Here is a 57,671-nt window from a genome sequence, read left to right as displayed (position 1 = left end):
CGAGGCCGGCGAGGACACCTTCGCGGACTGCCCGAACTGCGACTTCGCCGCCAACACCGAGGCGATCACGTACGCGCTGCAGCCGGTGGACGCCTCCGGCGTGCCCGCCGCCGAGGACATCCCGACCCCCGACACCCCCACCATCGAGACGCTCGCCGCCTCCCTCGGCGTCCCGGCCTCCGCCACGCTGAAGAACCTGCTGGTCAAGGTGGACGGCGAGATCGTCGCCGTCGGCGTGCCCGGCGACCGCGAGGTCGACCTGGACAAGGTCGAGGCGCACTTCGCCCCGGCCGCCGTCGAGCTGGTCACCGAGGCGGACTTCGCGACCCGCCCCGACCTGGTCCGCGGCTACGTCGGCCCGCAGGGCCTGGACAAGGTCACGTACATCGCCGACCCCCGCGTCGCCCCCGGCACGGCCTGGATCACCGGCGCCAACAAGCCGGACACGCACGCCAGGAACGTCGTCGCGGGCCGGGACTTCGAGGTCGACGCGTACGTCGACGTCGTGGTCGTGCAGGAGGGCGACCCCTGCCCGAAGTGCGGCACCGGCCTGAAGCTGGACCGCGCCATCGAGATCGGCCACATCTTCCAGCTCGGCCGCAAGTACACCGACGCCCTCAAGCTCGACGTCCTCGGCCAGAACGGCAAGCCGGTCCGCGTCACCATGGGCTCCTACGGCATCGGCGTCTCCCGCGCGGTCGCGGCCCTCGCCGAGCAGACCGCCGACGACAAGGGCCTGGTGTGGCCCAAGGAGATCGCCCCGGCCGACGTCCACGTGGTCGCCGCCGGCAAGGCCCTGCAGACCGAACTGGCCCTGGACGTCTCCCAGCGGCTGTCCGCCGCCGGCGTCCGCGTCCTGGTCGACGACCGGGCCGGCGTCTCCCCGGGCGTGAAGTTCACCGACGCCGAACTGATGGGCGTGCCGCAGATCCTGGTCGCCGGGCGGCGTGCCGGCGAGGGCGTGGTCGAGCTGAAGGACCGCCGCACCGGCGAGCGCGAGGAGCTCACGGTCGAGGAGGCCCTCGCCCGCCTCACGGCCTGACCGCGTCCGGGTGAGCGCCCCGGACACCCGGGGCGCTCAGCGCCGGCTCACAGCCATCCCGCGAACTCCAGCAGCAGCTCCGCGTCCTGGGACCGGCCGACCCGCCGGGCCCGTACGCCCGACTCCACCGCCCGGAACAGGGTCCAGCCGCGCAGGCGCTCCTGGTCCACGTCCAGGGACTCGGCGAGCCGCTTGACGCGCCGGCGGGTCGTCGCCGCGCCGGACGGCTGCGCGATCAGGTCCTCGACGCGGTCGCGCACCAGCCGGGCCAGGTCGAAGGCGCACTCGCCGACCACCGGGTCCGGGCCCACCGCCAGCCACGGCATCCGCTCGCCGGCGAGCACCTTGCTCTGCCGGAACGTGCCGTGCAGCAGCCGGTGTTCGGGAGGCTCCGCCAGCAGCGCCTCGCGGGCCGCGAGCGCCGCGTCCACCAGCGGCGCCACCTCCGGGTCGGCCCCGGCGCTCGCCCGCATCGCCTCGGCCTGCCGGCCGGTCCGCTCGGCGACGGACTCGAAGACGTGGGCCGCGGGCGGCTCGACCCACAGCCGGCGCAGTGCCCCCGCCGCCTCCAGCAGCGCCTTGCCCTCCGGCAGCGACCGCACCGACACGTCCGGGTGCAGCCGCTCCAGCAGCAGCACCCCCTCCGTGACGAACGGCTCCAGGGGCTGGACGGCACCCCGGCCGGCCCAGTGCGCGAGCGCGGCCCGCTCGCTCTCCGGCCGGGCCCGGCGCGGGGCCAGCTTCAGCACCGCCGGCGTCCCGTCCGGCAACCGCACCAGCACTACCAGGCTGCTGCGCCCGCCGGGCACCTGGACGCGCTCCACGGTCAACTCGCGCAGCGCGACGGCCTGCTGCGCCAGCGCGGGCAGCCGCGCCAGCCAGTCGTCACCGTCCGGTGCCGTCTCACCGAGCGCCCTGACCAGACGCTGCGGCGGTTCGAAGACCATGCGCGAGTCGTTCCCTTCGTGCTGTACGCGTACGTGCCCTGCGCCGGATGCCCCGCGCCGGACGCCCTACGCCGTCGGCGTTCCCGACGGGGCCGCCGCTCCCGACGGGGAGTCGGCCGCCCGCTCGGCGAGCCCAGGGAAGGCTACGCTCCTGCCGCGCCAGCGCGCGGCCCGCACCGCCGCCTCCCGCAGCGCCTCGGCGGCCATGGCCCGCCGCCCGCCGCCGGACGCGCGCACCAGGTCGGCGTACACCCCGGCCACCCGGTCCTCCAGCTCGGCGGCCAGCCGCACGGCCGCGGCCGCGTCCGCCACCGGGAAGGGCAGCGCGTAGCCGGCCGCCGCGGCGACGGGCCTGCCGCCCAGCTCCCGCACCTCCCGCACCAGCGCGTCCCGCCGCGCCCGGTGCGCGTCGAACGCCGTGCGGGCCCGCGCGCGCCCGGCCTCGTCGATCCGGCCGCCGACCACGCCGTACCCGTACACGGCCGCGTGCTCGGCCGCCAGGGCCGCCTGGACGGCGCGCAGTTCCCGCTCCTCCGCCTCGCTCACCGGTCACCCTCCGTCAGCAGGTACACGTGCGCCGCCCCGGCCGCCGCCACCGACGCCAGCAGCCGCGCCAGTTCGCCCGACCGCCGCACCAGCTCCTCCGCCCGCCGGTCGGCGAGGTCCCGCTCGGCGGCGGCGAGCAGGGCCAGCGCGTCCTTCTCGTTCCCCGGGACGGCGGCCGACGGGGAAGCGGCGGCCGACGGGGAGACGGAGGGAGACACCCCGGGGGAGGCGGACGCCGACGGGGAGGCCGGCGCGGACCGCGTCCCGGTCGCCCTCCCCCCGAACGCCTCGGCGTGCCGGGCCACTTCCTCGCGCAGCGGCCGCAGCCGCGGCGCCAGCCCCGGGTGCGCGGCGAGGACCGCGTCGTAGCGCTCCGCCAGGGCCGCGCTGTCCCGCGCCGCACGCGCGCGCGCCCGGTCGTCGGCCGACGGGCGGCCGCCCCCGGTGCCGTCCGGATCCTCGGCCCCGGCGGAACAGCCCGTCAGGGCGACCGCCGTCGAGGTGACGACGAGCAGGCTCCTTCGGCGCGGCCCCGAGGGGGTGCGCGGCGGCGGGGGGAACGGCACGGCAGACGTCCTCGGGGGCTCGTACGAGAAAGAAGCGGCTGGCAGGGCTGCACGCCCGTGATCACGGTACCCGGGCCCCCGTCCGGCACCGGTCAGCGGCACCGCGGGCGACCGGGTGGACGGCAACACCCCCCGCGACCGGATACCCTTTGACCAGACACGCGCCCCATCCCACAACAGCACACGCGGCCGAGGAGTCACCCGGATGAGCACCACCCAGAGCGAGAGGCTGCGACACCTGCTGGAACCGCTCGTCAGCTCCCAGGGGCTGGATCTCGAAGAGATCGCCGTGGACTCCGTCGGACGCAAGCGTGTGCTGCGCGTCGTCGTCGACTCCGACACCGGGGCCGACCTGGACCAGATCGCCGATGTGAGCCGCGCGCTCTCGGCGAAGCTCGACGAGACGGACGCGATGGGCGAGGGGGAGTACACCCTCGAAGTGGGCACCCCGGGCGCGGAGCGCCTCCTGACGGAGCACCGGCACTACGTGCGGGCCACCGGCCGGCTGGTGCGGTTCCAGCTCGCCGAGGGCGGCGAGCTGGTCGCCAGGATCCTGCGGGCCGAGGACGACGGCCTCGACGTCGAGGTGCCCGGGGTGAAGGGCCGCAAGGCCACCGCGCGCAGGCTCGCCTTCGACGACATCACCCGGGCACGCGTCCAGGTCGAGTTCAGCCGCAAGGACGACGAGAAGCCCGTCAGGCAGGCCCACGAGGCCGTCAAGAACGAAGAGGAGGCGTAGCCGTGGACATCGACATGAGTGCCCTGCGGGGCTTGGTGCGGGAGAAGGAGATCTCGTTCGACCTGCTGGTCGAGGCGATCGAGTCGGCCCTCCTCATCGCCTACCACCGCACCGAGGGAAGCCGCCGGCACGCGCGCGTGGAGCTCAACCGGGAGACCGGGCACGTGACCGTGTGGGCGAAGGAGGACCCCGAGGACCTGGAAGAGGGGCAGGCGCCCCGGGAGTTCGACGACACCCCGTCCGGCTTCGGCCGCATCGCCGCCACCACGGCCAAGCAGGTCATCCTGCAGCGCCTGCGCGACGCCGAGGACGACGCGACGCTCGGCGAGTACGTCGGCCGCGAGGGCGACATCGTCACCGGAGTCGTCCAGCAGGGCCGCGACCCCAAGAACGTGCTCGTGGACATCGGCAAGCTGGAGGCCATCCTGCCGGTGCAGGAGCAGGTCCCCGGCGAGCAGTACCCCCACGGCCTGCGCCTGCGCTCCTACGTGGTGCGCGTGGCCAAGGGCGTGCGCGGCCCGTCCGTCACGCTGTCCCGCACCCACCCCAACCTGGTGAAGAAGCTCTTCGCCCTGGAGGTGCCGGAGATCGCCGACGGCTCCGTGGAGATCGCCGCGATCGCCCGCGAGGCCGGCCACCGCACCAAGATCGCCGTCCGGTCCACCCGCTCGGGCCTGAACGCCAAGGGCGCCTGCATCGGCCCGATGGGCGGCCGGGTGCGCAACGTCATGGCCGAGCTGAACGGTGAGAAGATCGACATCGTCGACTGGTCGGACGACCCGGCGGACATGGTCGCGAACGCGCTGTCACCCGCGCGGGTGTCCAAGGTGGAGATCGTCGACATGGGCACGCGCTCCGCGCGCGTCACCGTGCCGGACTACCAGCTGTCCCTGGCCATCGGCAAGGAGGGGCAGAACGCCCGGCTCGCGGCCCGGCTGACCGGGTGGCGCATCGACATCCGCCCGGACACCGAGCAGCCCGGGGAATAGATCCCGGTCGCAGGTCGCTTAGATCACGACAGGTTCCGCGCGGCAAGTGTCCGAATCCTGCCCCGTAGGGATGGGGAGCGGACGGGGAGGTAGACTTAGCTGTGTCTGGCCGGACGCGTGCCGGAGCATGCCCTGAGCGCACCTGTGTGGGGTGCCGGCAACGAGCGGCCAAGACGGAGCTGCTGCGGACCGTGGCGATCGAGGACGCGTGCGTCCCCGATCCTCGCGGTACGCTGCCCGGCCGGGGTGCGTATGTACACCCCGCCCTGGTCTGTCTCGACCAGGCGGTGCGCCGCCGGGCGTTCGCGAGGGCGCTGCGTGCCCCCGGAGCGCTCGACACAAAGGCGTTGCGCCAGTACGTCGAGCGGACGACAGTTGCCGAGCAGGCAACACGGTAGAAAGACGTGCCGCGCGGATAACCGTGCGGTGTAGGTACCTCGCGAGTCGAAAGCAGGTCGAGATTGCGATGAGCACTCGATGAGTACGCGATGAGTACGCCCATGAACTAGCGACGGTCCGGACGCAACCCGGACCTCAAAGGAGCGAAGTGGCTAAGGTCCGGGTATACGAACTCGCCAAGGAGTTCGGTGTGGAGAGCAAGGTCGTCATGGCCAAGCTCCAGGAACTCGGTGAATTCGTCCGTTCGGCGTCTTCGACGATCGAAGCGCCCGTAGTACGCAAACTGACTGACGCCTTCCAGGGCGGTGGCAACGGCAAGTCCGCCGCGAAGCCCGGTGCCCCCAGGAAGGCCGCCCCCAGGCCCGCCGCGCCCTCTCCGGCGCAGGCGGCACGTCCGGCTGCCCCGAGGCCGCCGGCCGCACCCAAGCCCCCGGCTGCCCAGCAGCCGCCGGCCCCGTCCGCCCCGTCGGCTCCCGCGCCGGCCCCGGGTCCGCGTCCGACGCCGGGCCCCAGGCCCGCGCCGCGTCCGGCCCCGGCCGCGCCCGAGTTCACGGCTCCGCCGTCGGCCCCGGCCGCGTCCGGGCCGAAGCCCGGCGGTGCGCGTCCCGGTGCCCCCAAGCCCGGCGGTGCCCGTCCCAGCGGTCCCGGCCAGGACCGGCGTGACGGCCAGGGCCAGCGTCCCGCCGGCCAGGGCCAGCGTCCCGGCGGCTCCGCGCCGCGTCCGGGCGCCCGTCCGGCCGGTCCGCGTCCGGGCAACAATCCCTTCACCTCCGGTGGCTCCACCGGCATGGCACGCCCGCAGGCCCCGCGCCCGCAGGCGCCCCGTCCGGCCGGCGCCCCCGGTGCCGCCGCCGGCGGCGGTCCCCGTCCCCAGGCACCCGGTGCCCAGGGCGGCGGTCCGCGTCCGCAGGCTCCGGGCGGTCCGCGCCCGACCCCGGGCCAGATGCCGCGTCCGCAGGGCGGTCCGCGTCCCGGCGGCGGTCCCGCCGGCCCGCGTCCCAACCCCGGCATGATGCCGCAGCGTCCCGCTGCCGGCCCGCGTCCCGGCCCCGGCGGCCGCGGTCCGGGCGGTGCGGGTCGTCCCGGCGGCGGTGCCGGTCGTCCCGGCGGCGGCGGCTTCGCCGGCCGTCCCGGCGGCGGTGCCGGTGCCGGTCGTCCCGGTGGCGGCGGCGGCTTCGCCGGCCGTCCCGGTGGTCCCGGCGGCGGTGGCGGCGGCTTCGGCGGCGGCGGTGGCCGTCCCGGCTTCGGCGGTCGTCCCGGTGGTCCGGGCGGTCGCGGTGGCACGCAGGGCGCCTTCGGCCGTCCCGGCGGTCCCGCGCGTCGCGGCCGCAAGTCGAAGCGGCAGAGGCGCCAGGAGTACGAGGCCATGCAGGCCCCGTCGGTCGGCGGCGTGATGCTGCCTCGCGGCAACGGCGAGACCATTCGCCTGTCGCGCGGTGCGTCGCTCACCGACTTCGCGGAGAAGATCAACGCCAACCCGGCGTCGCTCGTCGCGGTGATGATGAACCTCGGCGAGATGGTCACGGCCACGCAGTCCGTCTCCGACGAGACGCTGCAGCTCCTCGCCGACGAGATGAACTACACGGTTCAGATCGTCAGCCCCGAGGAGGAGGACCGCGAGCTGCTCGAGTCCTTCGACATCGAGTTCGGCGAGGACGAGGGCGACGAGGACGACCTGGTGGTCCGTCCGCCGGTCGTCACGGTCATGGGTCACGTCGACCACGGCAAGACCCGCCTGCTCGACGCCATCCGCAAGACGAACGTCATCGCGGGCGAGGCCGGCGGCATCACCCAGCACATCGGTGCCTACCAGGTCTCGACCCAGGTCAACGACGAAGAGCGCAAGATCACCTTCATCGACACCCCGGGTCACGAGGCGTTCACCGCCATGCGTGCCCGCGGTGCGCGGTCGACCGACATCGCGATCCTGGTCGTCGCGGCCAACGACGGCGTCATGCCGCAGACGGTCGAGGCGCTCAACCACGCGAAGGCGGCCGACGTGCCGATCGTCGTCGCGGTCAACAAGATCGACGTCGAGGGTGCCGACCCGACCAAGGTGCGCGGTCAGCTGACCGAGTACGGCCTGGTGGCCGAGGAGTACGGCGGCGACACCATGTTCGTCGACATCTCCGCCAAGCAGGGTCTGCACATCGACTCGCTGCTGGAGGCCGTGATCCTCACGGCCGACGCCTCGCTCGACCTGCGGGCCAACCCGAACCAGGACGCGCAGGGCATCTCGATCGAGTCCCGTCTCGACCGCGGCCGCGGTGCCGTGTCGACGGTCCTCGTCCAGCGAGGCACGCTGCGGGTCGGCGACACGATGGTGGTGGGCGACGCCTACGGCCGCGTGCGCGCCATGCTCGACGACAACGGCAACAACGTCGCCGAGGCGGGTCCGTCGACTCCGGTCCAGGTGTTGGGTCTCACCAACGTCCCGGGCGCGGGCGACAACTTCCTCGTCGTCGACGAGGACCGTACGGCCCGTCAGATCGCGGAGAAGCGCGCGGCGCGCGAGCGCAACGCGGCCTTCGCCAAGCGCACGCGCCGCGTGTCGCTGGAGGACCTGGACAAGGTGCTCAAGGCCGGCGAGGTCCAGCAGCTGAACCTGATCATCAAGGGTGACGCTTCCGGTTCGGTCGAGGCCCTCGAGTCCTCGCTGCTCCAGCTGGACGTCGGCGAAGAGGTCGACATCCGCGTCCTGCACCGCGGTGTCGGTGCGGTCACCGAGTCGGACATCGACCTGGCGATGGGCTCCGACGCCATCGTGATCGGCTTCAACGTGCGCGCCGCCGGGCGTGCCGCGCAGATGGCCGAGCGCGAGGGCGTGGACGTCCGGTACTACTCGGTCATCTACCAGGCGATCGAGGAGATCGAGGCGGCCCTCAAGGGCATGCTCAAGCCGGAGTACGAGGAGGTCGAGCTCGGCACGGCGGAGATCCGCGAGGTCTTCCGTTCGTCCAAGCTGGGCAACATCGCGGGTGTGCTCATCCGCTCCGGCGAGGTGCGCCGCAACACCAAGGCACGCCTCATCCGCGACGGCAAGGTCATCGCGGAGAACCTCAACATCGAGGGTCTGCGTCGCTTCAAGGACGACGTCACCGAGATCCGCGAAGGCTTCGAGGGCGGTATCAACCTCGGGAACTTCAACGACATCAAGGTCGACGACGTCATCGCGACGTACGAGATGCGGGAGAAGCCGCGCGCGTAACCGCGCAGCGGTGTGCCGAGGCCGGTCGGCGGGGCGAGTCCCCGCCGGCCGCCTCGGCGTCTGCCGAGGGCCGCGGCCCCCGGCACCTCACGGGCGGTGAAACCCGATCGAGCCACCGGCTCGTTCGATGTACCGTTCGTGATGTCCCTGCCCACCGGGTGCAGGGCCATCGATCCCGTACCGGCGGGTCATCCGGACCGACACATGTATGTGGGGACGCTGTCCTTCGACCTCCTCCTCGGTGACGTACGGTCGCTGAAGGAGAAGCGCTCCGTCGTCCGCCCGATCGTCGCCGAGCTCCAGCGGAAGTTCGCGGTGAGCGCGGCCGAGGTGGACCACATCGACCTCCACCGGCGGGCCGGCATCGGCCTCGCCGTGGTCTCCGCCGACGCGGGGCACCTGACGGACGTGCTCGACCGGTGCGAGCGCCTGGTCGCCGGCCGCCCCGAGGTGGAGCTGCTGTCCGTCAGACGGCGCTTCCACGGCGACGACGACTGACCATCCAGGCCTTGGGCCAACGAACGCAGAAGAGACAAGAACGGGAGACGGACCAGTGGCCGACAACGCGCGGGCTAAGAGGCTGGCGGACCTCATCCGAGAGGTGGTGGCCCAGAAGCTGCAGCGCGGGATCAAGGACCCGCGGCTCGGCTCGCACGTCACCATCACGGACACCCGGGTGACGGGCGATCTGCGGGAGGCGACCGTCTTCTACACCGTGTACGGGGACGACGAGGAGCGCACGGCCGCCGCCGCCGGGCTGGAGAGCGCCAAGGGCGTGCTGCGGTCCGAGGTCGGCCGTGCGGCGGGCGTGAAGTTCACGCCGACCCTGACCTTCGTCATGGACGCCCTTCCGGACACCGCGCGCACCATCGAGGACCTGCTCGACAAGGCGCGGCAGTCCGACGCGAAGGTGCGCGAGGCGTCCGCGGGCGCCACGTACGCCGGCGGCGCCGACCCGTACCGGAAGCCGGACGAGGACGAGACGGACGACACCGCGGAATGACCCAGAAGCCCACCACGCCCGACGGCCTCGTCATCGTCGACAAGCCGTCGGGCTTCACTTCGCACGACGTCGTCGCGAAGATGCGCGGCATCGCCCGGACGCGGCGCGTCGGGCACGCCGGCACCCTCGACCCGATGGCGACCGGCGTCCTCGTCCTCGGCGTGGAGAAGGCCACCAAGCTGCTCGGCCACCTCGCGCTGACGGAGAAGGAGTACCTGGGCACCGTCCGGCTCGGGCAGAACACCCTCACGGACGACGCCGAGGGGGAGATCACCTCCTCCACCGACGCCTCCAAGGTCACCCGCGAGGCCATCGACGCCGGCGTCGCCCGGCTGACCGGCGACATCATGCAGGTGCCGTCCAAGGTCAGCGCCATCAAGATCAACGGCGTGCGGTCGTACAAGCGGGCGCGGGAGGGCGAGGAGTTCGAGATCCCCGCCCGGCCCGTCACCGTCTCGTCCTTCGGCGTGTACGACGTCCGTGACGCCGTCGCCGAGGACGGCACGCCCGTGCTCGACCTGGTGGTGTCCGTCGTCTGCTCCTCCGGCACGTACATCCGGGCCCTGGCCCGCGACCTGGGGGCCGGTCTCGGGGTAGGGGGGCACCTGACCGCCCTGCGCCGCACCCGCGTCGGGCCGTACAAGCTGGACGCCGCACGGACGCTGGACCAGCTCCAGAAGGAGCTGACCGTGATGCCGATCGCCGAGGCCGCCGCCGCGGCGTTCCCGCGGTGGGACATCGACGGCAAGCGGGCCCGGCTGCTCGCCAACGGCGTGCGGCTGGAGATGCCCGACACGTACGCGGGGGCGGGCGCGGTGGCCGTCTTCGGCCCCGAGGGCCGGTTCCTCGCGCTCGTCGAACACCACCGGGGCAAGGCCAAGAGCCTCGCCGTCTTCGGCTGAGGCCGCGGGCGGGCCGGCGTCCGCCCGTGGAGCGGCGGGTCACGGGGAACTCCACTGCCCGCCGCTCCACGGTCCCCCCTCGGTTCCCCCACCCAAGGTCTATCCAGCCGGCCCCGCCGGTTCACCCGTGCGGGCAGGCGCTCGGAGTGAAGCGGGGGAGCGGAAGGGGGCGCGTTCCCGGCACGATCTGTGCCGCTGATCATCCCGCCCGTACCGTCGGGACGCGAGGGCACGGAGGTACGGCGGGGAGGTTCGACGATGGCGTCGCGGAACCGGTCCCGGGAGGCACACGACGACGCGGGGGAGCCCCGCACCGGGCTCGACGACGCCCTGGTCCGCGTCCACGACCCGGCGGGCCGGCCGCGCGGCACCGGCTTCGCCGCCGACCACCACGGCACCGTCCTCACCAGCCACGAGGCCGTCGACGGCCTGGCCCGGCTGGTGGTGCGCGCCGGGGAACGCGCGTGCGCCGTGACCGCCGAGGCCGTCACCCCGCTGCCCGCGCTCGGCCTCGCCCTGATCCGCACCGACGGGCTCGGCGCGGACCCGCTGCCGGTCACGGTGCGGGAGGGGATCGCGCCCGGCACCTACGTGCGGATCGCCGCCGGCTGCTGGCGCGAGGCCCGGATCCTCGGCACGACCCGCGCGACGTACACCGCCGCGGACCGCTGCCACCCGCTGGACGGCGTACTGGAGCTCGCCATCGGCACGGCGGGGCGCGACGCGCTGCGGCGGGGCGGCGGAGCGGCCGGCGGCCCGGTGCTCGACGCCGCGACCGGCGCCGTCGTCGGCGTCCTCGGCACCGCCCTGCACGCCGGCCGGCGCGACGCCGGCTTCGCCGTCCCGCTGCCGCGCGTCGCGCCCGGGGGCACCCCGCTCGCCGGCCTGCTCGCCGAGAACGCCGCGACCGTCCCCGCGTACGGCGCCGACCTCAACCTCGCCGGTCTGCTGGAGCTGGCCGCCGCCTCCGCGGGGCAGGACGGGCCGCCGCTCCCCCGGACGGCCGCGCCGGTCGAACGGGCCGCGGCCGCCGGCCCGTTGACCGCGTTCACCCGGGGACCCGCGGCCGTGCTCGGGCTCGTCGGCCCGCCCGGCAGCGGCCGTACGACGGAGCTCGCGGCGCTCGCCGGCCGGCGCGCCCGCGGCGGGCACCCCACCGTGTGGCTGCGCGGAGCCGACCTGCGCGGCGACGACGCCTCCGTGGCCGACGCGGCGCGGCGGGCGCTGGAGCGGGCGGCCCGCCGCGTGGGCGCCTCCCGCGCCCCGCTCCCGGCCGACCTCGGCGACATCACCCCCGAGCGCCTCGCCGACACCGCCCGCGGGCTCGGCCGCCCCCTGCTGCTCCTGCTCGACGGCCCCGAGGAGATGCCGCCGGTGCCGGCCCACCGGCTCGCCGCCTGGGCCGGGGGGACGGCGCGCTGGCTGCGCGCACGGGGGGCGCGGCTGGTGGTGGCGTGCCGCCCGGAGTACTGGGAGAGCGCGGGGGCGTGCTTCCCGGCGGACACGCTGCACGCCGGCGACCCGGCCGAGGACCCCGAGGGCCTCGCCCCGTGCGTGCGCCTCGGCGACCTCACCCCGGCCGAGGCCCGCGAGGCCCGCTCCCGGTACGGCATCGCCGACCGGGTCCTCGCCGACGCCGACGCCCGCCACCCGCTCACCCTCCGGCTCCTCGCGGACGTCGGAGCCGCCCTGCCCGCCGCGCCCGAGGGCCCCCTCGACCGGCACGACGTCCTCTCCGCCCACCTGGACCTGCGGTGCCTGCGCGTCGCGGTCCGGCTCGCCGCCGCCGACGGGCTGCGCGGCACCGCCGTACGACGGCTGGCCACGAAGGTGTCCGGGCAGGTGCACGAGGCCGCCCGGCGCAGTCTCGGCCCCGGCCACGGGGAACTGGACCGGGAGTCCTTCGAGGCGCTGTTCCCGCGGGGACCCGCCCCGGCCCGGCTGGGCGGCGGCACCGGCTGGGCGTCCGCCGTCCTCGCCGAGGGCCTGCTCGTCCCCGCCGCCGGCGGCTACCGCTTCGACCACGAGGAACTCGCCGACTGGCTCCAGGGCACGCACCTCGACCTGGACGCGGCCCTGCGCGCCCTGGTCCACGACCGGCCCGGCGACCCCGGCGCGGTGCCGCACCACCGCATCGGCCCCGTCGTCGAGGCCCTGCTCCTGCTCGCCCGCCGGCGCGGCCCCGGGCACCTCGCCTCCCGGCTGGCCGACCTGGTGCACGCCCTGGACGACGACCCGCACTCCTGGTGGGCGGCCCGGCTGCTCGCCCGGACCCTGGCGCGGGTGCCCGACGCCACCCCGTACCTCGCGGTGCTGGGGCTGCTCGCCGACCGGGTCGTGGCCTGGCGGCGGCAGCGGCGGAGCGTCCCGGCCGCGTTCGGGCCCGCCTTCTGGACCGCGCTGCCGGTGGCGCAGGAGGCCCGCTTCGCGCTGCTGCGCCGCCTGGTCCTCGCCGACGGGCCGCCGTGCGAGCCCGGCCCCCGCTTCCTCGACGCCGTCGCCCGTCTCCTGGCCGCCGAACCCGCCGCCGTGCAGCGGCACCTGGCCCGCTGGTTCGACGACGAGCGGGCCCTGCCCGCCACCCCCCACGCCACCGTGGCCACGGCGGCGCAGGCGCTGCTGCACACGCACCGGCACCGGGCCCTGGACGAGCTGACCGAGGTGCTCGCCGACAGCGGGCACCGGCGGGCCGGCGAACTGCTCGCCGTGCTGGCGGAGGAGGAACCGGCCGCGCTGTGCCGGGCCGTGGACCGGTGGGCGCGTGACGCGCGGCCCGCCCGGCGCGCGGCCGCCCTCGCCCACGGCCTGCGCGTCGCCCCCCACCTGCGCACCGACGCCGACCGCGCCCTGCTGCGCCGGACCGCCCTCGCCCTGCTCGCCCGCCCCGCCGACCACGCCCTGCACGGCGGCGCGCTCGCCCTGCTCCTCCGGGACCCGGACACCCGCGCCCGGTACCTCCCGCAGGCCCTGGAGCACTTCGCGGCGGGCGACCCGCACCTGCCGCCGCGCACCCTGGCCGGCGCCCTCGCCGACCGGCCGGAGCCGGTCCTGCGCGCCTTCGGGGCCCGGCTGGCCCGGCCGGACACCGGGGAGGCGCTGCGCGCCCTCGCCGACGCCACCCCGCCCGCCCTGGCCCGGCGCGTCGCCGGGCTGCTGGGCGAGGCCGCGGCGCGGCGGCCGGAGGCAGCCGGGCACCTGGCCGAGTACGTCGACCGGCGCCTCGACGAGGGCCCCGCGGCCCGGGCCGCCCTCCTGCCGCTGCTCACCGCCCTCCTGGACGGCGGCCCGCAGCGGGTGCGTGCCGCGCTCGCCGGCGTGGTCGCGGGCTCCGGCGGCCCCGGCTCCCGCCCGCTCCGCCGCGACCTGCGCGACGGCCTGCTGGCCCGCGAGCGGGATCCCGCCGTCCTGGACGCCCTGCTGCGCGCGGCCGTCCCCGCCGCCGGCGGCGACGACCTCCGCGCCCTCGTCCACCGCACCGGAACGTTGCTGGTGCGCACCCCGGAGGGCGCCACCCTCTTCGACCGGGCCCTGGTCGACCTCGGCCGGCACGTGCCCGGCTTCGCCGCCCGGGTGACCGGCTGGCTGGCCGCGGCCCCGCGGGAGTGGGCGGCGCTGGTGGGGCCCAGCGCCCGCCGGACCCTGGAGAAGCTGCCGGGCGTGCGGGTCCCCGTGTGAGCGCGGACCGCCCGCGCGGCCGGTGGACCATGAACTGCCCGTACGGCCGGTGGCCCGTGGGCCGCTCGCGCGGCTGGTGGACCGTGAACTGCCCGTACAGCCGGTGGACCGCAGGTTGTCGGTGCGGTCCGGAACGCGGGTGGTGTGCGGCGGTGGACCGTGGGCCGCTCGCGCGGCTGGTGGACCATGAACTGCCCCTACAGCCGGTGGACCGTGGGTCGTCGGTGCGGTTCGGGCCGTGGGCCGCCCGCGCGGCCGGTGGGCCGCGGACCGCCCGCGTCGCCGGTGCGCCGCGGGCTGCCGGTGCGGCCGGTGACCCGTGGGTCGTCCGTGCGGCCGGTGCGCCGCGGGCCGCACGTGCGGACGGTCACAGCGACCATGCCGATGCCGGGCGGATGCGTCCGGCATGGCACCCTTAGACCTGCGCAAGAGGCAGAGACGGACACGGGTTCGACGAGGATGCGACGAGGAGCGGTCACAGTGCAGCGCTGGCGTGGCTTGGAGGACATCCCCCAGGACTGGGGGCGCAGCGTCGTCACCATCGGCTCCTACGACGGAGTGCACCGCGGGCACCAGCTGATCATCCGGCACGCCGTGGACCGCGCCCGGCAGCTGGGCGTGCCCGCCGTGGTCGTCACCTTCGACCCGCACCCCAGCGAGGTCGTCCGCCCCGGCAGCCACCCGCCGCTGCTCGCCCCGCACCACCGGCGCGCCGAACTCATGGCCGAACTGGGCGTGGACGCCGTCCTCGTCCTGCCCTTCACGGCCGAGTTCTCGAAGCTGTCCCCGGCGGACTTCGTCGTGAAGGTCCTGGTCGACAAGCTGCACGCCAAGGCCGTCGTCGAGGGCCCCAACTTCCGCTTCGGGCACAAGGCCGCCGGGACCGTGGAGTTCCTGGTCGAGCAGGGGAAGATCTACGACTTCGAGGTGGAGGTCGTCGACCTGTTCGTGACCGGCGAGGCCGGCGGCGGCCAGCCCTTCTCCTCGACGCTGACCCGGCGCCTGGTCGCCGAGGGCGACGTCGGGGGCGCCGCCGAGATCCTCGGCCGCCCGCACCGCGTCGAGGGCATCGTCGTGCGCGGTGCCCAGCGCGGCCGCGAACTCGGCTTCCCGACCGCCAACGTCGAGACTCTGCCGCACACCGCGATCCCGGCCGACGGCGTCTACGCCGGCTGGCTGCACGCCCAGGGCGAGGCCATGCCGGCCGCGATCTCCGTCGGCACCAACCCGCAGTTCGACGGCACCGAGCGCACGGTGGAGGCGTACGCCATCGACCGGGTCGGGCTGGACCTGTACGGCCTGCACGTCTCCGTCGACTTCCTGGCCTTCGTGCGCGGGCAGGCGAGGTTCGACACCCTGGAGGCGCTGCTGGAGCAGATGGCCGAGGACGTCGAGCGCTGCCGGGAACTGGTGGCGGCGGAGCGGGGCTGACTCCGGGGCCCCAGGAGAGCGCGGGCCCCGCAGGGCGCGGCCGGCTCCGGCACGGCCGTCGCCGCGCGGCCCTAACCCCCCGCGCGGGCCCAGTGGCAGGCCACCTGGGCCGTCCCGCCGCCGTCGAGGATCCCCGGGTCCCGCGTACGGCACGCCCCGGCGACGCCCGCCCGGTCCGCCTCGCCGCTCGCCAGGACCGGGCAGCGGGCGTGGAAGCGGCAGCCGGAAGGGACGGACGACGGGTCCGGCGGCTCGCCGCCCAGCACCACCGGATCGCCCGGAGCCCCGGGCAGCACCGACAGCAGCGCCCGCGTGTAGGGATGCCGGGGCGCCGTCAGCACCTGCTCCACCGCGCCCGTCTCCACGATCCGCCCCAGGTACATCACCGCCACCCGGTCGGCGATGTTCCAGGCCAGCCCCAGATCGTGGGTGACGACCAGCGCGGACAGGCCGAGGTCGGCGCGCAGCCGCAGCAGCAGGGCCAGGATCTCGCCGCGCACCGAGGCGTCCAGGGAGGCCACCGGCTCGTCGGCGACCAGGAGTTCGGGCCGCAGGACCAGCGCGCCCGCGATGACCACGCGCTGGCGCTGCCCGCCGGACAGCTCGTGCGGGTAGCGCAGGAAGAACCGCTCCGGGGGCCGCAGCCCGGCCCGGGAGAGGGCCTCGGCGACCGCCGCCCGCTCGTCACCGCGGTGACCGTGGATGCGCAGCCCCTCGGCCACCGCGTCGTACACGGTGTGCCGCGGGTTGAGGGAGCCGCTCGGGTCCTGCAGCACCAGCTGGACGCGTCGGCGGTACGCCTTCAGGGCCCGGCCGGAGTACTCCAGCGGCCGCCCGTCGAAGGCGACCCGGCCCGACGCCGGAGTCACCAGGCCCAGCAGGCAGCGGGCCAGCGTGGTCTTGCCGCAGCCCGACTCGCCGACCAGCGCCACGATCTCGCCGCGGCGGACGTCGAGGTCGACGCCGTCCACCGCGCGGGCGCGGGGCGCGCCGTGCCGGCCGGGGAAGGAGACGTGCAGGTCCCGGGCCGTGAGCAGGGGGCCGGTGGCGGCGGGGGGCGTGGTCATGGGGGGCCGGGCCTCGCTTCCCGGCGGGGGCCCGCCGCGCCGTCCGTCACGTGCACGCAGGCCGCACGCCGCCCGGGCCCCGCGGCCCGCAGCGCCTGGTCCTCGGTGCCGCACGACTCCAGCGCCACCGGGCAGCGCGGATGGAACGCGCAGCCGGACGGCAGCGCGGCCGGATCGGGCGGGTCCCCGGCCAGACCGCGCGGCGCGAACCGCGACGCCGGGTCGCCGATCCGGGGGAACGCGGCGGACAGGGCCCCGGCGTACGGGTGCCGGGCGTCCTCGTGGACCCGGCGGGCCGGGCCCTCCTCGACCACCCGGCCCGCGTACATCACCGCCAGCCGGTCGCAGGTGTCGGCGAGCACCGCCAGATCGTGACTGATCATGATCAGCGCCAGGTCCTGCTCGGCGACGAGCCGTCCGATCAGCCGCAGGATCTGCGCCTGCACCATCACGTCCAGCGCGGTGGTCGGCTCGTCGGCGACGACCAGCCGCGGGTCGCAGGCCAGCGCCATGGCGATCATGACGCGCTGGCGCTGCCCGCCGGACAGCTGGTGCGGGTAGGCGTCCGCCCGGGCCGCCGGGAGACCGACCTGCTCCAGCAGCTCACCGGTCCTCCTGCGCGCACCGGCGGGCGTCGCCCTGCCGTGCAGCAGGATCGGCTCGGCGATCTGGTCGCCGACGCGGTGCACGGCGTTGAGGGAGTGCATCGCGCCCTGGAAGACGAGGGAGGCCCCGGCCCAGCGGACCGCCCGGAGCCGGCCCCACTTCATGGTCAGGACGTCCTCGCCGTCGAGCAGGACCTCGCCGGTCACCCGGGTCCCGGCCGGCAGCAGCCGCAGCAGGGCCAGCGCCAGCGTGGACTTGCCGCAGCCCGACTCCCCGGCGACCCCCAGCTTCCGGCCCGCCGCCAGCCGCAGGTCCACCCCGCGCACGGCCCGGGCACCGCCCGCGTACGTCACCGTCAGGTCCCGCACGTCGAGCAGGCTCACCGCGCCACCCCCAGCCGGGGGTTGAGCACGGCCTCCACGGCCCGCCCGCACAGGGTGAACGCCAGCGCGACGGCGGCGATCGCGACGCCGGGCGGCACGAGGTACCCCCAGTGCCCGGAGCTGACCGCGCCCGCCTCCCGCGCGTCCTGCAGCAGCCCGCCCCACGACACCACTGTCGGATCGCCCAGTCCGAGGAAGGCCAGCGTCGCCTCGGCGAGGATGGCCGAGGAGATGATCAGGGTGGTCTGGGCCAGCACCAGCGGCATCACGTTCGGCAGGACGTGCCGGGACATGATGTGCCCGTGCCCGCCGCCGAGCGCCCGGGCCCGCTCGATGTACGGCCGGGTCTCCACCGCCAGGGTCTGCGCCCGCACCAGCCGGGCCGTCGTCGGCCAGGTCGTCACGCCGATCGCCACGACGACGGTGGTCAGCGACCGGGACATCACGGTGGCCAGGGCGATCGCCAGCACCAGCGTCGGCATCACCAGGAACCAGTCGGTGATCCGCATCATCACGGTCGCGTACCAGCCCCGGAAGTGCCCGGCCGTGACGCCGATGAGCGTGCCGATCGCCACCGACAGCACGGCGGCGAGCAGCCCGACCAGCAGCGAGACCCGCGCGCCCCACACCACCAGGTCCAGCAGGTCGCGCCCGAACCGGTCGGTGCCGAACGGGAACCGGGCGCTCGGCCCCTCCAGCGGGCGGCCCGGCGCGTCGGTCACGCCGCTCGCGTCCGGGCCGGCCAGCAGCGGCGCGCACAGCGCGGCCAGGGCGGCCAGCGCCAGCGCCGCCAGCCCGAGGAGCCCGGACCGGTGGGCGCGGTACCGCCGCCAGAAGCGCGCGGCGGAGGCGCGGCGCCGCTGCCGCGCGAGGGCCCGCGGGCCCGGCGTCGTGTCGGTGCCGGTCGTCGTCATCGGCCCACCCGGGGATCGAGCAGCGGATAGATCAGGTCGGCGAGGGTGTTCATCACGATCACCGCGGCGGCGAACACGAAGAACAGTCCCTGCACCAGCGGCAGGTCGGGCACGCTCAGCGCCTGGTAGAACAGCCCGCCCAGGCCCGGCCAGGAGAACACCGTCTCCACCAGGATCACGCCCGCCACCGTCCGCCCGAGGTTGATGAAGATCAGCGTCACGGTCGGCAGCAGCGCGTTCGGCACGGCGTGCCGGCGCCGCACCAGGTCGTCGCGCAGCCCCTTGGCCCGCGCGGTCGTCAGGTAGTCGCCGCCCATCTCGTCGAGCAGCGCCGACCGTGCGACCAGCAGCGTCTGCCCGTACTCCACGGCCACCAGCGTCACCACCGGCAGCACCAGGTGGTGGGCGACGTCCACGGCGTACGCCAGCCCCTGCTCGCCGCCCGACTCCATGCCGCCGGTGGGGAACAGCCCGGGGACCGGGCCGACGCCCACCGACAGCGTGATGATCAGCAGCAGCCCCAGCCAGAAGGACGGCAGGGAGTACAGCGTCAGCGCGAGGCCGGTGTGGAACCGGTCCCCGGGCCCGCCGTGCCGCCACGCCGCCCGCGTGCCGAGGAGGATGCCGAGGGCGGTGTACAGGACGAAGGCCGTGCCGGTGAGCAGCAGCGTGTTCGGCAGCGCCTCGGTGATCTTGCCGACGACCGGGGCGCGGAACTGGTACGACGTCCCCAGGTCACCGGTGAGCGCCTTGCCGCAGTAGTCGGTGAACTGCCGCCACACCGGCAGGTCGAGCCCGAACTCGCGCCGGTAGGCGGCCAGTTGCTCCGAGGACACCTGGCGCCCGCCGGTCATGGTCCTCACCGGGTCGCCGGGGACCAGCCGGAAGAGGAAGAAGCTGGTGACGAGCACGGCGAGCAGGGAGACGGCCGCGCCGGCCACCTTGCCCGCCACGTACCGCGGGTAGGCGCCGCCGCCCCGCGCCCGGCGCCCGGGTGCCGGTGCCGGCCGCGCCTTCCCGGCCGGCGCGGAGGCCGCGTCAGCGGTCATGGGGTTCCGGCCGCCTATTCACGGTCGTCGGCGGTGGCGCGGCGCCGCAGCGCCACGAACGTCCCGAGCCCCACGAGGACGACGGCGCCCGCGACGATGCCGGTGACCACCCCCGCCGAGGACGAACCGCCCGAGGACTCCCCGGAGCCGGCCGGCACCGCCGACCACCAGCTCCAGTAGCCGTCCTGGCCGTAGATGTTGCCCGCCTTCGCCGGCATGGTGGTGATCGACGCGATCTGGTCCGTCCGGTACGCCTCGACCGCGTTCGGGTACGCCATGACGTTCATGTACCCGAGGTCGTACAGCCGCGACTCCATCTGCCGGACGATGCCGGCCCGCCGGGCCGGGTCGTACTCGGCGAGCTGCCGCGCGTAGAGCTCGTCGTACCGCTCGTCGCAGATGAAGTTGTCGGTGGCGCCGGTGTCCTCGGGGGTCGCGGGGAGCGCCGCGCAGGTGTGGATGGAGAGCACGAAGTCCGGGTCGGGGTTGACGGACCAGCCGTCGAAGGCGAGGTCGTACTCGCCGGCCAGCCACGGGTCGGTCACGTTGTCCAGGCAGGTGAGGCGGACGCCGATGCCGAGGGCGCCCCACCACTCCCGGAGGTACGTGCCGACCGCCTTGTCGTTGGGGTCGGTGGCGTGGCACAGCACGCGGTAGGTGAGCGGCTCGCCGTCCTTGCCGAGGCGCCGGCCGTCGCCGTCGGTGCGGTACCCCGCCTCGTCGAGCAGCCGGGCGGCCCTGGCCGGGTCGTACGCCAGCCTCTGGCGCGCGGACGGCTGCCAGAAGTACTGCGGGAAGCGCGGCGGGATGTAGCCCTGGCCCTCGACGGCGTGGCCCTGGAACACCTTGTCGACGATGGTCTCGCGGTCGACCGCCATGAACAGGGCGTGCCGCACCCGCCGGTCCAGCAGGGAGGGGTGGCCGTCGCCGAACCGTTCGCCGTTCCTCGCCCGGGCGCCCGGGTTGGTGGCGAGGGCGTAGAAGCGGCGGCCGGGGGCGTCGTTGACGCGGATGTCCTCGGCGCCCTTCAGGGACGCCGCCTGCGCGGGCGTCAGCGACGGCGACCCCGCGACGAAGGAGACCTCGCCCTTGCGCAGGGCGGAGACGGCCGCGTCCTGGTCCTTGTAGTAGCGGAAGACGAGTTCGTCGAACTTCGGCGCCCCGCGCCAGAAGTCCTCGTTGGCCTTGAGCCGGACGTAGCTGTCGGGCTTGTAGCCGGTGAGGACGAACGGCCCGTTGCCGACGACCGGGAAGTTCTCGTCGTTGTGGAACTCCGAGAAGTCGCCGACCTTCTCCCAGACGTGCTTGGGCACGATCGGCACGTCCAGCGCGGTCATCGTGGCCTGCGGTTTCTTCAGCCTGATGACCAGCCGGGTCGGGCTGGGCGCGGTGACCTCCTCGAAGTTGCCGACGAAGCTGCCGTTGGCGGTGGCCGCGCCCTCGTCGGTCATCATCGTGGTGAACGTCCAGGCCGCGTCCTTGGCGGTGACCCGCTTCCCGTCCGACCACGTCGAGTCGGAGCGGATCGTGTACGTCCAGGTCAGCTTGTCCGGCGACGACCGCCACCGGGTGGCCAGTCCCGGCACGACGTGGTTGTCCTCGGGGTCGTAGTTCGTCAGGTACTCGTACGTGAGCCGGTGGATGCTCGTGCTGAGCAGCCGGACCGCCAGGAACGGGCTGAGCGAGTCGACGCTCTGCGCCACCGCGACGGTCAGCACCCGCTTGCCGCCGTCGGCCGCCCGGGCCTGGTGCGGGGCCGGGTCGAGGGGGGTGGCGAGGCCGGCGGTGAGGGTGAGCGCGGCCGCGCCGGACGCGGCGGCGAACCGGATGCCGCGGCGGTGGTTGCGTGTCCGATCGTTCGTGTCCATGGGCTCGGTGACCTCGCCTCATCGCTCGCAGCGCTCGCACGGAAGGACGGACTGATCAGCTGTCGGACGGATGATGAGTGTGTCTACCAGCGGCCGTCCGCACCGTCAACGGTGCGTGCACCCCGTGTGGCCTGCGAAAACAACGCGTCGACTCGCGTTTTTCGGCCATTGGACGAGACCGGTGACGCCGCCCTGGCCAGGGCCTGACGACGGTTTCCCGCCCTGGACGCGCGACGGCCCGCGCCGGGGGTCACGGGCGCGGGCCGGAACGGGGACCGGCCCCCGGGAGGGGGCCGGCCGGGTGACGGGCCGGTGGTGCGGGAGCGGCGCTACGGCTGCGGGGGCGGCGGGGTCCGGTCGTCCGGCCGGCCGGGCTGCGGGTAGCCGTAGCCGGGCTGCGGGGCGCCCGCCGGGGGCTGGTCGGGCTGACCCGGCTGACCGGGGTGGGTGTACGGCTGCCCCGGCTGGGCGTGCGGCTGCGCCGGGGGCTGCGGGTACGGCTGCTGACCCGGCTGGACCGGCGGCTGGGCGGGCTGTCCCGGGTGGGCGTACGGCTGCCCCGGCTGGGCGTACGGCTGTCCCGGCTGCGGATAGGGCTGCTGCTGGGGCGCCTGGGGCTGTTGGCCCGGTTGGGCCGGGTACTGCTGGGCGCCGGGGACCGGCTGCTGCCCGGGGAAGGGCCGGCCGGGCAGCGGCTGGTGGGGAAGGGGCTGGCCCGGCAGCGGCGGGGCGGCGACCGGCGGCGGGTTGCCGTCGCTCGTCCACAGCCCGTGCATCTGCTGGTGGCGCACGAAGTCCTCGGCGACCATCGCCGCGAGGTTGAAGTACGCCTCCCGCACCTTCGGCCGCATCATGTCGAGGTCGACCTCGGCACCGGCGGCCAGGTGCTCGTCGAAGGGCACGACGATGACGCCCCGGCAGCGGGTCTCGAAGTGCGCCACGATGTCCTCGACCTTGATCATCTTGCCGGTCTCGCGGACGCCGGAGATGACGGTGAGCGAGCGCGAGACGAGGTCGGCGTACCCGTGCGCGGACAGCCAGTCCAGCGTCGTACTGGCGCTGGAGGCACCGTCCACGGACGGCGTGGAGATGATGATGAGCTGGTCGGCGAGGTCCAGCACCCCGCGCATCGCGCTGTAGAGCAGACCGGTGCCCGAGTCGGTCAGGATGATCGGGTACTGCTTGCCCAGGACGTCGATCGCGCGCCGGTAGTCCTCGTCGTTGAAGGTCGTGGACACGGCCGGGTCGACGTCGTTGGCGATGATCTCCAGCCCGGAGGGCGCCTGCGAGGTGAACCGGCGGATGTCCATGTACGAGTTGAGGTACGGGATCGCCTGCACCAGGTCGCGGATGGTCGCCCCGGTCTCGCGGCGCACCCGGCGGCCGAGCGTACCGGCGTCCGGGTTGGCGTCGATCGCGAGGATCTTGTCCTGTCGCTCGGTGGCGAGGGTGGAGCCGAGCGCGGTGGTCGTGGTCGTCTTGCCGACACCGCCCTTGAGGCTGATCACCGCGATCCGGTAGCAGGACAGCACCGGCGTGCGGATCAGCTCCAGCTTCCGCTGCCGCTCCGCCTCCTCCTTCTTGCCGCCCAGCTTGAACCGGGACCCGCCGCCCACCGGGCGGCTGCTCTTCGCCTTCTGCCTCCTGCTGTTGAGCAGCCGGTCCGACGACAGCTCCACGGCCGCCGTGTAACCGAGCGGCGCGGCACCGGGGTTGACCGGCTGCCGCTGGTCGTGCTGCATGGGCTGCGGCCAGGCGGCACCGGTGCGCGGGTCGACGGGGGGCTGGGGCTGACCGGGCAGGGGCTGGCCGGGCTGCGGGTAGCCGTAGCCCGGGTCGGGCTGCGGGAGCGGGCCCGGCTGGGCGGGGTGACCGGGCTGCGGGGTCTGCTGGGGCACGCCGGGGTGCGGCTGGGCCTGGGGCTGTCCGCCGGCCGGGGGCCGGTCCTGGGCCGGGGCGGCCTGGTGCTGGGCCTGCGCCTGCTGGGCCGGGGGCTGCGGGAAGCCGTAGCCGCCCTGGCCGCCGGGGCCGGGCGGGGCGGCCGGGGTCCCGGCCTGCGGGAAGCCGTAACCGCCCTGCGGGCCGGGCCCGGTGGGGGCCGCCGGAGCGCCCTGCTGCGGGAAGCCGTAGCCGCCCGGCTGCTGTGCGGGGGTGCCGTCCGGCTGCTGGGCCGGGGGCTGCTGCGCCGCGGGTGCCGGGGCACCCGGGTGCGGGAAACCGTAGCCGGGCTGCGGGGCGGGCCGGGCGGGCGCCTGGCCCGGTGGCACGGGCGCCTCCGACGGGTCCCACGCGGCGGGCGCGGACTGCGGCGCCTGCGGCTGGAGGGGCGGCTGCGGCTGGAACGGCGGCTGCTGCGGCGGCACGGACGGCTGGGCGGGCGCCGGCGGCATCTCCTGCGCGGCGGCGGGCTGCGGCTCCGCCGGCTGCGGCTGCGGCTGCGGTTGAGGCTGCGGCTGCGGTTGGGCAGACGGCTGCGCGGGCGGCTGGGGCTGCGGCGGCCAGTGGTTCGCGGGCGCCGGGGCGGCCGGCTGGTACGACGGCGGCAGCGGCGGCAGGCCGCCCTGCGGCGCCGGGGGAGTCCAGGCGGGCTGCGACGGGCCGCCGGGGACGGCGTCCTGGGGCACGGCATCCTGGGGCACGGCGTCCTGGGGCACGGCGTCCTGCGGAGCGGCCCGGTCGGGGACCGGGTCCACCGGCCCGTCGTCCGGTGCGGGCGCGTCCGCGGGCTCGGGGGTCACCGACTCCGTCTCATCGGATCCGGACGGCGCGGGCACGGCGTCCGCCGGTACGGCGTCCTGCGGCTCGGCGGCCTCGGCGCCGTCCTCCGTCCCGGTGTCCTGGGGAGCGGTGTCCTCGGGCCCGGCTTCCCGGGAAGCGGTGGCGCTCACCGCGTCCGCGCGGTCGACGACGTCGTCCTCCCCGGCGGTGCCGGGATCCGGCACGGCCGCAGCACCGGAGCCGGCCGGCCCGGCCCCGTCGGAGTCACCGGCCGCGTCCGCCGTACCGGCGGACGCCGCGTCGTCGGCGGTGGTCTCCGGCGCGTCGTCGGCACCGGCCTGGGCGGCCTCGTCCCGCGCGGGGGGCACGGCTTCGGCGGCCGGCGCCTCGGTGGACTCGGCGACGGCCCGGTCGGCGGCCCCGCCGGCCTCCTCGGCGGCGGGCACGTCGTGCTTCCCCTCGTCCGCGGACTCCAGGCGCGCCTCGACGGCGGCGGCCCGCTCGGCGATCTCCCGCTTCAGGGCGACGGCGGAGAACCGCAGGGTGGCGCCGCTCTCCAGATCGCCGTTGTCCGGCTCCGGCTCCTCGGGAGCCGCCGGGTCCGGTGCCGCAGCCGGTGCCTGGGGCGTCCACGGCACCTGCGGACCACCGGCCGGCGCGTTCGGCACGGCGGCGGGGGCGGGCGGCTCCGCCGAGGGCTGCTCGGAGTGCCCCACCGGCTCCGGCCGCTGCGGCTCGAACCCGCTGCCCGCCGGCAGCTTGGGCAGGGGGATCGGGTCGCCGGTGGGCGGCGCGGGCGGCGTGAACGGCGTGCCCGGCGCGGACGCGGGCGGCGGGGGAGCCGGCGCCCCGTAGGCCGGCGGAGCCGAGACGGGCTCGGGGGAAGTGGAGGAGGGGGACGGGGAGAAGGAGGCAGCCGGAGCCGGAGGAGCCGGGGAGGGGGCCGGTGGGGCGCCGTCCGCGGGCGAAGCACCGGCGGATTCCGCCGGGAGGCCCGATGCGTCAGGAATCCCCGATGCGCCAGGAGTCCCCGATGCGTCAGAAGCCCCCGAAGTCCCCGAAGCCCCTGGAGTCGCCGAGGACCCGGCCCCGGAGGACTGCGCCCCGCTCCCGAAGGACCCCGACGCGTTCTGCGTGTACCAGGCGGGCGGCGCGTAGTCGATGGTGAACTCGCCCGTCGCCTCGACCGCGGTCTCCGCGTCGGGCTGGTCATCGCCGGGTGTCGCCCAGCCCCCGCGGATCCCGTCCCGATCGCTGCTCACAGTTCCTCCTGGTGTGGTCGAGCACCCTCATGCCGTGCTGGGGCGACCCTTGCCTGTCGTCCGACGTGCTCCGAAGGGGTTCGGAGCCGTCCGAGGTCGTCCGAGGTCGTCCGAGGCGGTCCGGTCCACCGGATCCCCCGCTCTCCCCCTGGAACGCGGACGCCTGTCCACGCGTTCTGACGTCGCGCCCGGTCCCAGCCTAATCACCACAAGCCCCGCACCGGCAGGCCCATCCGCCCATCGCCACCGGTCCTTCGGGTCACAAGCCGCACGGTAGCGACACGGACCCGCGCAGAAACACCGCGGGACCAGGGCAACGCCCGTCACCACGACGAGCCGGTTCCGGTGCCGGATCGGCACACGTCCGTCACGACGAGCCGGTCCCGGTGCCGCGTCGACGCGCCCGCGCCACAACACCGCGACCCCGGCACCGCGTCGACGCGCCCGTACTCCAACGGGTCCACCTGGATGCCGAGTTGACGGACCGGCCCGGCACCTCCGCCACCGCCCGGCCGGTCAGTCCATGCGCCGCGGCGTCCCCAGCAGCCCGATCTCCGCGTCGGTGGGCTGGGTCAGCACGTACTGCCGGTCACGGTCGGCGCACCAGAGGGTCATGCCGTCGACCAGGGTGGGCAACGACTCCACCTCGGCCCGCGACAGGCCCATGATGCGCCCCAGTTCGCCCGCCTCGTCGGGGGACACCTGCTGGATGCCCGCCAGCCGCGCCTGCCGCAGGAGCCGCGGGGCGACCGGGCTGAGGTACGGCAGCAGCGTCAGCACCGACTGCCAGGGACCCGACACGACCCGGCCGCGCGGCGGCCGCATGCCGCAGTCCCGCACCACCAGCACCGGGGTGCCGGCCGACGCGCCCTGCGGCGGCACGCGCCCCACCTCGTACACCGCCAGCCCGTTCTGCCCGCCGCCCATGGCGTGCACCATCTGGATCCAGGACTCCGGCCGCCCGGTCTCCACCGCGACCCGCGCCCCCGTCGCCGCCGCCCGCAGGGCCAGCACCTGCGCGGTCCACAGACCGCCGATCAGCACGACGTCGTACGGCGTGGGCCGGTTCAGCCCCAGCACCGCCGGCTGTCCCTCGGCGTCCACTCCCGCGACGACGCCGTCGTCACCGATGGGCAGGGCGAGCCGGTCCAGGTCCTGCGCGGACACCGTGTGCCGTCCGTGCCGCGGGCCGAGCAGCCCGAAACCGCCGAGCAGCCGCCCGCGGACCCGCTGCGCGGCGGACGGCCGGTCCTCGTCCGCGGTGCGGTACGCCGGACCGGCGGCCGGCCGTGTCGTGGACGCCGTCATCGCACACCTCCCAGCGGCAGCGTGGCCAGCACGCCGGGCAGCTGCTCCCGGTCGAGCCGCGTCAGACCCGCCCCCGCCTGCCGCGCCGCGTCCTCCAACGCGCGCCGCGCCGCGACCAGTTCGTCGTCGCTGCGCCCCGCCACCCGCACGTGCCCGCACAGCGAGACGTCCTGGCCCTCGCCCCGCGCCAGCGTCAGGCTGAAGGTGGTGGCGAGCGCCGGGACCGCGGTGACGAGCGCGACCAGCTGGGGCAGCGACGGACCCGCGCCGCCGCCCAGCGCGGGCCAGCGGCGGATCCAGTACGTGGTGTGCCGGCGGTTGTCGCACCGCCAGCTGCGGCCGGACTCCTCCGTGCGCCGCTCCCTGGTCTCCGTGCGCCCGGCCTCCGCGGTCACCAGCGGGTTGGCGCAGGCCGACGTGGCGAGCGCCGCGATCAGCTCCTCCTCGTCCAGCACGGTCGTACGGAACCCGGCGCCCGTCAGCCGGCTGGCGAGGTGGTCGGCCGCGCGCACCACGCACCGCTGCGCCCCGAGCAGCCCGCCGCCGCGCGCGGCCACGGCCTCCGCACACAGCTCCGGGTCCAGCTTCAGCGCGATCCAGGTGATCCGCACCGCGGGCGCGCCCGTCCGCTCCTGCAGGGGCGCGTAGTTCGCGACCGCTACCGACTGCTGCGGCAGGTGCAACGCGGGGGCCGGCTGCGTGTGCAGCACGATCTGCGCCGACTCCAGCCGGATCCCGTCCACGTCGAGGGCGTCCCGCACCAGCCCCAGGGGCAGCGGCTGCCGGCCGCGCTCCGCGCGCAGCGCGGTGGCGTCGGCCTCCACGTGCACGACGGCGGTGACGAAGGTGCCGTCCCCGACGATCCCGACCGGCCGGCGGTCCCGCACCCCGTAGGAGGAGGTGCGCAGCGCCGGCTCGCACTCGAGCGCGGGCACCAGCCCGGGCTCGGTCCCCGGCGGTATGTCCAGCGCGGCAGCCCGCTTCTGGCGCGCCCTCAACCGCCGTGCGGTGGCCAGCCATTCGGGCAGCGAGCGCCCGCGCCGGCGGACGAAGGCGAGCAGCAGGAGCGCCACGGCGACGGCCCCCGCGGGCACCAGGGCCACCGGATCGATCACCCATCCGACGAGCAGGACGGCCGCGGCCAGCTCCACCAGCACGAGCCGTTGCATCCGGAACGAACCGCCCCGGCCCGGGCGCGCCCTGAGGTGGAGCGGACCCTGCGCCGGACGGGGGTCCGCCGCCGGTTCCCCGGCCGCCGCCCCGTCCCGTGCCGACGAGCCGCGCGCCCGCACGCGGCCACCCGCCCGCGTCCCCGAAGCCATCACTCCATCCCCCCGCATTGCTCACAACCAGCCTGAGTAGGGCACCACATAGGGCTCCGAAAGGCCCGGTCACCCTACCCGCTCCACCGGGCCCGGCGGCTACCAGGCATAGTAGGGGGCCGGTCCGGCATCGGACGGCGGGGGACAGCAACCCCCGTGGCGGTAACGGGGAGAGACTGTCACTCATGGCATCACGGCGGGACGAACTCAACGCCTACACGTTCGCGAAGCGGCGCCTGCTCGCGGCCTTCCTCCAGCCGTCCCCCTCGGGCTCGGAGGAGGGGGCTCCCCGGCCGCTGCGGGCCGTCGTGCCGAGCATGGTCGCCGGTGTCCTCGTACTGGGCGTCTTCGGCGCCTGGGGCATGTTCCAGCCCACGGCACCGCCCGGCTGGGACGACCCGGGGGCCCGCGTCATCGTGGGCAAGCAGTCGACCACACGCTACGTCGTCCTCAAGACCGACGGCACCACCCGGCTGCACCCCGTCCTCAACCTCGCCTCCGCCCGCCTGCTGATGAAGGACGCCGGCTACAAGGTCGTCCAGGTCAGCGACGAGATCCTCGACTCGGGCAAGCTGCCGCGCGGCCCGATCCTCGGCATCCCCTACGCGCCCGACCGCCTCCCCTCCGCCGACGAGGCCGGCGAGCGGAAGCGCTGGGCCGTGTGCGAACAGCCCGGCGGCAAGGGCGGCACCGTCCAGGAGGCGGCCTTCGTCCTGGCCGGCACGGACGCCAAGAGGACGGACGGGAGGAAGGCCGACGGCTCCGGCCGGCTCTCCGGCGGCGACGCCCTGTACGTGAGGACCCGCGGCGGCGAGCGGTACCTGGTCGACGCGCGCGGCACCGCGTACGCCGTCACCGGCACGGAGACCGACGCGCTGACGACCGCGCTCGTCGGCCGCGCGAAGCCGCAGCTCGTCACCGAGGAGTGGATCGCCACCCTGCACAAGGGCGCACCGATCCGGGTCCCCCGGATCCCCGGCGACGTCGGTGCGCCCGCGGGCGTCCCGGGCCAGCTCTCCGCCGACGAGAACCGGGTCGGCATGGTCCTCGAGGCGGAGACCGGCGAGGGGACCCAGAACTACGTCGTCCTGCCGGGCAAGGTGCAGCCGATCACCGAGTTCACCGCCTGGCTGCTCATCACCTCGCCGCAGACGGCCGCGCTGGACATGAACAGCAAGGCCCGGCCGGTGGGCCTGCAGGACTTCACCGCCGACCCCGAACCCTTCGCGGGCCAGCCCGCGAACTGGCCGCGGCAGAAGGCCCGGCAGGTCAACTCCGCCACCGGCGGCCGGGACACCGTGTGCAGCGTCCTGCGCGACGTCGGCGAGGACAACTCCACGACGCTGAGCACCTGGGCCGGCACCGACTACCCCGTCGAGATCACGGCCGACGGCACGAGCACCTACGTCACCCCCGGCACCGGCCAGCTGTACACCCAGCTCCAGGGCACCGCCTCCGACGCCGGATCCCTGTTCCTCGTGACGGACACCGGCCTGCGGTACGCCGTGCAGGCCAACGGGGACAGCGACAGCGAGAAGTCGGACATCGGCGCCGACGACGGCACCAGGACGTCCGACGGCACCCCCGAGCCCAGCGAGGCCCAGGTCAAGCTCGGCTACCAGAACGTCCGGCCGGCGAGGATCCCGCTGGTCTGGTCCGAGTTCCTGGCCAAGGGACCCCGCCTGGACACCAACAGCGCCCGCCAGCCGCAGGGTTCGTGACCCGACCCCGCGCACGGGACCGCGTACGCACCGCCCCACGGACGACGGACGAGAACAGGAGCACCGCACCGGTGTCGCCGACCAAGGCCACTGTGCTGGCCGCAGCCGTACTACTGACCATGCTCGGCAGCCGGACGCCCGTCCACGACGTGCGGGCGCGCCCGGAGGCACGCACCGTGCTCGACGGCAGCGGGGAGTGCACCTTCCCCAGCAAGCGGCAGTTCAAGGCACGCCCCTGGTCGCTGCAGCGGGTCCTGCTCGACGAACTCTGGCAGGGCACCGACAAGGGGAAGGGCGTACGGGTGGCCGTCATCGACACCGGCGTCGACGACGAGAACCCGCAACTGGCCGCGGCCGTCGACGAGGCCGCCGGGCTGGACCTGCTCGCCGGCAAGGGCGGCGACCCCACCGACGACGAGGTCGGCCACGGCACCAAGGTCGCCGGCATCATCGCGGCCCGGCCCCGCGCGGGCACCGGCTTCGTCGGCCTCGTCCCGAACGCCACCGTCATCCCCGTCCGCCAGAACGACGCCGACAGCAGCGGCGACTCCGACTCGATGGCCCGGGCCATCGACCACGCCGTCGCCCGCGGCGCCGACGTCATCAACATCTCGCAGGACACCACCAAGCCCCTGTCCGGCACCTCGGCCCTGGCCGAGTCGGTCCGCAGGGCCCTCGCGCGCGGCGTGGTCGTCGTCGCCTCCGCCGGCAACGACGGCCTGGACGGCAAGGCCAGGAACACCTACCCCGCGGCCTTCGAAGGCGTCCTGGCCGTGGCCTCCTCCGACCGGAACAACGAACGCGCCGCCTTCTCGCAGCCCGGCAGCTTCGTGGGCGTGGCCGCCCCCGGCGTCGACATCGTCTCCACCGTCCCGGGCGGCGGCCAGTGCACCGACAGCGGCACCAGCTTCTCCGCCCCGTTCGTGGCCGGTGTCGCGGCCCTGCTGAAGGAGAAGCACCCCGACTGGACCCCCGCGCAGATCGTCACGCAGATCGAGCAGACCGCGGAACGCTCCGTCAACGGCCACGACGACTTCGTCGGCTGGGGCGTGGTCGACCCGGTCCGCGCCGTCCAGGACTCCGACCTCGCCGACCCGCCCTCGTCCCCGACACCCGACCCGGGCGTCACCCGGGCGAAGGCCCCCGACGTGGCCCCGTTCTCCCTGGCCGAGACCCCGGCGGAACGCGACGAGCGCTACGCCACGTACGCCCTGGGCATCACCGCGGTCCTGGTCACGGTCATCGCGGGCACCGCCGTCGTCGTGCGCGACCTGCGCCGCCGCCTACGAAAGGACCCCGCAGCATGACGTTCGGCCCGCCCCCGTCGGTCTACACGCAGTCCGCGCTGACGGCGGACGACGCGCGCCGCAGACGCCGCAGACGGCTGCTCGGCGCGGTCACCGCGGCCGTCACCGCCCTCGCCGTCGGCGCGGGCGGCTGGCTGCTGTGGCCCGGCGAGCCCGAGGACGACGCGACACCCCGGGCAGCCGTCCGGCAGGCGCCGGACGCCGTCAGGGACACCGCCGAGCGGATCCCCGCCTCGCCCGAGGGCCGGCTGGTCGTCGAGCACAGCGAGGAGGACCTCACCAAGGCCACGGAGACGAGCCCGCGCTACGCGCCCGGCACCTGGGCCACCGACACCGTCCTCGCCAAGGGCGTCGCCGGCCGCGTCGAGGGCTACCGCATCGACGGCGACGGCCAGAAGGCCTGGACGCTCGAGCTCGGCGGCCACCTCTGCGCCACCAGCAGGCACGTCACCACCGACGGCCGGACCGCCGTCGTCGTCCAGCCCCCGCGCCCCGACGGATCGGCGCAGGAGGGCGTCTGCGACCAGGTCGTGTTCCTCGACCTGAACACCGGCAAGAAGCTCTGGCAGAAGAAGATGCCGGGCGCCGGCTCCGCCTTCGTGACGAACACCAACCTCACCCTGACCCAGGGCGTGGTGGCCGTCGCCTGGCGGCGCGGCTCGGTGGCCTACGACATGAAGGACGGCAGCCGGCTCTGGCACGGCACGAGCGCCTCGCAGTGCCAGGACCAGGGCTACGCCGGAGGCCGCGCCCTGCTCGCCCTGGAGATCTGCGGCGAGACCCCCGACGCCACCTACCGCGTGCAGGAACTCGACCCGCGCACCGGAAAGCCCCGGTGGACCTACAAGGTCGCGCGCGGCGTTCACAAGGTCCACCTGCCCTCCTCCGACCCGCCGGTGCTCGCCGTGGCGGCCGGCGACAGCTCGGTGACCGACCTCATCACCCTGGACGCCCGGGGCAGGCACCGCGCCACCATCTCCCTGGAGGGCTACGACGCCAAGTGCGGCAACCGCTACTTCTCCTCGCCGTACTTCGGCGTGGTGGAGAACTGCGACGGCATGGTGGTGGGCCGCGAGCAGGCCTTCGTCATGAGCGAGGAGAACTTCGGCGCCGGCCAGCCCTCCGACTGGATCGTGGCGTTCGACCTGCGCACGGGCAAGACGCGGGGCAAGTTCGAGGGCCGCTCGCTGCAGATGGTCTACCCGCTGCGGACGAACGGCGACGAGCTCCTGATCTACCGCCGGGCCGGCGCCCTGGCCCCGGCCTCCGTGGTGAGCTGGAACCCCCGCACGGACAAGGAGACCCCGTTCCTGTTCTTCGTCCTCCCGGACGACGACGAAGGGGAACTCAGCGACCCGGAGCAGTCCGACATCCTCGTCGAGCGGGGCCGGGTCTTCTTCGCCCGGCGCACCCTCGTCCAGGACGACGAGGACCCCGAGGCCTCGGTCCTGATGGCCATCGGCTACGGCAGCGCCGGCCTGAAGCACTGACCGGGCCACGCGAGGGGGAGGGGCGGACACGGCACCCCTCCCTCCTCGTACGCGCGGGCGGAGCCCGCAGGCGTCACTCGGAGGCGGAGCCCTCCTGGCCCGGCGACGGCTCCAGGTCGAACTCCCCGTCCCGCGCGCCCAGGACGAAGGCCCGCCACTCCGCCTCCGTGTACCGCAGCACGGTGTCCGGATCGAGCGACGACCGCATGGCCACGGCACCGCCGGGCAGGTAGGCGATCTCCACCCGCTCCTCGTGCTCCTCCGTGCCGGGCGCGCTGTGCCACTCCACGCCCGAGATGTCGAGCGCGTACAACTCGTCCCGCTCGCGCTCCTTGCGTGCCTTGAGTTCCTCGTCCTGCACACCAGTCATGCGGAGCGGTCCTTTCCCGACGTACCAACGATCCACCGGTCACGATACTGGCCGCGCCCCGGGCCGGCGGCGGTTCCCGGGGGCCGGGAACCAGCATCCCGGAAGCCGAACTGACCCGGTTCCGCTTTGCAGTTGGAACCCCCAGGTCAAGTGACTAAAGTGGCTCCCGGTGCCACGCATGTGGTACGGCACGGGGGCGGCGCGACGCTGCGAACCGCGCGTCGCGCGCGGCACGGCAGCGGTTCTTGCCCGCCAGGACAGCCTGGATATCCGTCCACGGCGGACCCGTCACGGTGGTGGTGAACCACCGGTGCTTCAAGAGGAGGGCAAGAGACCATGAGCGTCAATTACAGCGACTCGGACCTGACCGACCTCGCGGACAAGATCCGCGACTTCCACATGGACGTCAGCAGCCGGGTGACGTCCCTCAACACCGTCGTGGACATGATCCAGGCGGGCTGGCAGGGCGCGGCGGGCAAGGAGTTCGACACCGTGCAGCGCGGTGTCAACCAGCACCTGAAGAAGCTCCAGGACAACCTCGTCGACCTCGAGGAAGTCATGCGGATGAGCGTCAAGGGCTTCAGCACGCACGAGCAGGAGCGCGTCTCGGAGATCCGCAAGGTGGACAACTCCTACCAGGTCACCAGCCGCATCACCGACCTCGCCTGATCCGCATCAGCGCGCCGCACGCCACCCGGGAGAACACACAGTGAGCGTCAACTACGACCGCACGGCAGTCAACTACGACACCGTCACCCAGGCCGCGCAGGACGTGCGCAAGACGGCCAGGGAGCTGTCCGAGCAGCTCGAGGTCCTCATGCGCAAGGTCAAGGCCGTCGCCGAGACCTGGGAGGGCGAGGCGAAGACCGCCTACGCCGAGATCCAGCGCAGCAGCAGCACCGAGATGGACCAGATGTGCCAGAAGCTGGCCCGCATCGCCCAGCTCCTGGACGAGTCGGTCATCGGCTACCAGGACACGGACAAGGGCAACGCGGCCCGCTTCCGCATGCTGATGAGCTGACGACTCCGCACGACACCCCGGGGAGGCCGCCGCACACCACGACGGCCTCCCCGGTCACGTCGCGGGCGACGAGGGGACTCACCCCACGAGGGCGGACGCCGCCCGCACGGCGACCGGCCGCGGAAGCACTGGCATGTCTCAGGACAGCCGGCACGCCCGCCCCTGATGACGAGCGACCCGCACGACCGAAGCACACGAGTCGCTGGGCGCCAGTCACCGTTCGACGGACATCGACATCGCACGGAACCTTATGGAGATGAGCGACCCGGACGATGAGGCTTACCCTGTGGCCCACATCGGCCAGAAACGGGCTGTCTCTTGAAGACGGACGATTCAGGGAAGCGTGTCGGTCAGTGCTCGGACACGCGGGTGCCGGCCGGGACGACAGGCTTGTTCTCACACGTCAGGCTTTTCACCACGGCCTTGGTGGAGCGCAACAGATACGTCACATGGTCCTCAGGTGTCGTGCCGCTGGTCAACGTGTCGGTCAGGACACCGGCGAGGGGCGTCATGCTCGCCTGGCGGGCGGGATTCCCTGACACCTGGCATTTCACGTAGACGCCGTAGCGAGTCACTCCCCGCGCGTCCTTGGATTGATGGAGTTTCACGTCGTCATTGACAGCGGTCGTGATGCCTCCGTCGCTCTTCGTGTCAAAGTCGAAGGGAACGGAAGACGGGCCGAACTCCAGCCTGAACACCTTGTTCTTGCCTGAGCTGAACGTGCTCATGCTGCACAGCTCCGCCGACCAGTGGGAGCCATCCGGATTCCATGAATCCATCTGCTTGAGGTACTCGCTCCGGCTCTCCTTCAGCTTCATTCCGCTTCTGTCGACGCTCTCGCCCTCATCCGTCGCCGCATGATCCTCCACCCACTTGATCCCAGACGTCCCCAGCGTCTCCTCGCAGCCGTCAGCGGCAGGGCTGGGTTGACTTTCGCCTGTTGTGCAGGATGTCACTGGCAAGACAAGGGATGCCAGAACCAAAGAAATCACGGTCATTCTGTTCATCAGTAACCTCGGGCATCCTTGGTGTCAGTACGGGCGCGACCGTCATTGTAGGAGCCTTCGGCCTGGACGGACAGGTCCCAGATGTCGTCGTCAGAAAGTCCGCTCGCCTGCGCATAATTGAGCAGCGGGGTCATGGCATTTTGCTGACCGGTAGCTCTCGCCTTTTCGATGCCTTCCAGGGCTTTGTCCCTGTTCTCGAACTCGTTCTCCTTGAGCCAGTCAAGTGTCTGGTTCGACATGTATGTCTCCGCCGCTCCGCCGACCACCTCGAAAGCGAGGGGAACGGCAATGGCGGCGGCGGCCCGTGTGGGGATGATGAGTTCGGATGCCACGCCGACTGTGGTGCCGATAACGGCACCCACAGCGAAGTCGCGCCAAGCTCCCTGCTTTTCCAGCTCCCTGTTCGCAGCCTCTTTCTGGTCTGCGAACTCCTGACCGATACTTTCGAAGCGCGCTTGGTCGAGCATCCCGTGCATCATGATGCTGTGCATCGCAACGCGCTTCACGTCCTCCCGGTCGTCGCCCTGGGCGGCCATGACGCTGGTTCCGTAGGCCTGCTGTGCCGCCGAAACCGTGTCGTACGCATCTTCATCGCTGGCCAGCGCTCGAAGGAACTGCGTGGTCGTCGTAACGCCGAAGTCGGTGAGGTGGTTCTTCTCGGCACCGAAACGGGCATCGCGACCATTGATATCGCTCGTGCCGCCGAAGTCGGCAGTCGAATAGTTGAGGCTGTCGATGTGCCCTGCCGCCATCTTGGCCAGACTGCCCAGCATGCCGGGTTGTTTGTCGATAACCTCGGCGGAGTTGTAGTTCGCTACGACTTTCGACATCAGTTCAGTTCGAGCCTCTCGGGCCTCGATCTGCTCCTCGGTCTTCATCGGGGGAATGCTGGGATCCTTCGCGTCATATGCGTAGCCAAGAGTGGCTGACTCCAGGGCGTGGCCGAGGTTCTCGTAGCCTTGTGGTTTTCCGTCGTGGTCAACAGGCCACGCACGGGCCTCCTTGCCGTGACCGACGAAGTAGTCCCAGTTGCTGAGCTTGTCGTCGCCCAATTTCGTCGAATCGTTGAAAAACTCGAGTGAAGCGTTCGGATTGTGTCCCAATGCTTCCATGAGGCCGATCATCGGGTCTGAACCCACGTCGTCCTTGTCGCTCCAGTTCAACCGGGGTGCCATCCCCAAACCGGCGTCCCAGACCTGACTCGGCCTGATCGCGCCGTCGTGGGTCATGCGTCGTTCGGCAACGACGGCTGCACTCGCGTAGTCATTGAGGAACTTCGTGTCGTACACACCATTGCGCATGAGGTTGCTCATGATCTGGAAGCCATGGGCGGATGTGCCCCGGGTTTGGATGACGTCATCGCCGGCCCTGACCATGTCCGCCTTCCACTTGGTCATCTCCGGACTGTCGGAGTGCGTGGCGGCGGCCAGTGTCATGCTCCAGTTCTCCTGAAGCTCCTTCATGCGCTTGGGGTGATCGACGCCCAGCCTTGACCCGTCGGTGGGGTCACCCAAGTCGGCCCAATACTCCAGATTGCCCTTGGCGCCGACCGCGAGGACGAAACGCTCGGCGAAGTACTGGTCGCCCTTGTTGTCCTTGAAGTACTTGTTGAGGCGGTCGATCTCCTGGGTCGTGGCGTCATCGCCCTTGGCGACGATCTTCGCCGCAGCCCGGGCGTCCGCGGCGTCCTGGGCCTTCCCGGCTTGTGCGAGCGAGTCGTAGTCGGTGCCGGAGAAGTTGTGCTTGTCCTTACCGACCAGAGTGCGAAGCGCCCGCGAGGCGATCTCGTCTGCCTCAGTGGCCTTCTCGACGGCGGCCTTGATCTCGGAGCGGACCCTCGCAATATCCTCGTCCTTCGGGTCCGGACCGTCTTTGGATCGGCGATCCGGGTGAACCAGGAAACTGACAGTACCGTCCGAGCCGATACGAATGCCTTGGTCCGGCGCTGCCTTGACCACTGCATCGAGCTTCGTCTTGGCCGCCTTGAACTCCGTGTGGGCATCACGAAGGATGTTCCGGATGCTTTCGGCCTCTTTGGCGGCGTCTCCGAACTCCTTGGCGGTCTTCTTCACGAAGGGCAGCGTGATCCCTGCGTTCTCACCCTTCCAGTCCGCCTTCTCCGCCTTCTTGAGCAGCCCTTTGCTCGCCTGCTCGTCCAGCTGCTTGAGCTTCTTGACCGTCTCCGTCCAGTCGTCGACAGCATTCTTGAGGCTGCCCAGGCGCGCGTTGAAGAGATCGTTGAAAGTGACCACGGGTGTCAGCCTTACTTGAAGTGCTTGTTGATCTGTTCGACGGAGAGGTTGGTGGCGAGCAGCTCTTCGCGCTTGGTGTGCGTCACGACGGTGTCTTCGAGGTGGTTGTGAATGTGAGCGCACGCGCTGAGAAGCGCCTCGGCCTGGGAACGCCAGGTGTCCCAGGCTGTCCAGAGGGCCGAACCCGTCTTGAAGCCGTCCTCGCTCAGTTCGTTCGCTGCCGTGTCGGTCTGCGCGCCGGCGTGGAACGCGGCCGTCTCGAAACTGTGGAACAGCTCCTGCGCTTCGTTGCCGACAGCCTTCAGATCGGGGGAGGTCACGGTGTAGTCGCTGCCGCCGCCTCTGCCGCCCCCCGACGCGGAAAGCTGGTTCAGCTGCATGCTGCTTTGCTGCCGCGCGACCGCGTTGCTGCGGGCCTGGCCCCACATCTCATCGAATGACACGTCGGTTCCTTCGTACTGTCACTGACTTCTGATCGGCGTGCTGAGCCCGGCCGGGCTCAGGGGTGCTGTCCCGGGCGCGGCGCTTCCCGAGGGGGCGTGCCGGTGGTGGGGCCGGGCGGCTGGCCGTAGGGCGAGTACTGCTGTGGGGGCGTGTGCGGCGCGTACGCGGGCGGGACGACCGGGGCGGCCGGCGCTTGTACGGCTCGCTTGCGGCGGCTGCGGAACACGGGGACGGCGACGGCGGCGCCGATGACCGCGGCGGCTGCCACGCCCAGTCCGATCCAGAGCGGAGCGTCACTGTCTTCGGTCGTCTTCGGTGCGGCAGCCGCCGGGGACTTGCCGTCCGTGGCGCCGCCGTCCGCGGATCCGGCGGTCGAGGAGGCTTGCGGAGCGGGGGACGTCGAGGCGGCCGCGGCCAGGTCCGGCAGGGGGTACTCGTCGGCGGGACCGGGGTCACCGGGGTTCTGGAGGGCGACCCGTGGGCGAACGATCCCGTAGCCGAAGTCGTCGTTGCGGGTCCAGCCGTCCTCGTTGCCCTTCATGGTGTTGATGAGCACCCGGAGGACCTGGTTGTTCGTCCACGTCGGGTGCTTGGACCAGATGAGGGCTGCGGATGCCGAGGCGATGGCCGAGGCGTCGCTGGTGCCGTCGCTGCGGCAGACCTGCGTACCGCCGGTGCACGCGTGGATCATGTCTTCACCAGGGGCGGTGACGTCGATCTCCGGTCCCCATTCGGAGAACGAACTCCGTTCGATCTTCTCGTTGATCGACCCCACACCGACGACACCGGGCGTAGCTGCTGGATAGCCGGGCCGATTGTTCTTGTCTCCTTCGTTGCCTGCGGCTGCGAAGATCAATTTTCCTTTGTCGATCGCGTACTTGACCGCGGCATCCAGCTCCGGGGTGTTGATGTCATCGGTGCGGGCGTTCTCGTACTGTCCACCAGAAATATTGATGATCTGGGCATTCGTATTCGCTGCGTACCTGATCGCCCGGCTCATGTCCCGGGAGAACGAGTGCTCTGCACTGAAGTCCCAGAGCTCTGTACTGTCCTTCAGTCGAATTGGAAGGATCTTGGCACCCGGGGCGAGGCCGTACGATCCGCTTTCCGCTCCGCGTGCCCCGGTGGCGGCGATGAGCGCGGCGATGCCCGTGCCGTGACCATCGAGGTCGGTCCGCTCGTCGCCCGATTGCTTGGAGTAATCCTTGCCCTTGAGTATTTGCCCTCTGAGGTCGGCCAGTGAAGCGTCGACACCCGTATCGATGACGGCGACCGTGATGCCACGCCCTGTGCTGACCTTCCACATCTCCTCGGCGTGCATCGCGTCGAGGTGCCATTGGCGTGCACGAACCGACTCCGCGTGGGCCGGAGTCGCGGTGATGCCCACCAGCAGCAGGCCGAGAGCGGCCGATACCACTGAGACGGGTCGTGTGTTTCGTCTGCTGCTGGTTGGCATGAGCTTTCCTGGGGGCGGACTGGTGTGGGGGTTACTCCACTACAGGAGGAAGAGGGCGGCGGTTGCCCCGCTGCCAGGTCTCCTCATCCTCGGAGAGGTAGTCGGGACGGTCGGTCCGACGCTGGTCACGCTGTTGCGCATCTCTGGTGCCCGGGCGGTACATCGCGCCGGGCACCACTCCGGACCGGCCCTGCGCGGCCGTGTGAGGCGATTGAGCCGCACCGGCCGGCCTCGGCAATCCCGTGCCCCCCTGCGTGACGGGGCGACCAGGAGAGACGCGGCCGCTCTGGCTCGGCATGCCACCCACCACCCCACCCGGCTGGGACGCGAGGCGACGGCCATTGCCTGCGTCACCGCGGCCGGTACCGGCGGTGGCGCCACCCGGGAAGCCGGTGGTGAAACCGCGCCCCATGGGGGTGTGGCCCTGGGGGCCCTGCCCGCCGATGACGGTGCCGCGGGGGATGCTTCCGGTGGGACGCCCTGTGGTCGGGGCGACCGGCTTTCCTCCTACGATGCCGCTCTCACGGACCGAGGGAATGCGAGTTCCCCCGGCACCCGTGACCGGGTTCGGGGCGAGTGGTGCACGTAGTCCTGAAGGAACCCGGCCAGGGGCCGCGTTACCAGTACCGCCACCCTGGAAGCCAGTGGGAACGGGGAAGGGCTGGCCAGGAGACATCTCGGGCCGAGGAACGCTTGTGCCCGGCGCAGGCTGTGCCGTCGCTGGGGACACCGACCGGTCGGGCAACGTCGCCACACTGTCGATTTCCATCGCGGCAGGGCGCGATCGGTCGACGGACTCGCTGCCGCCACCCAGGGGGACATTGACCGAGACGCTGTTCATGGCCGGCTGAGTGGTTGCGTACGAACCCGTTCCACCACTGTCCCGCCCCGCTGACTGCGCCCCCATACCTCTGGCCGTACCCGGAGCGCCCGTATCCACGGACACGTACTCGCGACTGTCCCACTGAGTGGCGTCCATGTGCTCCGACGGCGGCGAAAACGTAGGCGGCTCCACGCTGTTCACCTGCTGCGCGGAGTACTCGTACGTCTGCGCCAGCTTCCGCAGCTGCTGCACCGCCTCCGCCCGGGCCGCCTCCATCCGCTGCTGGGCCGCCGCCGCGTCGCTCTGGGCGGTCTGGGCCAGCTTGCGGGCGTCGGGGTCGTTGCGGGCGGCCGGGTCCTGGGCCGCCGCCATCGACTTCTTCGCCTCGGCCAGGTCCGCCCGGGCCCGCGTGGTCTCCGAGGTGTCCGGCATGGCCGCCTTGGCCTCGGCGACCGCCTGCGCCACCGTGGCCATCCAGCGCGAGGCCACCTCGGCGTACTGGCCGAGGCGGAGCGTCGCGCTCGCCGTCTGGCCGCCCCAGTCGCGGAAGGCGTCGCCGGCCTCGCCCTGCCATTCCAGGCCCTTGGCGTACGTCATGAGGTCGTCGCCGATCTTCGTGATCGTCGAGGCCGCCTTGGAGAGCTTGGCGGCGAGGTGGGCCGCGCCCTCCGAGGTCGCGGAGTCGAGCATCGCCGCGAGCTGCTCGTGCGTCATGGACTCGAAGTCGGTGCGGGCGAGCTGCGGTGCCCGCCGCCGGGACTGCCCGGCCATCACAGACCCTCCTCGCGCTCGCCGGAGGCACCGGTGCGCTGTCCGGCGGTGCCGCCCTCCGGCACCGGGGCATTGCCCCGCCGGTCCGCGTACGGATCCCGGTCCGCGACGTAGTACTTCTCCGCCTCCGCGTTGACCGCCTTCATCCGCTCCCGGATGTCGGCGTCGAGGTTCTCGTAACCCACCCGCGCCGCCTGCACCGCCAGTCCCATCCCCTCGATCTGCGCGTTGAGCGCCTTCGAGAGGTTCTCCAACTCGTCGTGCACGATGGCGTACGTGTCGTAGAGGAACTGTGCTTCCTTGAAGTCGGCGGAACCCAGCTGGGCGCGGGACAGCCGGTCCCGGCCGACCCTGCCCGGGGCGGCCTCGGACTCCTCGAGTTCCGTCAGCAGTTCGTCGACGCGCTTCTTGAAGCCCTTCATCGCGCTGTGCTGGATGTCCAGCGCCATCGCGGGGTTCACATGCGACAAGGTGTCGAACGACCGCCCCGTGTCCGGTGCGCCGCCCGTTCCTCCGCCCCCGTTCGAACTCACCTCGGCCGCCTCCCCGTTCTCCCCGTTCAGTCACCTCGACCCGGACACCGGGTCACAACCAGTCGATCACTTTAGTGCCGTTGCGGAAGCAAGCCCACCTGAATCAGGGGCGTACCGCGCTTCCTCGACACGAACACGCCGCGGCCCGGCGGCATGGGGCGCGCCCGGACGTTGCCGAGGATGTCGCCCTCGGCCGGGTCGCCGGACAACACCACGCCCTGCGCGCCGAGTTCCTTCAGCCGCTGCATGAACGACTCGTACATGGCGCGGGACGCGCCCGCCGCACTGCGCGCGATGACGAACTTCACGCCCACGTCCCGCGCGAAGGGCAGGTGCTCCACGAGCTGCGACAGCGGGTTGCCGGAGTTGGTGGCGACCAGCTCGTAGTCGTCGACGATGACGAACAGCTGCGGGCCGTTCCACCAGCTGCGGTCGCGCAGCTGCTGCGGCGTGATGTCCGGCTTGGGCGCGCGCATCTCCATGAACTGCCGTACGGCGTCCATGTGCACCTGCATCGCCGACGCCATCGGCGCGTACTCCAGCAGGTGCTGCTCCGGCACCGCCTCCAGCATGGTGCGCCGGTAGTCGCCGACCACGATCCGCGCCTCGGCCGGGGTGTAGCGCTCGGCGATCTGCTTCGCGATCAGGCGCAGCAGGTTCGTCTTGCCGGACTCGCTCTCGCCGAAGACGAGGAGGAACGGGTCGGTGTCCAGGTCGACGTAGACCGGCTCCAGGTTCGCCTCGTCGATGCCGATCGCGATGCCGTGCTGCGGGAACTCGAAGCCCTTGGGGAGCCGGTCGGCCGGCAGCTTGCGGGGGAGCAGGCGCACGGCCGGGGCGGGCGGCCCCTGCCAGTGCTCCTTGACCGCCTGCACCAGCCGGGCCGTGGCGTCGGCCAGGTCCTCGGCGCCGGAGGTCGCGTCGATCCGCGGCAGCGCCGTCATGAAGTGCAGCTTCTGCGGGACCTGGCCCCGGCCGGGCACCCCGGCCGGCACGTTCACGGCGACCTTGCGGTCGAACTCGGAGTCCATCGCGTCGCCCAGGCGCAGCTCCAGCCGGCCGAGGATCTGGTCCTTGAGGACCGCCCGCACCTCCATGTACCGGGAGGCGGAGAGGACCACGTGGACGCCGTAGCCCAGGCCCCGGCCGGCGATGTCGTTGACGACGCCCTCGAGGCCCTCGTAGTCGTTGCGGAAGTTGCCCCAGCCGTCGATGACCAGGAACACGTCGCCCCACGCCTCGCCGGGCAGGTCGCCCGCCGCGCGCCGCCGCCGGTAGGTGGCGACGGAGTCGATGCCGTGGGCGCGGAAGAACTGCTCGCGGCGGTTGAGGATGCCCGCGACCTCCGCGACCGTGCGCCGCACGCGCTCCGGGTCCAGCCGGGATGCGACCCCGCCGACGTGCGGCAGGTCGGCCACCGCGGCCAGGCCGCCGCCGCCGAAGTCCAGGCAGTAGAACTGCACCTCGTGCGGGGTGTGGGTCAGCGCGAAGGACGACACCAGGGTGCGCAGCAGGGTCGACTTGCCCGACTGCGGGCCGCCGACCACCATCATGTGGCCCGCGGCGGCCGAGAAGTCCTGGTACAGGACCTCCCGCTTCTGCTCGAAGGGCTTGTCGATCAGACCGAGCGGGACCGTCAGGCCGCCCAGCCGGGTGTACTCCGGCGGGTGCACCCCGCGCTGCGGCGTGACGGCCAGCGCGGGCAGCAGCTCGTCCAGGGCCGGCGCCCGGTCCAGCGGCGGGAGCCACACCTGGTGCGCGGGCACGCCCTGCCCCTCCAGCCGCTGCACGACGACGTCCAGCACGGTGTCGGCCAGCGCGTCGTCCTCCGGCCGGGCGGGCGTGCGCTGCTGCCCGGGGTCGGGCGCCGCGTGCACCACGGGCACCGGGGCCGCGGTGAACAGCGCCGGCCGCCGCTCCACGGGCATCCGGTTCTGCCCGGCCTCTGGCCCGCCCGCGCGGTACGGACCCGACACGTACGCCGCCTTGAAGCGCACCATCTCGTCCGTGCCGAACTTCAGGTAGCCCGAGCCGGGGACGGACGGCAGGTGGTACGCGTCCGGCACGCCGAGCGCCGCGCGCGACTCCGCCGCTGAGAACGTCCGCAGACCGATCCGGTACGACAGGTAGGTGTCGAGCCCGCGCAGCCGGCCCTCCTCCAGCCGCTGCGAGGCGAGCAGCAGGTGCACGCCCAGCGAACGGCCGATGCGCCCGATCTGGATGAACATGTCGATGAAGTCGGGCTTGGCGGTGAGCAGTTCGCTGAACTCGTCGATCACCAGGACCAGCGACGCCAGCGGCTCCAGCGGGGCGCCGGCCGCCCGGGCCTTCTCGTAGTCGTGGATGTTGGCGTAGTTGCCGGCCGCGCGCAGCAGCTCCTGGCGGCGCTGGAGTTCGCCGCGGATCGCGTCGCCCATGCGGTCGACGAGCGTCAGGTCGTCGGCGAGGTTGGTGATCACGGCGGCGACGTGGGGCATCTGGGACATGCCCGCGAAGGTCGCGCCGCCCTTGAAGTCCGCCAGGACGAAGTTCAGCGTCTCGGAGGAGTGCGTGACCGCCAGGCCCAGCACCAGCGTGCGCAGCAGCTCCGACTTGCCGGAGCCGGTCGCCCCGACGCACAGGCCGTGCGGGCCCATGCCGTCCTGGGCGGCCTCCTTCAGGTCCAGCATCACGGGCTGGCCGCTCTCCCCGACGCCGATCGGCACGCGCAACCGCTCCGGGACGGACCGCGGCCGCCAGGTGCGCCGGACGTCCACGGACGCCGCGTCGCCGAGCCCCAGCAGATCGGTGAAGTCCAGGTTCGCCAGCAGCGGTTCGTCGTCGTCCCCGCCGCCCATGCGCAGCGGCGCCAGCTGCCGCGCCAGCGCCTCCGCCGCGGGCAGGGACATTCCGTCGGGCACCCCCTCGTAGGCGATCCCGCTCCCGGAGTCCAGCCACAGCCGCTCGGGCCGTACGACGACGGAGAGGTCGCCGCGCGGCCGGTCCAGCTCGCCCGGGACGACCTCGACGACGGTGACGCCCTGCAGGCCCTCCGGGGCCGCGAACGCCGAGGTCGGAGGCACCATCCCGCCGTCGAGGACGACCAGGACGTGCGGCTGGTCCAGCAGCGGCCGGCCGTCGCGGCTGAACCGCGGCCGGCCCTCCAGCCGGGCCGCCAGCAGCTGCTCCAGCTCGCCGAGGTCGTCCCCGAACAGGCGGCGCGTGCCGGCCCCGTCGAGCTGCCCCGGCACCTGGCAGTGCGGCAGCCACTTCGTCCAGTCCCACCGGCCCACCGCTCCCGGCGCCGCGACCACGGCCACCAGCAGGTCGTCGGGGGAGTGCAGGGTGACGGCCTGGGCGATCAGGGCCCGGGCCGAGGCGTGCGCGCTGTCCGGGTCGCCGGAGATCGTCACGTGGTAGAAGGCGCGCAGCGACACCGCCACCGGCAGGCCGTCCAACTGCCCGTGCACGGACAGGAAACGCTGCATGGCGCCGGCGCACAGCGGCTCCAGCTCGTCCACCGGGGCGGTGTGCGGAGCGACCAGCGGGGTGGCCAGCTGCTGCGGGCCGAGGCCCACGCGCACCTGCCCGAAGTCGCCGTCGCCGACGCGCCGTTCCCAGACCCGGCTGCCCTCGGCGACGACCGCCCACAGCTGCTCCGGCGCGGGGTGCAGGTAGAGCTGCGCGTCGCGCTGGCGCAGCGCCGTGCGGCGCACCGTGCGGCGCGTCTGGGCGAGGTACCGGAGGTAGTCGCGGCGCACGTCGGCCATTTGCCCCTGCGTACCCCGGCGGTAGCGGACGATCTGCGCGACCACCATCGCGGCCGTCGACACCAGCATCACCACGCCCATGATCCGCATGAACGGATGGGCGTTGGGGGAGGCGAAGTAGAACACCACCGACGAGCCCATGCCGAGGGTCGGCAGGACCTGCATCAGGATGCCCTCCTGCTGCCCGCGCGGCAGTTCGGGAGGAGCCTCCAGGTGCAGCTCGTCCGAGGGCACTTCGGGCGGCAGGGTACGTGGCGGGCGCTTGATGACGATCTGGCTCACCGGAGCATCAATCCCCCTGTACGGACGATCGGTTGTGCACCGGCACCCCCGTGGTGACGGTCGTCCTCCGCTTTCCGGTGATCCTACTTGTCACGACCGGCACGGCATGTCGGTAGGGTGGCGCCCCGCAGCGTACGCATCCGCGAAGCAGGGGGTCAGTGAAGGTGAGTACGACCACGGCGACCGGGTTCAGCAGAGTCACTGTCGTGGCACCCGACAGCCGTATCGACGTGGCGCTCCCGGTGGACATCCCCGTGGCCGACGTCTATCCGGAGATCCTGCGCCTGACGGGCCAGACCCAGCCGGTCGGCAGCCCCACGGGGTACCACCTGGTGCGCCGCGACGGCCGCGTCCTGGACGGCGCCCGCACCCTGGCCGACGAGCGGGTCCTGGACGGCGAGGTGCTCAGCCTCCGCCCGTTCGCGGAGTCGCTGCCGCCCGCCGTCCACGACGACGTCGCGGACGCCGTCGCCTCCGCGGTCGTGCGCGACCGGCACCTGTGGAGCGACGACCTGCTGCGCGTGGCGGGCCTGACCGGAGGCGCCCTGCTCCTGCTGCTGCTCGGCTTCGTCCTGTGGTTCGCCGACCCGGTGCGCCACGACATGCACGGCCTGCCCGGCATCGTCGCGGGCGGCCTCGGCGTCCTGCTGACCGCCTTCGCCGGCGTCCGCGCCCGGGTCTACGACGACCGGGGCTCGGCCGTCGCCCTCGGCCTGGGCGCGCTGCCGCTGCTGCTGATCGCGGGGTCCGGGATCGTCGCGCCCGCCGCCGGGCAGGGACCGGGCAAGCTCCAGTTCATGCTGGGCTGCGTGGCCGTCCTGGTGGCCTCGGTGGCCCTGGTGGCGCTCGCCCCCCGCTCGGACGCGCCCTTCGTGGCGGCCACCTTCCTGGCCGCGGTCGGCACCCTGGCCACCTTCACGGCGATCGTCGCGGAGGCGTCCGCCACCGCCACCGCGGCGGTGTGCGCCCCCTGCGCCGTCGGCGTGGTCGCCTTCCTGCCCGGCCTGTCCGCGCGCTTCGCCCGGCTGCCCATCGGCTACGCCTCCCCGCGCTCCGCCGCCCACGACGACCTCGACCCGGACCCCGCGCACGGCGCCGACACCGAGGCCCTGGACGCCGAGGCCATCGCCGCCCAGGCCCGCCGCGGCCACGAGATGCTGCTGGGCCTGGTGGGCGGCACCGCGGCCGTCGTCGTCGCCTCCGCGGCCGTCCTCGGCTTCTCCGACAACGTGTGGGGTCAGCTCCTGGCCCTGGCCACCGGCCTGTCCATGCTGATCCGCGCCCGCCTGTTCCGCTACACCGCCCAGGTGGCCTGCGCCCTCGTGGCGGGCATCGGGGCCGTCGCCCTGCTGCTGCTCGGCCTGGCCCTCAACCCGCCGGCCGGGGCCCTGACCGAGTTCGTCCTGCACGGCGACCGGGGAGCGCTCGACACCCGCACCATCTGGCTGACCGCTGCGGTCGCGGCCGGCGCCGCCCTGGTCACCGCCGTCGGCCTCGTCGTCCCGCGCAAGGGACTGTCGCCCTTCTGGGGCCGCTTCCTCGACCTCGCCGAGTCCGCCGTGCTGCTCACCCTGGTCCCGCTCTGCCTCGCCGCGCTCGGGGTCCTCACCACCGTGCGCTCCATGACGGGCTGAGCAGCGCCCGGTCCCCGGCGGATCGCATCCGGCCAGGCTGGTACCCTGGCTGACGGCCGTATGCGTACGCACCCCCGGAGCCCACCGCTCTGGAGGCCGCGCCCAGCGGATCCCCGCCTCCCGAGTAACGGAAGCTCCCCCGCGATGCAGACCGGGGGCACTCGGTGGCCGTTCACAGACCATGAGGAGTACGAGTGTCGCTCGACGCCGCAGTGAAGAAGCAGATCATCTCCGAGTTCGGTACCAAGGAGGGTGACACCGGCTCCCCCGAGGTCCAGGTCGCCCTGCTGTCCCGTCGGATCTCCGACCTGACGGAGCACCTCAAGACCCACAAGCACGACCACCACTCCCGCCGTGGTCTGCTGATCCTGGTCGGTCAGCGCCGTCGCCTGCTGCAGTACCTCGCCAAGAAGGACATCCAGCGCTTCCGCGCGCTGGTCGACCGCCTCGGCATCCGCCGCGGCGCGGCGGGCGCCAAGTAAGACGCCGTGGAGGGAGCGGTTCCCGGGAAAAGGGGGCCGCTCCCTTTGCTGTACGTGCGCGGTGTCACTCCCGCTTTGTAGTGTGGTAGCACAACGCAGCACGTACGACTCAGCGTGATGACGCGGCCCCGTACCGGGCATGCATCACCACGACGTGACGGGGAACGTCACACAACGGCGGGCGTCGCACGACGACGCACGTCACCGGAAGACGAAAGAACGAAGAGAACGAGGAGAAGCGCACCTCGCCGCCGCCGGTCCTCGGTAGTGGCCCCCGGGCAGGAACCCCGGGTGCTTCGATCGAAGACCGGCCCGCACCAGACGGAGCGCTTCTCCGCCACCGTCCCCCCGCCACACGGGCGAGGAGGGACGAGGACGAGGAGAAAACGCTAGTGGAGAACGAGACCCACTACGCCGAGGCCGTCATCGACAACGGCGCCTTCGGCACCCGCACCATCCGCTTCGAGACGGGCCGCCTGGCCAAGCAGGCCGCCGGCTCCGCCGTGGCGTACCTGGACGACGACACCATGGTGCTGTCGGCCACCACCGCGTCCAAGAACCCCAAGGACCAGCTCGACTTCTTCCCGCTGACGGTGGACGTCGAGGAGCGGATGTACGCCGCCGGCAAGATCCCCGGCAGCTTCTTCCGCCGTGAGGGCCGGCCCTCCGAGGACGCGATCCTCACCTGCCGCCTCATCGACCGCCCGCTGCGCCCGTCCTTCAAGAAGGGCCTGCGCAACGAGATCCAGGTCGTCGCCACGATCATGGCGCTCAACCCCGATCACCTGTACGACGTCGTGGCGATCAACGCCGCGTCCGCGTCCACGCAGCTGGCCGGCCTGCCCTTCTCCGGCCCGATCGGCGGCGTCCGCGTCGCGCTGATCCGCGGTCAGTGGGTGGCCTTCCCGACGCACACCGAGCTCGAGGACGCCGTCTTCGACATGGTCGTCGCGGGCCGCGTCCTGGAGGACGGCGACGTCGCGATCATGATGGTCGAGGCCGAGGCCACCGAGAAGACCATCAAGCTGGTCGAGGGCGGTGCCGAGGCCCCCACCGAGGAGGTCGTCGCCGCCGGTCTGGAAGCCGCGAAGCCCTACATCAAGGTGCTCTGCAAGGCCCAGTCGGACCTCGCCGCCAAGGCCGCCAAGCCGACCGCCGAGTTCCCGATCTTCCTGGACTACCAGGACGACGTCTTCGAGGCGCTCACCGCCGCCGTCCGCCCCGAGCTCGCCCAGGCGCTCACCATCGCCGGCAAGCAGGAGCGCGAGGCGGAGCTGGACCGCGTCAAGCAGCTCGCCGCCGAGAAGCTCCTGCCGGAGTTCGAGGGCCGCGAGAAGGAGATCTCCGCCGCGTACCGCTCGCTCACCAAGCAGCTGGTCCGCGAGCGCGTGATCAAGGAGAAGAAGCGCATCGACGGCCGCGGGCTGACGGACATCCGCACCCTGGCCGCCGAGGTCGAGGCCATCCCGCGGGTGCACGGCTCCGCCGTGTTCGAGCGCGGTGAGACCCAGATCCTGGGCGTCACCACCCTGAACATGCTCCGCATGGAGCAGCAGCTGGACACCCTCTCCCCGGTGACCCGCAAGCGCTACATGCACAACTACAACTTCCCGCCGTACTCCACCGGCGAGACCGGCCGCGTCGGCTCCCCGAAGCGCCGCGAGATCGGCCACGGCGCCCTCGCCGAGCGCGCCCTGATCCCGGTCCTGCCGACCCGCGAGGAGTTCCCCTACGCGATCCGCCAGGTGTCCGAGGCGCTCAGCTCGAACGGCTCGACCTCCATGGGCTCGGTCTGCGCCTCCACCATGTCGCTGCTGAACGCCGGTGTGCCGCTCAAGGCCCCCGTCGCCGGTATCGCCATGGGCCTGATCTCCCAGGAGATCGAGGGCGAGACGCACTACGTCACCCTCACCGACATCCTCGGTGCGGAGGACGCCTTCGGCGACATGGACTTCAAGGTCGCCGGCACGAAGGACTTCGTGACCGCCCTCCAGCTCGACACCAAGCTGGACGGCATCCCGGCCTCCGTCCTGGCCGCGGCCCTCAAGCAGGCCCGCGACGCCCGCCTCCACATCCTCGACGTGATGATGGAAGCGATCGACACGCCGGACGAGATGTCCCCGAACGCGCCGCGGATCATCACCGTGAAGATCCCGGTCGACAAGATCGGTGAGGTCATCGGCCCCAAGGGCAAGATGATCAACCAGATCCAGGAGGACACCGGCGCCGAGATCACCATCGAGGACGACGGCACCATCTACATCGGTGCCGCCGACGGCCCGTCCGCCGAGGCCGCCCGCGCCACGATCAACGGCATCGCCAACCCGACGATGCCCGAGGTCGGCGAGCGCTACCTCGGTACGGTCGTGAAGACGACCACCTTCGGTGCGTTCGTCTCCCTGCTGCCCGGCAAGGACGGTCTGCTGCACATCTCGCAGATCCGCAAGCTGGCCGGCGGCAAGCGCGTGGAGAACGTCGAGGACGTGCTCGGCGTGGGCCAGAAGGTCCAGGTCGAGATCGCCGAGATCGACTCCCGCGGCAAGCTCTCCCTCATCCCCGTGATCGAGGGCGAGTCCGAGTCCGACAGCGACGAGAAGAAGGACGACGCCGACCAGTGACGTCCCCCGGCTCCAAGGCGACGGCCCGCACCTCTTCGGAGGCGCGGGCCGTCGCCCGTACCCAAACCCTGATCAAGGGCGAGAACGGCATCGGCACGGTCCGCAAGACCACCCTCCCGGGCGGCCTGCGCATCGTCACCGAGACCCTGCCCTCGGTCCGCTCGGCGACCTTCGGCATCTGGGCGCACGTCGGCTCCCGCGACGAGACCCCGGCCCTGAACGGCGCCACGCACTACCTGGAACACCTGCTCTTCAAGGGCACCACCCGCAGGTCCGCCCTCGACATCTCCTCCGCCCTCGACGCGGTCGGCGGCGAGATGAACGCGTTCACGGCGAAGGAGTACACGTGCTACTACGCGCGCGTGCTCGACACCGACCTGCCGCTCGCCATCGACGTCGTCTGCGACATGCTCACCGGCTCGCTCATCCGCGAGGAGGACGTCGACGTCGAGCGCGGCGCCATCCTCGAGGAGATCGCGATGACCGAGGACGACCCGGGCGACTGCGTGCACGACCTGTTCGCGCACACCATGTTCGGCGACAACCCCCTCGGCCGCCCGGTCCTCGGCACGGTCGACACGGTCAACGCCCTGACGGCCGACCGCATCCGCCGCTTCTACAAGAAGCACTACGACCCGACCCACCTCGTGGTCGCCTGCGCCGGCAACATCGACCACAACAAGGTCGTGCGCCAGGTCCGCGCCGCCTTCGAGAAGGCCGGTGCCTTCCGCAACGCCGAGGCCGAGCCCGTCGCCCCGCGCGGCGGCAGCCGCACCCTGCGCACGGCCGGCCGCGTCGAGCTGATCGGCCGCAAGACCGAGCAGGCGCACGTCGTCCTCGGCATGCCGGGCCTGGCCCGCACCGACGAGCGCCGCTGGGCCCTCGGCGTGCTGAACACGGCCCTCGGCGGCGGCATGTCCTCCCGGCTCTTCCAGGAGGTCCGCGAGAAGCGCGGCCTGGCCTACAGCGTGTACTCGTACACCTCCGGCTTCGCCGACTGCGGCCTGTTCGGCGTGTACGCCGGCTGCCGTCCGAGCCAGGTGCACGACGTGCTGAGGATCTGCCGCGACGAGCTCGACCACGTCGCCGAGCACGGCCTGTCGGACGACGAGATCGGACGCGCCATCGGCCAGCTCCAGGGCTCCACGGTCCTCGGCCTGGAGGACACCGGCGCGCTGATGAACCGCATCGGCAAGAGCGAGCTGTGCTGGGGCGAGCAGATGTCGGTCGACGACATGCTCTCCCGGATAGCCTCGGTCACGCCGGACGACGTCCGCTCCGTCGCCCGCGAGGTCCTGGGACGCCGGCCCTCCCTGTCGGTCATCGGCCCGCTGAAGGACAAGCAGGCGTCCCGGCTGCACGACGCCGTCGCCTAATCCCCTCCGGTAAGGAAGCAACAAGAGATGAGCAAGCTGCGCGTGGCGGTCCTGGGCGCCAAGGGCCGGATCGGCTCCGAGGCGGTACGGGCCGTCGAGGCCGCCGAGGACATGGAACTGGTCGCCGCCCTCGGCCGGGGCGACTCGCTGGAGACGCTGGCCGAGTCCGGTGCCCAGGTCGCCGTCGAACTGACCACCCCCGCCTCGGTGATGGACAACCTCGACTACTGCGTGCGCCACGGCATCCACGCGGTCGTCGGCACGACCGGCTGGACCGACGAGCGCCTCGCCCGGCTGCGCGGCTGGCTCGACCGGTCCCCGGGGACGGGCGTGCTCATCGCGCCGAACTTCTCCATCGGCGCGGTCCTGACCATGAAGTTCGCGCAGATCGCCGCGCCGTACTTCGAGTCCGTGGAGGTCGTGGAGCTGCACCACCCGAACAAGGTGGACGCCCCCTCCGGCACCGCCACGCGCACCGCCCAGCTCATCGCCGAGGCCCGCGCCAAGGCCGGCTCCGCGCCGGCCCCGGACGCCACGGCCACCGCCCTGGACGGCGCCCGCGGCGCCAGCGTCGACGGCGTCCCGGTCCACGCGATCCGCCTGCGCGGCCTGCTCGCCCACCAGGAGGTGCTGCTGGGCGGCGAGGGCGAGACCCTCACCGTCCGGCACGACTCCCTGCACCACAGCAGCTTCATGCCGGGCATCCTGCTCGGCGCCCGCCGGGTGGTGACCACTCCGGGCCTCACCTTCGGCCTGGAGCACTTCCTGGACCTGGGCTGACACGAGGTCCCTCCACCCATGCGCGCGAAGATCTCCTACGCCGTCACGGCCGCCGTCCTGGTCGTCTACTTCCTCCTGGTCGGCAGCCGCGGCGTGCTGCTCATCGAGACCGGCACGCCCCTCACCGTCACCTTCGGGGTCGCGGTGCTGATCCTGCCGGTGATCGGCCTGTGGTTCCTGTGGAAGAACACCCAGTTCGTCCGCAGGGCCAACCAGCTCGCCGCCGAACTCGACGCCGAGGGCGGCCTGCCCGTCGACGAGCTGAAACGTCTCCCCAGCGGCCGGATCGACCGGGACTCGGCCGACGAGGTCTTCGCCCGCCGCAAGGCCGAGACGGAGGCCGCGCCCGACGACTGGCGCAGCTGGTTCCGCCTCGCCGTCGCCTACCACGACGCCCGTGACACCCCGCGCGCCCGCAAGGCGATGCAGCGCGCGATCGCCCTGCACGACGGCAGGCGGCTCGGAGTCTGACCCCGAGCCCCGGCCGCACGGACGAGGGGCCGGTCCGCACCCGCGGACCGGCCCCTTCACGTGTCTCCCGGCTCAGCCGCGCCCGTGCTCCTCGGCCCACGCCTCGATCGTGTCGGCGGCCCGGTCGAACGCCTCCGAGCGCCCCAGGAAGTCCGCGTTGTGCGTGGTCAGCAGCGCCGGCGGGGAGTCCGCCGCCCGGCCCCGCCGGACGAGGACCAGCGCCTGGCCCTGCACCGTCCGCGGCAGGCCGAGCACGCGCACCGGCTGCTGCACCGTGCGCACCGCGGCCACCTGCTCCCAGGGCGCCGTACGCGTGCCGAGGAAGCCCACGTGCCGCAGTCCCCGGCCGCTGACCCACACGCCCACGCGCAGCAGGCGCAGGGCGCAGCCGATGAGGACCAGCGCGATGCCGAAGACCGCACCGGCCGACGCCACCGACGCCGTCGCCGCGATGATCACCGCGGCGAACAGGACGAAGGAGGCGAGCAGCAGCGCGAGCGCCGCCGCTCCCACGCGCCAGGGCCCGGGACGGTACGGACGCCGCCAGCGGTCCCGGTCGTCGTGAGGCAGCGGGACGTCGTCCGCTGCCTCGAAAGCGCGGTCGGCCGTCAGGAAGGGCAGGGGCACGACTGGTCCTCACTCGATCCATGCTGGGACTGTGCCCGGTGAGGCTACCGAGCTGTGTCCCGGGTCACCACCGCCGGGGGTCCGGATGGAGTCAGTCCCCGTCCCGGGCCGGCTCAGCGGTGTTCGGTCGCCTGGGACTGCCGGGTCTGCGGTGGCGCCTGGTCGAGGGAGAGCGCGGGCATCCCGATGACCAGGGAGCCCACGAGGGCGGCGATGACGGTGAGGCCCAGCAGCCAGCGCCCGGCGATCTGGCCGGCGGACGCCCGCTCGGGGGGCGGGGGAGTGACGTTGCTGCGGAACCTGTCGGCTTCGGCGAGGAAGGCGAACGGGACGGGTTCACGCCGACCGGACATCGGTGGTGCAACTCCCTTCGGGGGACGGAACGGATCACTGTCATCGGTAGAGACGAACGAGCTCCCGCAGAGGTGCCCCGTTTCACCGGCCTCATCGCGGCACGGGTCCGAGCGCACCGCCCGGCGGGCCGTAGAGTGGCGTCGCCACAACACGAGACGGGAAGGCCCAGCGAAACCGTGACCGACACCCCCGCCGACGACCTCAAGCCCGACTTCCGCAGCGACGTCACCGTCGAGCTGGTCAAGCACACCGCCTCCGACGCGGACGTGCTCTTCGCCGCCCGCGTCTCGACCGTCGGCGAGCAGTCCCTCGACGAGCTGAACAAGGACCCGGAGCGCTCCAAGGGCCTGATCAACTACCTGATGCGGGACCGCCACGGCAGCCCCTTCGAGCACAACTCGATGACCTTCTTCATCAGCGCCCCGATCTTCGTCTTCCGCGAGTTCATGCGGCACCGCGTCGGCTGGTCCTACAACGAGGAGTCGGGCCGCTACCGCGAGCTCCAGCCGGTCTTCTACGTCCCCGACGAGTCCCGCAAGCTGGTCCAGGAGGGCCGCCCGGGCAAGTACCGGTTCGTCGAGGGCACCGCCGCCCAGCAGGAGCTCGTCGGCCGCGTCATGGAGGACTCCTACCGGCAGGCGTACGAGGCGTACCAGGAGATGCTCGCCGCCGGCGTCGCCCGCGAGGTCGCCCGCTCGGTCCTCCCGGTGGGCCTGTACTCCTCGATGTACGCCACCTGCAACGCCCGCTCGCTGATGCACTTCCTCGGCTTGCGCACCCAGCACGAGCTGGCCAAGGTCCCGTCCTTCCCGCAGCGGGAGATCGAGATGGTCGGCGAGAAGATGGAGCAGGAGTGGGCCCGGCTGATGCCGCTCACCCACGCCGCCTTCAACGCGAACGGCCGGGTGGCGCCGTAGCGCGTCCCGCGTCCCGCCGGGCACAGATGTGCGCGTCAGTCGCCCGAAGTGTCCGTATTGCGCCGTTTGGCGAAGTTCATCTAGCCTGATCAAACGGGTCCGGCACTGCTTGAACCCCCGAGCAGGCAGTGCCGGGCTCCCCCTTTGTCATGACTTGCCGCCCGCCCCGAGGGCAGACCCCGCTCTGAGCAACGAGTAGCGTGTAACCCATGGCTCCGACCTCCACTCCGCAGACCCCCTTCGGGCGGGTCCTCACCGCCATGGTCACGCCCTTCACGGCGGACGGCGCACTCGACCTCGACGGCGCACAGCGGCTCGCCGCGCACCTGGTGGACGCAGGCAACGACGGCCTGATCGTCAACGGCACCACCGGCGAGTCCCCCACCACCAGCGACGCGGAGAAAGCGGACCTCGTACGAGCCGTCCTGGAGGCCGTCGGAGACCGCGCCCACGTCGTGGCCGGAGTCGGCACCAACGACACCCACCACAGCATCGAGCTCGCCCGCACGGCCGAGCGCACCGGCGCACACGGCCTGCTGGTCGTCACGCCGTACTACAACAAGCCCCCTCAGGAGGGCCTGTACCGGCACTTCACGGCCGTCGCCGACGCCACCGGACTGCCGGTCATGCTCTACGACATCCCGGGCCGCAGCGGCGTGCCGATCAACACGGAGACGCTCGTCCGCCTCGCCGAGCACCCCCGGATCGTCGCCAACAAGGACGCCAAGGGCGACCTCGGCCGGGCGAGCTGGGCCATCTCCCGCTCCGGCCTCGCCTGGTACTCCGGCGACGACATGCTGAACCTGCCGCTGCTCTCCGTGGGCGCGGTCGGCTTCGTCTCGGTCGTCGGCCACGTCGTCACCCCCGAGCTGCGCGCCCTCGTCGACGCGTACACCGCGGGCGACGTCCAGAAGGCGACCGAGATCCACCAGAAGCTGCTCCCCGTCTACACGGGCATCTTCCGGACCCAGGGCGTGATGACCACCAAGGCGGCGCTCGCGCTGCAGGGTCTGCCCGCCGGCCCGCTGCGCGCCCCCATGATCGAGTGCACGCCGGAAGAGGTCGAACAGCTCAAGATCGATCTTGCCGCCGGCGGGGTACAGCTCTGACAACAGACTTCGCGCGGCTCCCGCGCACCGGCTTCACAACTGAATAAGCAGGCCACCGGTGCCTGCGTCCCACCACCACAACTGCTTCTGCACGAACGTCACGCGCGCCACGTGCCCCACCGGTACGTGGCGCGCGTGGTTGAGGAGAGTCTTTTGAGTCATCCGCACCCTGAACTCGGCTCGCCGCCGCCCCTCCCCGAGGGCGGCCTGCGGGTCACCCCGCTCGGCGGCCTCGGCGAGATCGGCCGGAACATGACCGTCTTCGAGTACGGCGGCCGCCTGTTGATCGTCGACTGCGGAGTGCTCTTCCCCGAGGAGGAGCAGCCCGGAATCGACCTGATCCTGCCGGACTTCTCGTCCATCCGGGACCGCCTCGACGACATCGAGGGCGTCGTCCTCACGCACGGCCACGAGGACCACATCGGCGGCGTCCCCTACCTCCTGCGCGAGAAGCCGGACATCCCGCTGATCGGCTCCAAGCTGACCCTCGCCCTCATCGAGGCCAAGCTCCAGGAGCACCGCATCCGCCCGTACACCCTCGAGGTGGCGGAGGGACACCGCGAGCGCATCGGCCCCTTCGACTGCGAGTTCGTCGCGGTCAACCACTCCATCCCCGACGCGCTGGCCGTCGCCATCCGCACCCCCGCGGGCATGGTGGTCCACACCGGCGACTTCAAGATGGACCAGCTCCCGCTGGACAACCGCCTCACGGACCTGCACGCGTTCGCCCGCCTCAGCGAGGAGGGCATCGACCTCCTCCTCGCCGACTCGACGAACGCGGAGGTCCCGGGCTTCGTCCCGCCCGAGCGCGACATCTCCAACGTGCTGCGCACGGTCTTCGCCAACGCCCGCAAGCGGATCATCGTGGCGAGCTTCGCCAGCCACGTCCACCGCATCCAGCAGATCCTGGACGCGGCGCACGAGTACGGCCGCCGGGTCGCCTTCGTCGGCCGCTCCATGGTCCGCAACATGGGCATCGCCCGCGACCTCGGCTACCTGAAGGTCCCGCCGGGCCTGGTCGTCGACGTCAAGACCCTCGACGACCTCCCGGACCACGAGGTGGTCCTGGTCTGCACGGGCTCGCAGGGCGAACCGATGGCCGCGCTGTCCCGCATGGCCAACCGCGACCACCAGATCCGCATCGTCGACGGCGACACGGTGATCCTGGCGTCGTCCCTCATCCCCGGCAACGAGAACGCGGTCTACCGCGTGATCAACGGCCTGACCCGCTGGGGCGCCAACGTCGTCCACAAGGGCAACGCCAAGGTGCACGTCTCCGGCCACGCGTCCGCGGGCGAGCTCCTGTACTTCTACAACATCTGCCGCCCGAAGAACCTGATGCCGGTGCACGGCGAATGGCGCCACCTGCGCGCCAACGCCGAGCTGGGCGCCCTGACCGGCGTCCCGCACGACCGCATCGTCATCGCCGAGGACGGCGTGGCCGTCGACCTGATCGAGGGCAAGGCCAAGATCTCCGGCAAGGTCCAGGCGGGATACGTCTACGTCGACGGCCTCTCCGTCGGCGACGTCGGCGAGCCGGCCCTGAAGGACCGCAAGATCCTCGGCGACGAGGGCATCATCTCGGTCTTCCTGGTCATCGACTCGTCCACCGGCAAGATCACGGGCGGCCCGCACATCCAGGCCCGCGGCTCGGGCATCGACGACTCCGCCTTCGGAGCCGTGATCCCCAAGATCACGGAGTCGCTGGAGCGCTCGGCCCAGGACGGCGTCGTGGAGCCCCACCAGCTCCAGCAGCTGGTGCGCAGGACCCTCGGCAAGTGGGTCTCGGACACCTACCGGCGCAGGCCGATGATCCTCCCCGTCGTCGTGGAGGTCTGACGGTCCGTAGGACGCTCGTCCGCCCGAACCGGGAGCGGGGCGCCGCGATTTGCATCGCGGCGCCCCGCTCCAGTACGTTTACAACCCCGCTCGGACGGGAACCCGGCCACCTCGTGTGCGCCGGAGTCACCTCCGGAGGGGCGGGAAATCCGACTCAGAATCTCTGATAAAGTCGGAAGCGCCGGAAAGGGAAACGCGAAAGCGGGAACCTGGAAAGCACCGAGGAAATCGGATCGGAAAGATCTGATAGAGTCGGAAACGCAAGACCGAAGGGAAGCGCCCGGAGGAAAGCCC

At 72.8% G+C, this 57,671-nt stretch carries 45 protein-coding genes (1 of these 45 running past the window's edge); 24 read left to right on the top strand and 21 right to left on the bottom strand.

The genetic code is table 11. The features are described from left to right. On the top strand, window positions 1-1,042 hold the 3' portion of the coding sequence (locus tag ACIF8T_RS16170; protein ID WP_400035434.1) for a proline--tRNA ligase. Its footprint begins 659 nt before the window's first position; only the last 1,042 of its 1,701 coding nucleotides appear in the window; its start codon lies off the left edge, out of view; the stop codon is at window positions 1,040-1,042. A 47-nt stretch (window positions 1,043-1,089) separates the two neighbouring features. On the opposite strand, the gene ACIF8T_RS16165 is transcribed toward ACIF8T_RS16170, so the two are convergent. From ACIF8T_RS16165 to ACIF8T_RS16155, 3 genes are all read right to left on the bottom strand, one after another. Continuing rightward, complete coding sequence (locus tag ACIF8T_RS16165; RefSeq protein WP_400035432.1) at window positions 1,090-1,989, bottom strand: aminoglycoside phosphotransferase family protein; 900 nt, start codon at window positions 1,987-1,989, stop codon at window positions 1,090-1,092. A 66-nt stretch (window positions 1,990-2,055) separates the two neighbouring features. Continuing rightward, window positions 2,056-2,535: a ferritin-like domain-containing protein gene (locus ACIF8T_RS16160; RefSeq protein WP_400035430.1), complete on the bottom strand. Its 480-nt coding sequence runs from the start codon at window positions 2,533-2,535 to the stop codon at window positions 2,056-2,058. Next, the gene (locus tag ACIF8T_RS16155; protein WP_400035428.1) at window positions 2,532-3,101 is read right to left on the bottom strand and encodes a hypothetical protein; all 570 of its coding nucleotides are present in this window, start codon (window positions 3,099-3,101) and stop codon (window positions 2,532-2,534) included. Before ACIF8T_RS16155 ends, ACIF8T_RS16160 begins: the two co-directional genes overlap by 4 nt. A gap of 205 nt (window positions 3,102-3,306) precedes the next feature. Between ACIF8T_RS16155 and rimP the strand changes: the two genes are divergently transcribed. The 9 genes from rimP to ACIF8T_RS16110 all read left to right on the top strand — a co-directional run bounded on the left by rimP (window position 3,307) and on the right by ACIF8T_RS16110 (window position 15,447). After that, the gene (gene rimP, locus ACIF8T_RS16150) at window positions 3,307-3,840 is read left to right on the top strand and encodes a ribosome maturation factor RimP (protein WP_400035426.1); all 534 of its coding nucleotides are present in this window, start codon (window positions 3,307-3,309) and stop codon (window positions 3,838-3,840) included. A gap of 2 nt (window positions 3,841-3,842) precedes the next feature. Then, window positions 3,843-4,829: a transcription termination factor NusA gene (gene nusA / locus ACIF8T_RS16145; RefSeq protein WP_400035424.1), complete on the top strand. Its 987-nt coding sequence runs from the start codon at window positions 3,843-3,845 to the stop codon at window positions 4,827-4,829. A 101-nt stretch (window positions 4,830-4,930) separates the two neighbouring features. Continuing rightward, the gene (locus ACIF8T_RS16140) at window positions 4,931-5,227 is read left to right on the top strand and encodes a YlxR family protein (protein WP_400035423.1); all 297 of its coding nucleotides are present in this window, start codon (window positions 4,931-4,933) and stop codon (window positions 5,225-5,227) included. A gap of 149 nt (window positions 5,228-5,376) precedes the next feature. Next, entirely contained in the window at window positions 5,377-8,436 is a 3,060-nt protein-coding gene (gene infB / locus ACIF8T_RS16135; RefSeq protein ID WP_400035421.1) for a translation initiation factor IF-2, read from the top strand. A 204-nt stretch (window positions 8,437-8,640) separates the two neighbouring features. Beyond that, window positions 8,641-8,934, top strand: coding sequence for a DUF503 domain-containing protein (locus ACIF8T_RS16130; protein WP_400035419.1), 294 nt, complete (start codon window positions 8,641-8,643; stop codon window positions 8,932-8,934). Between the two features lie 55 nt (window positions 8,935-8,989). Further along, window positions 8,990-9,439 (top strand): 30S ribosome-binding factor RbfA, encoded by a 450-nt coding sequence (gene rbfA, locus ACIF8T_RS16125; RefSeq protein WP_400035417.1) that lies wholly within the window; start codon window positions 8,990-8,992, stop codon window positions 9,437-9,439. Next, a complete protein-coding gene (gene truB / locus ACIF8T_RS16120; protein WP_400035415.1) occupies window positions 9,436-10,341 on the top strand; it encodes a tRNA pseudouridine(55) synthase TruB in 906 nt (301 codons plus the stop codon). The genes rbfA and truB overlap by 4 nt, the downstream gene beginning before the upstream one ends. 258 nt (window positions 10,342-10,599) lie before the next feature. Further along, window positions 10,600-14,016, top strand: a complete 3,417-nt coding sequence (locus ACIF8T_RS16115; protein ID WP_400035413.1) for a trypsin-like peptidase domain-containing protein — start codon at window positions 10,600-10,602, stop codon at window positions 14,014-14,016. A gap of 480 nt (window positions 14,017-14,496) precedes the next feature. Then, a complete protein-coding gene (locus ACIF8T_RS16110; protein ID WP_400035411.1) occupies window positions 14,497-15,447 on the top strand; it encodes a bifunctional riboflavin kinase/FAD synthetase in 951 nt (316 codons plus the stop codon). Between the two features lie 71 nt (window positions 15,448-15,518). On the opposite strand, the gene ACIF8T_RS16105 is transcribed toward ACIF8T_RS16110, so the two are convergent. From ACIF8T_RS16105 to eccE, 8 genes are all read right to left on the bottom strand, one after another. Further along, on the bottom strand, window positions 15,519-16,514 hold the full coding sequence (locus tag ACIF8T_RS16105) for an ABC transporter ATP-binding protein (RefSeq protein ID WP_400035409.1): 996 nt from the start codon (window positions 16,512-16,514) through the stop codon (window positions 15,519-15,521). Further along, window positions 16,511-17,503: an ABC transporter ATP-binding protein gene (locus ACIF8T_RS16100; protein ID WP_400035408.1), complete on the bottom strand. Its 993-nt coding sequence runs from the start codon at window positions 17,501-17,503 to the stop codon at window positions 16,511-16,513. The genes ACIF8T_RS16105 and ACIF8T_RS16100 overlap by 4 nt, the downstream gene beginning before the upstream one ends. Next, window positions 17,500-18,417 carry an ABC transporter permease gene (locus tag ACIF8T_RS16095; protein ID WP_400035406.1) on the bottom strand — a complete coding sequence of 306 codons (918 nt, stop codon included), beginning with the start codon at window positions 18,415-18,417 and terminating at the stop codon, window positions 17,500-17,502. Before ACIF8T_RS16095 ends, ACIF8T_RS16100 begins: the two co-directional genes overlap by 4 nt. Continuing rightward, a complete protein-coding gene (locus ACIF8T_RS16090) occupies window positions 18,414-19,466 on the bottom strand; it encodes an ABC transporter permease (protein ID WP_400035404.1) in 1,053 nt (350 codons plus the stop codon). The genes ACIF8T_RS16095 and ACIF8T_RS16090 overlap by 4 nt, the downstream gene beginning before the upstream one ends. Window positions 19,467-19,480: 14 nt before the next feature. Beyond that, on the bottom strand, window positions 19,481-21,334 hold the full coding sequence (locus ACIF8T_RS16085) for an ABC transporter substrate-binding protein (protein ID WP_400035402.1): 1,854 nt from the start codon (window positions 21,332-21,334) through the stop codon (window positions 19,481-19,483). A gap of 329 nt (window positions 21,335-21,663) precedes the next feature. Then, window positions 21,664-25,314 (bottom strand): SCO5717 family growth-regulating ATPase, encoded by a 3,651-nt coding sequence (locus tag ACIF8T_RS16080; RefSeq protein ID WP_400035400.1) that lies wholly within the window; start codon window positions 25,312-25,314, stop codon window positions 21,664-21,666. Between the two features lie 516 nt (window positions 25,315-25,830). Next, window positions 25,831-26,622 (bottom strand): hypothetical protein, encoded by a 792-nt coding sequence (locus ACIF8T_RS16075; protein WP_400035398.1) that lies wholly within the window; start codon window positions 26,620-26,622, stop codon window positions 25,831-25,833. Continuing rightward, a complete protein-coding gene (eccE, locus tag ACIF8T_RS16070; RefSeq protein ID WP_400035396.1) occupies window positions 26,619-27,944 on the bottom strand; it encodes a type VII secretion protein EccE in 1,326 nt (441 codons plus the stop codon). Before eccE ends, ACIF8T_RS16075 begins: the two co-directional genes overlap by 4 nt. Window positions 27,945-28,129: 185 nt before the next feature. Here eccE and eccB point away from each other — a divergent pair, with 185 nt between their 5' ends. The 3 genes from eccB (at window position 28,130) to ACIF8T_RS16055 (ending at window position 32,462) form a co-directional block, all read left to right on the top strand. Then, on the top strand, window positions 28,130-29,665 hold the full coding sequence (gene eccB, locus ACIF8T_RS16065) for a type VII secretion protein EccB (protein WP_400035394.1): 1,536 nt from the start codon (window positions 28,130-28,132) through the stop codon (window positions 29,663-29,665). 71 nt (window positions 29,666-29,736) lie between these two features. Continuing rightward, entirely contained in the window at window positions 29,737-30,972 is a 1,236-nt protein-coding gene (mycP, locus tag ACIF8T_RS16060; RefSeq protein WP_400035392.1) for a type VII secretion-associated serine protease mycosin, read from the top strand. After that, window positions 30,969-32,462, top strand: coding sequence for a PQQ-binding-like beta-propeller repeat protein (locus ACIF8T_RS16055; protein WP_400035390.1), 1,494 nt, complete (start codon window positions 30,969-30,971; stop codon window positions 32,460-32,462). The genes mycP (ACIF8T_RS16060) and ACIF8T_RS16055 overlap by 4 nt, the downstream gene beginning before the upstream one ends. A gap of 73 nt (window positions 32,463-32,535) precedes the next feature. Here the strand turns inward: ACIF8T_RS16055 and ACIF8T_RS16050 are convergent, their stop codons facing one another. Beyond that, the gene (locus ACIF8T_RS16050; RefSeq protein WP_400035388.1) at window positions 32,536-32,832 is read right to left on the bottom strand and encodes a DUF397 domain-containing protein; all 297 of its coding nucleotides are present in this window, start codon (window positions 32,830-32,832) and stop codon (window positions 32,536-32,538) included. Window positions 32,833-33,168: 336 nt separating this feature from the next. Between ACIF8T_RS16050 and ACIF8T_RS16045 the strand changes: the two genes are divergently transcribed. Both ACIF8T_RS16045 and ACIF8T_RS16040 read left to right on the top strand, forming a co-directional pair. Continuing rightward, a complete protein-coding gene (locus ACIF8T_RS16045) occupies window positions 33,169-33,501 on the top strand; it encodes a WXG100 family type VII secretion target (RefSeq protein ID WP_400035386.1) in 333 nt (110 codons plus the stop codon). Between the two features lie 40 nt (window positions 33,502-33,541). Further along, window positions 33,542-33,853 carry a WXG100 family type VII secretion target gene (locus ACIF8T_RS16040; protein WP_400035384.1) on the top strand — a complete coding sequence of 104 codons (312 nt, stop codon included), beginning with the start codon at window positions 33,542-33,544 and terminating at the stop codon, window positions 33,851-33,853. A 350-nt stretch (window positions 33,854-34,203) separates the two neighbouring features. Here ACIF8T_RS16040 and ACIF8T_RS16035 read toward each other — a convergent pair whose 3' ends face one another. The 7 genes from ACIF8T_RS16035 to eccCa all read right to left on the bottom strand — a co-directional run bounded on the left by ACIF8T_RS16035 (window position 34,204) and on the right by eccCa (window position 45,170). Next, the gene (locus ACIF8T_RS16035; protein WP_400035382.1) at window positions 34,204-34,860 is read right to left on the bottom strand and encodes a hypothetical protein; all 657 of its coding nucleotides are present in this window, start codon (window positions 34,858-34,860) and stop codon (window positions 34,204-34,206) included. Next, window positions 34,860-37,112: a hypothetical protein gene (locus ACIF8T_RS16030; protein ID WP_400035380.1), complete on the bottom strand. Its 2,253-nt coding sequence runs from the start codon at window positions 37,110-37,112 to the stop codon at window positions 34,860-34,862. Before ACIF8T_RS16030 ends, ACIF8T_RS16035 begins: the two co-directional genes overlap by 1 nt. Window positions 37,113-37,123: 11 nt before the next feature. After that, window positions 37,124-37,555 (bottom strand): hypothetical protein, encoded by a 432-nt coding sequence (locus ACIF8T_RS16025; RefSeq protein ID WP_400035378.1) that lies wholly within the window; start codon window positions 37,553-37,555, stop codon window positions 37,124-37,126. 56 nt (window positions 37,556-37,611) lie between these two features. Then, window positions 37,612-39,012 (bottom strand): type VII secretion-associated serine protease mycosin, encoded by a 1,401-nt coding sequence (gene mycP, locus ACIF8T_RS16020; RefSeq protein WP_400035376.1) that lies wholly within the window; start codon window positions 39,010-39,012, stop codon window positions 37,612-37,614. 31 nt (window positions 39,013-39,043) lie between these two features. Further along, window positions 39,044-40,606, bottom strand: coding sequence for a hypothetical protein (locus tag ACIF8T_RS16015; RefSeq protein WP_400035374.1), 1,563 nt, complete (start codon window positions 40,604-40,606; stop codon window positions 39,044-39,046). After that, window positions 40,606-41,139 (bottom strand): hypothetical protein, encoded by a 534-nt coding sequence (locus ACIF8T_RS16010; RefSeq protein ID WP_400035372.1) that lies wholly within the window; start codon window positions 41,137-41,139, stop codon window positions 40,606-40,608. Before ACIF8T_RS16010 ends, ACIF8T_RS16015 begins: the two co-directional genes overlap by 1 nt. A 71-nt stretch (window positions 41,140-41,210) precedes the next feature. Continuing rightward, entirely contained in the window at window positions 41,211-45,170 is a 3,960-nt protein-coding gene (eccCa, locus tag ACIF8T_RS16005; RefSeq protein WP_400035371.1) for a type VII secretion protein EccCa, read from the bottom strand. 164 nt (window positions 45,171-45,334) lie between these two features. On the opposite strand from eccCa, the gene eccD reads away from it, so the two are divergent. The 6 genes from eccD to ACIF8T_RS15975 all read left to right on the top strand — a co-directional run bounded on the left by eccD (window position 45,335) and on the right by ACIF8T_RS15975 (window position 52,531). Next, window positions 45,335-46,804 (top strand): type VII secretion integral membrane protein EccD, encoded by a 1,470-nt coding sequence (eccD, locus tag ACIF8T_RS16000; protein WP_400035369.1) that lies wholly within the window; start codon window positions 45,335-45,337, stop codon window positions 46,802-46,804. Window positions 46,805-46,998: 194 nt separating this feature from the next. Next, window positions 46,999-47,286 carry a 30S ribosomal protein S15 gene (gene rpsO, locus ACIF8T_RS15995; RefSeq protein ID WP_004924725.1) on the top strand — a complete coding sequence of 96 codons (288 nt, stop codon included), beginning with the start codon at window positions 46,999-47,001 and terminating at the stop codon, window positions 47,284-47,286. A gap of 392 nt (window positions 47,287-47,678) precedes the next feature. Continuing rightward, window positions 47,679-49,904, top strand: coding sequence for a polyribonucleotide nucleotidyltransferase (locus tag ACIF8T_RS15990; RefSeq protein ID WP_400035366.1), 2,226 nt, complete (start codon window positions 47,679-47,681; stop codon window positions 49,902-49,904). Next, complete coding sequence (locus tag ACIF8T_RS15985; RefSeq protein ID WP_400035365.1) at window positions 49,901-51,280, top strand: M16 family metallopeptidase; 1,380 nt, start codon at window positions 49,901-49,903, stop codon at window positions 51,278-51,280. Before ACIF8T_RS15990 ends, ACIF8T_RS15985 begins: the two co-directional genes overlap by 4 nt. Before the next feature lie 27 nt (window positions 51,281-51,307). After that, entirely contained in the window at window positions 51,308-52,060 is a 753-nt protein-coding gene (gene dapB, locus ACIF8T_RS15980) for a 4-hydroxy-tetrahydrodipicolinate reductase (protein WP_400035363.1), read from the top strand. 18 nt (window positions 52,061-52,078) lie between these two features. After that, window positions 52,079-52,531: a hypothetical protein gene (locus ACIF8T_RS15975; protein WP_400035361.1), complete on the top strand. Its 453-nt coding sequence runs from the start codon at window positions 52,079-52,081 to the stop codon at window positions 52,529-52,531. A gap of 72 nt (window positions 52,532-52,603) precedes the next feature. On the opposite strand, the gene ACIF8T_RS15970 is transcribed toward ACIF8T_RS15975, so the two are convergent. Beyond that, window positions 52,604-53,158, bottom strand: a complete 555-nt coding sequence (locus ACIF8T_RS15970) for a PH domain-containing protein (protein ID WP_400035359.1) — start codon at window positions 53,156-53,158, stop codon at window positions 52,604-52,606. Window positions 53,159-53,271: 113 nt separating this feature from the next. Then, a complete protein-coding gene (locus tag ACIF8T_RS15965; RefSeq protein WP_400035357.1) occupies window positions 53,272-53,511 on the bottom strand; it encodes a hypothetical protein in 240 nt (79 codons plus the stop codon). A gap of 177 nt (window positions 53,512-53,688) precedes the next feature. On the opposite strand from ACIF8T_RS15965, the gene thyX reads away from it, so the two are divergent. From thyX to ACIF8T_RS15950, 3 genes are all read left to right on the top strand, one after another. Beyond that, the gene (thyX, locus tag ACIF8T_RS15960; RefSeq protein WP_400035355.1) at window positions 53,689-54,429 is read left to right on the top strand and encodes an FAD-dependent thymidylate synthase; all 741 of its coding nucleotides are present in this window, start codon (window positions 53,689-53,691) and stop codon (window positions 54,427-54,429) included. Window positions 54,430-54,638: 209 nt separating this feature from the next. Further along, the gene (gene dapA / locus ACIF8T_RS15955; protein WP_400035354.1) at window positions 54,639-55,538 is read left to right on the top strand and encodes a 4-hydroxy-tetrahydrodipicolinate synthase; all 900 of its coding nucleotides are present in this window, start codon (window positions 54,639-54,641) and stop codon (window positions 55,536-55,538) included. 153 nt (window positions 55,539-55,691) lie between these two features. After that, window positions 55,692-57,377, top strand: coding sequence for a ribonuclease J (locus ACIF8T_RS15950; protein WP_400035352.1), 1,686 nt, complete (start codon window positions 55,692-55,694; stop codon window positions 57,375-57,377). Window positions 57,378-57,671: the final 294 nt, after the last annotated feature.

The sequence above is a fragment of the Streptomyces sp. NPDC085946 genome (assembly GCF_044540485.1).
Lineage (GTDB): Bacteria > Actinomycetota > Actinomycetes > Streptomycetales > Streptomycetaceae > Streptomyces.
Note: the sequence above shows the minus strand (reverse complement) of the source record. Positions and strands in the feature narration are given on the sequence as shown.

Bases quoted from the DNA above. Each gene is read 5' to 3' on its own strand.
- ACIF8T_RS15965 (WP_400035357.1), bottom strand. From the start codon at position 53,511: ATGTCCGGTCGGCGTGAACCCGTCCCGTTCGCCTTCCTCGCCGAAGCC.
- dapB (WP_400035363.1), top strand. From the start codon at position 51,308: ATGAGCAAGCTGCGCGTGGCGGTCCTGGGCGCCAAGGGCCGGATCGGC.
- ACIF8T_RS16090 (WP_400035404.1), bottom strand. From the start codon at position 19,466: ATGACCGCTGACGCGGCCTCCGCGCCGGCCGGGAAGGCGCGGCCGGCA.
- ACIF8T_RS16095 (WP_400035406.1), bottom strand. From the start codon at position 18,417: ATGACGACGACCGGCACCGACACGACGCCGGGCCCGCGGGCCCTCGCG.
- mycP (WP_400035376.1), bottom strand. From the start codon at position 39,012: ATGCCAACCAGCAGCAGACGAAACACACGACCCGTCTCAGTGGTATCG.
- truB (WP_400035415.1), top strand. From the start codon at position 9,436: ATGACCCAGAAGCCCACCACGCCCGACGGCCTCGTCATCGTCGACAAG.
- ACIF8T_RS16075 (WP_400035398.1), bottom strand. From the start codon at position 26,622: ATGACGGCGTCCACGACACGGCCGGCCGCCGGTCCGGCGTACCGCACC.
- rimP (WP_400035426.1), top strand. From the start codon at position 3,307: ATGAGCACCACCCAGAGCGAGAGGCTGCGACACCTGCTGGAACCGCTC.
- ACIF8T_RS16085 (WP_400035402.1), bottom strand. From the start codon at position 21,334: ATGGACACGAACGATCGGACACGCAACCACCGCCGCGGCATCCGGTTC.
- ACIF8T_RS16050 (WP_400035388.1), bottom strand. From the start codon at position 32,832: ATGACTGGTGTGCAGGACGAGGAACTCAAGGCACGCAAGGAGCGCGAG.
- ACIF8T_RS16035 (WP_400035382.1), bottom strand. From the start codon at position 34,860: ATGAACAGAATGACCGTGATTTCTTTGGTTCTGGCATCCCTTGTCTTG.
- eccB (WP_400035394.1), top strand. From the start codon at position 28,130: ATGGCATCACGGCGGGACGAACTCAACGCCTACACGTTCGCGAAGCGG.
- ACIF8T_RS16055 (WP_400035390.1), top strand. From the start codon at position 30,969: ATGACGTTCGGCCCGCCCCCGTCGGTCTACACGCAGTCCGCGCTGACG.
- eccE (WP_400035396.1), bottom strand. From the start codon at position 27,944: ATGGCTTCGGGGACGCGGGCGGGTGGCCGCGTGCGGGCGCGCGGCTCG.
- ACIF8T_RS16015 (WP_400035374.1), bottom strand. From the start codon at position 40,606: ATGGCCGGGCAGTCCCGGCGGCGGGCACCGCAGCTCGCCCGCACCGAC.
- dapA (WP_400035354.1), top strand. From the start codon at position 54,639: ATGGCTCCGACCTCCACTCCGCAGACCCCCTTCGGGCGGGTCCTCACC.
- ACIF8T_RS15975 (WP_400035361.1), top strand. From the start codon at position 52,079: ATGCGCGCGAAGATCTCCTACGCCGTCACGGCCGCCGTCCTGGTCGTC.
- ACIF8T_RS16045 (WP_400035386.1), top strand. From the start codon at position 33,169: ATGAGCGTCAATTACAGCGACTCGGACCTGACCGACCTCGCGGACAAG.
- ACIF8T_RS16115 (WP_400035413.1), top strand. From the start codon at position 10,600: ATGGCGTCGCGGAACCGGTCCCGGGAGGCACACGACGACGCGGGGGAG.
- ACIF8T_RS16165 (WP_400035432.1), bottom strand. From the start codon at position 1,989: ATGGTCTTCGAACCGCCGCAGCGTCTGGTCAGGGCGCTCGGTGAGACG.
- ACIF8T_RS16105 (WP_400035409.1), bottom strand. From the start codon at position 16,514: ATGACCACGCCCCCCGCCGCCACCGGCCCCCTGCTCACGGCCCGGGAC.
- ACIF8T_RS16130 (WP_400035419.1), top strand. From the start codon at position 8,641: ATGTATGTGGGGACGCTGTCCTTCGACCTCCTCCTCGGTGACGTACGG.